This is a genomic window from Blastocatellia bacterium, from assembly GCA_035275065.1.
Taxonomy (GTDB): domain Bacteria; phylum Acidobacteriota; class Blastocatellia; order UBA7656; family UBA7656; genus DATENM01.
In genome coordinates this window covers 115,343-168,829 of record DATENM010000087.1, presented here as the reverse complement: position 1 = coordinate 168,829, position 53,487 = coordinate 115,343, and the positions used below count along the sequence as shown (strand labels likewise).

The 53,487-nt window shown below is 61.6% G+C and carries 47 protein-coding genes (1 of these 47 running past the window's edge); 18 read left to right on the top strand and 29 right to left on the bottom strand.

Translation table 11 applies throughout. The features are described 5' to 3' along the window. Nucleotides 1–486, top strand: a 486-nt coding sequence (locus VJ464_20755) for a hypothetical protein (protein ID HKQ07568.1), incomplete at its 5' end; no start/stop codon positions are given. A 210-nt stretch (nt 487–696) separates the two neighbouring features. On the opposite strand, the gene VJ464_20750 is transcribed toward VJ464_20755, so the two are convergent. Continuing rightward, entirely contained in the window at nt 697–1,935 is a 1,239-nt protein-coding gene (locus VJ464_20750; protein HKQ07567.1) for a cation:proton antiporter, read from the bottom strand. Nucleotides 1,936–2,071: 136 nt separating this feature from the next. Between VJ464_20750 and VJ464_20745 the strand changes: the two genes are divergently transcribed. Next, nucleotides 2,072–3,058 (top strand): hypothetical protein, encoded by a 987-nt coding sequence (locus VJ464_20745; GenBank protein ID HKQ07566.1) that lies wholly within the window; start codon nt 2,072–2,074, stop codon nt 3,056–3,058. A 165-nt stretch (nt 3,059–3,223) separates the two neighbouring features. Next, entirely contained in the window at nt 3,224–3,439 is a 216-nt protein-coding gene (locus VJ464_20740) for a hypothetical protein (GenBank protein HKQ07565.1), read from the top strand. Between the two features lie 187 nt (nt 3,440–3,626). Here the strand turns inward: VJ464_20740 and VJ464_20735 are convergent, their stop codons facing one another. Then, on the bottom strand, nt 3,627–4,820 hold the full coding sequence (locus tag VJ464_20735; GenBank protein ID HKQ07564.1) for a pyridoxal phosphate-dependent aminotransferase: 1,194 nt from the start codon (nt 4,818–4,820) through the stop codon (nt 3,627–3,629). A 102-nt stretch (nt 4,821–4,922) separates the two neighbouring features. Next, entirely contained in the window at nt 4,923–5,402 is a 480-nt protein-coding gene (gene coaD / locus VJ464_20730; GenBank protein ID HKQ07563.1) for a pantetheine-phosphate adenylyltransferase, read from the bottom strand. A 149-nt stretch (nt 5,403–5,551) separates the two neighbouring features. On the opposite strand from coaD, the gene VJ464_20725 reads away from it, so the two are divergent. Beyond that, on the top strand, nt 5,552–6,364 hold the full coding sequence (locus tag VJ464_20725; protein ID HKQ07562.1) for a dolichyl-phosphate beta-glucosyltransferase: 813 nt from the start codon (nt 5,552–5,554) through the stop codon (nt 6,362–6,364). Next, the gene (locus VJ464_20720; protein HKQ07561.1) at nt 6,364–7,107 is read left to right on the top strand and encodes a pyridoxine 5'-phosphate synthase; all 744 of its coding nucleotides are present in this window, start codon (nt 6,364–6,366) and stop codon (nt 7,105–7,107) included. The genes VJ464_20725 and VJ464_20720 overlap by 1 nt, the downstream gene beginning before the upstream one ends. 136 nt (nt 7,108–7,243) lie before the next feature. Here the strand turns inward: VJ464_20720 and VJ464_20715 are convergent, their stop codons facing one another. From VJ464_20715 to VJ464_20700, 4 genes are all read right to left on the bottom strand, one after another. Beyond that, nucleotides 7,244–8,344: a D-alanine--D-alanine ligase gene (locus VJ464_20715; protein HKQ07560.1), complete on the bottom strand. Its 1,101-nt coding sequence runs from the start codon at nt 8,342–8,344 to the stop codon at nt 7,244–7,246. Between the two features lie 109 nt (nt 8,345–8,453). Next, on the bottom strand, nt 8,454–8,789 hold the full coding sequence (locus tag VJ464_20710; GenBank protein ID HKQ07559.1) for a hypothetical protein: 336 nt from the start codon (nt 8,787–8,789) through the stop codon (nt 8,454–8,456). 15 nt (nt 8,790–8,804) lie between these two features. Next, nucleotides 8,805–9,722, bottom strand: coding sequence for an arginase (gene rocF / locus VJ464_20705; GenBank protein HKQ07558.1), 918 nt, complete (start codon nt 9,720–9,722; stop codon nt 8,805–8,807). 182 nt (nt 9,723–9,904) lie between these two features. After that, nucleotides 9,905–11,059, bottom strand: coding sequence for a lytic transglycosylase domain-containing protein (locus VJ464_20700; GenBank protein ID HKQ07557.1), 1,155 nt, complete (start codon nt 11,057–11,059; stop codon nt 9,905–9,907). 317 nt (nt 11,060–11,376) lie between these two features. Between VJ464_20700 and VJ464_20695 the strand changes: the two genes are divergently transcribed. Next, the gene (locus VJ464_20695) at nt 11,377–11,580 is read left to right on the top strand and encodes a hypothetical protein (protein HKQ07556.1); all 204 of its coding nucleotides are present in this window, start codon (nt 11,377–11,379) and stop codon (nt 11,578–11,580) included. Here the strand turns inward: VJ464_20695 and VJ464_20690 are convergent. Further along, on the bottom strand, nt 11,560–12,147 hold the full coding sequence (locus VJ464_20690; GenBank protein HKQ07555.1) for an LOG family protein: 588 nt from the start codon (nt 12,145–12,147) through the stop codon (nt 11,560–11,562). The two genes, VJ464_20695 and VJ464_20690, sit on opposite strands and share 21 nt — an antisense overlap. An 83-nt stretch (nt 12,148–12,230) precedes the next feature. After that, nucleotides 12,231–13,544, bottom strand: coding sequence for an asparagine--tRNA ligase (gene asnS, locus VJ464_20685; protein ID HKQ07554.1), 1,314 nt, complete (start codon nt 13,542–13,544; stop codon nt 12,231–12,233). 270 nt (nt 13,545–13,814) lie between these two features. On the opposite strand from asnS, the gene VJ464_20680 reads away from it, so the two are divergent. Then, nucleotides 13,815–14,006 carry a hypothetical protein gene (locus tag VJ464_20680; protein HKQ07553.1) on the top strand — a complete coding sequence of 64 codons (192 nt, stop codon included), beginning with the start codon at nt 13,815–13,817 and terminating at the stop codon, nt 14,004–14,006. 136 nt (nt 14,007–14,142) lie between these two features. Here the strand turns inward: VJ464_20680 and VJ464_20675 are convergent, their stop codons facing one another. After that, a complete protein-coding gene (locus tag VJ464_20675; protein ID HKQ07552.1) occupies nt 14,143–15,720 on the bottom strand; it encodes a C45 family peptidase in 1,578 nt (525 codons plus the stop codon). A gap of 166 nt (nt 15,721–15,886) precedes the next feature. Here VJ464_20675 and VJ464_20670 point away from each other — a divergent pair, with 166 nt between their 5' ends. After that, complete coding sequence (locus tag VJ464_20670) at nt 15,887–16,531, top strand: Uma2 family endonuclease (GenBank protein ID HKQ07551.1); 645 nt, start codon at nt 15,887–15,889, stop codon at nt 16,529–16,531. A gap of 5 nt (nt 16,532–16,536) precedes the next feature. Here the strand turns inward: VJ464_20670 and rho are convergent, their stop codons facing one another. Both rho and VJ464_20660 read right to left on the bottom strand, forming a co-directional pair. Then, the gene (gene rho, locus VJ464_20665; protein HKQ07550.1) at nt 16,537–17,658 is read right to left on the bottom strand and encodes a transcription termination factor Rho; all 1,122 of its coding nucleotides are present in this window, start codon (nt 17,656–17,658) and stop codon (nt 16,537–16,539) included. A gap of 30 nt (nt 17,659–17,688) precedes the next feature. Continuing rightward, nucleotides 17,689–19,953 (bottom strand): RecQ family ATP-dependent DNA helicase, encoded by a 2,265-nt coding sequence (locus VJ464_20660; GenBank protein HKQ07549.1) that lies wholly within the window; start codon nt 19,951–19,953, stop codon nt 17,689–17,691. 227 nt (nt 19,954–20,180) lie between these two features. Between VJ464_20660 and VJ464_20655 the strand changes: the two genes are divergently transcribed. Further along, nucleotides 20,181–20,624, top strand: coding sequence for a hypothetical protein (locus VJ464_20655; GenBank protein HKQ07548.1), 444 nt, complete (start codon nt 20,181–20,183; stop codon nt 20,622–20,624). Here the strand turns inward: VJ464_20655 and VJ464_20650 are convergent, their stop codons facing one another. From VJ464_20650 to VJ464_20640, 3 genes are all read right to left on the bottom strand, one after another. Further along, nucleotides 20,625–21,383, bottom strand: coding sequence for a glycosyltransferase family 2 protein (locus VJ464_20650; GenBank protein ID HKQ07547.1), 759 nt, complete (start codon nt 21,381–21,383; stop codon nt 20,625–20,627). Next, nucleotides 21,380–22,354 carry an NAD-dependent epimerase/dehydratase family protein gene (locus tag VJ464_20645; GenBank protein ID HKQ07546.1) on the bottom strand — a complete coding sequence of 325 codons (975 nt, stop codon included), beginning with the start codon at nt 22,352–22,354 and terminating at the stop codon, nt 21,380–21,382. The genes VJ464_20650 and VJ464_20645 overlap by 4 nt, the downstream gene beginning before the upstream one ends. A gap of 349 nt (nt 22,355–22,703) precedes the next feature. Then, on the bottom strand, nt 22,704–27,761 hold the full coding sequence (locus tag VJ464_20640; GenBank protein ID HKQ07545.1) for a C25 family cysteine peptidase: 5,058 nt from the start codon (nt 27,759–27,761) through the stop codon (nt 22,704–22,706). Between the two features lie 139 nt (nt 27,762–27,900). Between VJ464_20640 and hemW the strand changes: the two genes are divergently transcribed. Next, nucleotides 27,901–29,091, top strand: a complete 1,191-nt coding sequence (gene hemW, locus VJ464_20635) for a radical SAM family heme chaperone HemW (protein HKQ07544.1) — start codon at nt 27,901–27,903, stop codon at nt 29,089–29,091. Nucleotides 29,092–29,243: 152 nt separating this feature from the next. Continuing rightward, nucleotides 29,244–30,395, top strand: coding sequence for a VWA domain-containing protein (locus VJ464_20630; GenBank protein HKQ07543.1), 1,152 nt, complete (start codon nt 29,244–29,246; stop codon nt 30,393–30,395). A gap of 101 nt (nt 30,396–30,496) precedes the next feature. Here the strand turns inward: VJ464_20630 and VJ464_20625 are convergent, their stop codons facing one another. After that, the gene (locus VJ464_20625; protein HKQ07542.1) at nt 30,497–30,838 is read right to left on the bottom strand and encodes a hypothetical protein; all 342 of its coding nucleotides are present in this window, start codon (nt 30,836–30,838) and stop codon (nt 30,497–30,499) included. Nucleotides 30,839–31,179: 341 nt separating this feature from the next. Here VJ464_20625 and VJ464_20620 point away from each other — a divergent pair, with 341 nt between their 5' ends. The 3 genes from VJ464_20620 to VJ464_20610 all read left to right on the top strand — a co-directional run bounded on the left by VJ464_20620 (nt 31,180) and on the right by VJ464_20610 (nt 35,798). Next, nucleotides 31,180–33,735, top strand: coding sequence for a sugar-binding protein (locus tag VJ464_20620; GenBank protein ID HKQ07541.1), 2,556 nt, complete (start codon nt 31,180–31,182; stop codon nt 33,733–33,735). Between the two features lie 269 nt (nt 33,736–34,004). Continuing rightward, entirely contained in the window at nt 34,005–34,718 is a 714-nt protein-coding gene (locus tag VJ464_20615; GenBank protein HKQ07540.1) for an ABC transporter ATP-binding protein, read from the top strand. 144 nt (nt 34,719–34,862) lie between these two features. Beyond that, the gene (locus VJ464_20610) at nt 34,863–35,798 is read left to right on the top strand and encodes a histone deacetylase (GenBank protein ID HKQ07539.1); all 936 of its coding nucleotides are present in this window, start codon (nt 34,863–34,865) and stop codon (nt 35,796–35,798) included. Nucleotides 35,799–35,841: 43 nt separating this feature from the next. Here the strand turns inward: VJ464_20610 and VJ464_20605 are convergent, their stop codons facing one another. The 6 genes from VJ464_20605 to VJ464_20580 form a co-directional block, all read right to left on the bottom strand. After that, a complete protein-coding gene (locus tag VJ464_20605) occupies nt 35,842–36,780 on the bottom strand; it encodes an SDR family oxidoreductase (GenBank protein ID HKQ07538.1) in 939 nt (312 codons plus the stop codon). Then, complete coding sequence (locus VJ464_20600) at nt 36,780–38,510, bottom strand: carbamoyltransferase C-terminal domain-containing protein (protein ID HKQ07537.1); 1,731 nt, start codon at nt 38,508–38,510, stop codon at nt 36,780–36,782. The genes VJ464_20605 and VJ464_20600 overlap by 1 nt, the downstream gene beginning before the upstream one ends. 89 nt (nt 38,511–38,599) lie before the next feature. Continuing rightward, nucleotides 38,600–39,460, bottom strand: coding sequence for an ABC transporter permease (locus tag VJ464_20595; protein HKQ07536.1), 861 nt, complete (start codon nt 39,458–39,460; stop codon nt 38,600–38,602). Nucleotides 39,461–39,586: 126 nt separating this feature from the next. Continuing rightward, entirely contained in the window at nt 39,587–40,663 is a 1,077-nt protein-coding gene (locus VJ464_20590) for an ABC transporter ATP-binding protein (protein HKQ07535.1), read from the bottom strand. Nucleotides 40,664–40,687: 24 nt separating this feature from the next. Continuing rightward, nucleotides 40,688–42,907, bottom strand: a complete 2,220-nt coding sequence (gene ligA, locus VJ464_20585; GenBank protein HKQ07534.1) for an NAD-dependent DNA ligase LigA — start codon at nt 42,905–42,907, stop codon at nt 40,688–40,690. A gap of 6 nt (nt 42,908–42,913) precedes the next feature. Continuing rightward, nucleotides 42,914–43,966: an MBL fold metallo-hydrolase gene (locus tag VJ464_20580; protein ID HKQ07533.1), complete on the bottom strand. Its 1,053-nt coding sequence runs from the start codon at nt 43,964–43,966 to the stop codon at nt 42,914–42,916. A 106-nt stretch (nt 43,967–44,072) separates the two neighbouring features. On the opposite strand from VJ464_20580, the gene arsC reads away from it, so the two are divergent. Together arsC and VJ464_20570 are read left to right on the top strand one after the other, a co-directional pair. Further along, nucleotides 44,073–44,426, top strand: coding sequence for an arsenate reductase (glutaredoxin) (arsC, locus tag VJ464_20575; protein HKQ07532.1), 354 nt, complete (start codon nt 44,073–44,075; stop codon nt 44,424–44,426). Between the two features lie 130 nt (nt 44,427–44,556). Beyond that, on the top strand, nt 44,557–44,745 hold the full coding sequence (locus VJ464_20570) for a hypothetical protein (GenBank protein HKQ07531.1): 189 nt from the start codon (nt 44,557–44,559) through the stop codon (nt 44,743–44,745). 86 nt (nt 44,746–44,831) lie between these two features. Here VJ464_20570 and VJ464_20565 read toward each other — a convergent pair whose 3' ends face one another. The 7 genes from VJ464_20565 to purF form a co-directional block, all read right to left on the bottom strand. Next, nucleotides 44,832–45,428, bottom strand: a complete 597-nt coding sequence (locus tag VJ464_20565; protein HKQ07530.1) for an acyltransferase — start codon at nt 45,426–45,428, stop codon at nt 44,832–44,834. After that, a complete protein-coding gene (locus VJ464_20560) occupies nt 45,429–46,448 on the bottom strand; it encodes a Gfo/Idh/MocA family oxidoreductase (GenBank protein HKQ07529.1) in 1,020 nt (339 codons plus the stop codon). 9 nt (nt 46,449–46,457) lie between these two features. Further along, on the bottom strand, nt 46,458–47,285 hold the full coding sequence (locus VJ464_20555) for a hypothetical protein (protein HKQ07528.1): 828 nt from the start codon (nt 47,283–47,285) through the stop codon (nt 46,458–46,460). A gap of 128 nt (nt 47,286–47,413) precedes the next feature. Beyond that, nucleotides 47,414–48,463 carry a phosphoribosylformylglycinamidine cyclo-ligase gene (gene purM / locus VJ464_20550; protein HKQ07527.1) on the bottom strand — a complete coding sequence of 350 codons (1,050 nt, stop codon included), beginning with the start codon at nt 48,461–48,463 and terminating at the stop codon, nt 47,414–47,416. A gap of 1 nt (nt 48,464) precedes the next feature. Continuing rightward, complete coding sequence (locus tag VJ464_20545) at nt 48,465–48,734, bottom strand: hypothetical protein (GenBank protein ID HKQ07526.1); 270 nt, start codon at nt 48,732–48,734, stop codon at nt 48,465–48,467. A 13-nt stretch (nt 48,735–48,747) separates the two neighbouring features. After that, nucleotides 48,748–49,530 (bottom strand): hypothetical protein, encoded by a 783-nt coding sequence (locus VJ464_20540; protein HKQ07525.1) that lies wholly within the window; start codon nt 49,528–49,530, stop codon nt 48,748–48,750. A gap of 204 nt (nt 49,531–49,734) precedes the next feature. Beyond that, a complete protein-coding gene (purF, locus tag VJ464_20535) occupies nt 49,735–51,168 on the bottom strand; it encodes an amidophosphoribosyltransferase (protein HKQ07524.1) in 1,434 nt (477 codons plus the stop codon). Between the two features lie 237 nt (nt 51,169–51,405). Here purF and VJ464_20530 point away from each other — a divergent pair, with 237 nt between their 5' ends. Together VJ464_20530 and VJ464_20525 are read left to right on the top strand one after the other, a co-directional pair. Next, nucleotides 51,406–53,382: a M3 family metallopeptidase gene (locus VJ464_20530; GenBank protein HKQ07523.1), complete on the top strand. Its 1,977-nt coding sequence runs from the start codon at nt 51,406–51,408 to the stop codon at nt 53,380–53,382. After that, nucleotides 53,379–53,487: the start of a hypothetical protein gene (locus VJ464_20525; protein ID HKQ07522.1), read on the top strand. Its footprint extends 1,502 nt past the window's final position; only the first 109 of its 1,611 coding nucleotides appear in the window; it begins with the start codon at nt 53,379–53,381; its stop codon lies beyond the right edge, outside the window. The genes VJ464_20530 and VJ464_20525 overlap by 4 nt, the downstream gene beginning before the upstream one ends.

The following is a 53,487-nucleotide window of genomic DNA, read 5'->3' as shown; positions in this document are numbered from 1 at the left end:
AATGCCGGGAAGACGTTCTTGATCTTCGTGCAAGGGCCGGGCGGTGTGAGCCGCAATCGGACGGCGGCGATCACGGGTGAGCCGGCGGGCTGTGCGCTTGGCAACGAGCAAGGCATACAGGTCACCTTCACCTGCAACTCGACTACGCCGGTGGTCTGCCCGCCGGGTACGCCGGGCTGCCCGCCGCTGCCCGACATTCCGCTGGTCAACGGTTGCGACCTCGGTCGCAACACGACCGGTCAATTCTTCCTTGATATCTTTGGTTCCAACATCAAGCAAGATGCGACCGTAACAATCGGTGGTGTGTCGCCCAAGAAGGTCAAGTTCATCGAGCTTGAGCCTGGCTCGACCACCAGTTTCAGAACGATTCGCGTGGTCAAGAAGATCTGCGGCCAGTTGCCTGGGAACATCGTCGTGACGAACCCGGGTACTTCCGGCGGCTCTTCATCAGCGTTCTTCTGCAACAAGTCCTGCCCGACTAACTAACCGCTTCGCGCCGCGAGGAAGGCTGAGACCTTCCTCGCGGATGCACAAGCATCAACCGGGGGCCGCAGTAATGCGGCCCTCTTTTTTATTCTTTAGAGCGGGTTTCAATTGGGTGTAGCGCAATCTGTTAGCTTGCGCAGCGACTCGCGCAAGCTAACAGATTGCGCTACATATTGCCGTCAGACGGGTGAGTGATAGATTGACCCTAGGCTATCTTAGCTCGTGTTGTAACTCGCTGACCTCTTGGCCGCCTTGCGCCGTCACGGGCTCGCCTTTGAAGGTCAGGCGAATCAGCGGCGGCGCGGCAAGCGTCGTAATCACCGCCATCGCGACAACCAGACCGTAGAGCGCATGGTTGCCGGTCAGCGATAAGCCGATCTGCGCGACGACGATCCCGACTTCACCGCGCGGAATCATCCCCACCCCCACCTGCAAAGCGCGCCGCCTGCCCATGCCGAGAGCGCCGATGCCGCAGCCGATCAGTTTAGAAGCGATAGCCAGCGTAACGATTACCGCTGTGAGCAGGACAACACTCGGCGAAAGGAAGATCGTCAGGTCGAGCTTCATGCCGATGGTGACGAGAAAGAAGGGCGTCAGAAATTCGCTCAACGCCTCGGATTGCTGGTGCAGCGGCGTGCCGTCGGTGATCTCCGAGAGCGCCACGCCCGCCAGGAATGCGCCGATGATTCCGGCGATGCCGATGAAGCTCGCGACTGCCGCCAGCCCGAAGCAGAGGATGAGCGCGAAGATCAGCAGCGAATGGGTGATTCGCAGGTTGTGGACGGGCTGCTTGACGCGCTTGACGACGCGTGCGCCCAGTGTGATGGTGAATACAGTGAAGCCAATGGCCAGCCCCGCCGTCAGCGCCAGGTGCAGATAGTTGACCTGGCCTTCGGCCAGGCTGCTGACGACGGCAAGCACCAGCAAGCCGATGATATCATCAATTACCGCCGCGGCCAGAATGACGCGACTGGCTTCAGCCGTAATCAGCCCGAGGCCCGACAACACCCGCGCCGTGATCCCTACAGAGGTCGCTACCATCGCCGCGCCCATAAAGATCGCTTCGACCCGCGAGTATCCGGGCCACAGCGACAGCAGCGCCCAGCCGGCAATGAAAGGCACAATGACGCCGAGGATGGCCGACGTCAGCGCCGTGGTGCCGACTTTGAAGATGTCGCTCGGTCGCGTTTCAAGCCCGACCGTAAAGAGCAGAAAGATGACGCCGATCTCCGCCAGCGCATCCAGCACAGGGGTTGGCTGCACCCAGTTGAGCAGCGCCGGGCCAATGAGAATGCCGGCCAGGACTTCGCCGACCACCGCCGGCTGACGCAGGCGCTCGAACAATTCGGCCAGCAGCTTGGCCGCCAGCAGCGCGATGAACAGCGCCAGCAGGACGTTACCGTGATCGGCGGTCGCCGATAGCCAGGCCGGACGAGTGAAACTTTCCAAGGCGGCTCCCTCTTCACAATGTCATTCAGGCGACGCGACTGCTAAGATTTCAGTAAGATACTGCGATAATCTATAGACGAAGGCAAGGAAGGCGTCGAAGAACAATTCGCCGCCGCAAGGCGTAGGCTATGACGTTATGCAACCAACTCCGCGCGCCATTCTGGCGATAGATACCGCGCCGTTCGCCGATTCGCTGATGCTGCTGGCGGCAATCCGGGCGCTGAGGATTGCCATGCCGCAGACCTTCGTCGCCGTCGCCGCGGCCACAGGCGTTAGCGAATTGTTGATGGCGGCGCGCCTGGCCGATGAAACGATTGACCTCGGCGTCATCAAGCCGCACGAAGGCGGCGACGGCTTGAAGCGACTGGTGCGTCTGTTCAAGCGTGCGCGCCGGCGCGACTATGACCTGGTGCTCGATTTTTCGCCGAAGCTCGACACGCAGGTGCTGTCACGTCTGGTGGTGCGGGCGCGCACGGTGATGCCGACGCGGCTGCCGCGCCTGCTTGAGCTATTGACGCGCGGCCCGCGCAACGGCGGCGGCAGTTATGAATCGGTGCTGCGCCAGGTGGGCGTCGAGCTGCGCGACGAGCGGCTCGGCATCATCGTCCCTACCGAAGAACATGGGCAATTCGAGAAGCTGCTCGAACGCAGCGGCTCGCGCGGCGGCGAACCCCTGGTCGCGCTCTATGCGGCTGCCGCGGGCCATGAGAGCGGCTGGCCTGTGAGCGCCTTCGGCGAGATCGGGCAGCGACTGACTAATGCCTTCAGCGCCCGCGTGGTTGCTCTAAGCGAGCCGGGCGATCAGTCATTCACGACGGCTGTAGGCCCCTTGCTGCCCAAGTCGGCGATCAAGCTGGCGCCGCCGCGCGCCCTTCAGCTTGCCGCCACGGTGGCGCGGGCCAGCCTCGTGGTCACAGACGCTTCGGGTGTCGCGCGGATGGCGACCGAAGCCGGCACCCCTGTGATCGAAATCGTCGAAAACCAGAGCGCCGCGCGCCCGGCCTCGGATTTTCACCGCCTCGTGCGCGGCGCGTCACGGCTTCGCGTCAGCGCCGACGAAGTGTACGAGCTGGCCTGCACGCTGATTCAAGCGAGCCGCAGCGCCCAGCTCTTTCAGCAGTGAAGGTTTCAAGGCAGATCGTGGCGAGGTCAGAAATCAAAGTGCCGAAAGCGGCCAGGGGTTCTCGTCACCGAAGGATTCGTGTATAATCGCAGTCGCAGGGGTTTAGCATTTGCAGCGCATCCACACCGAGTAGTACGGGCATTCTACAATCACTGAGGAGGGGCCATGAATAAACTACTCTTGCTTCTGGGTGTCATTGGGATTGGCGTCGGATCGTTCTTTATTTACAGGTATCTGTACCCGTCACCCCCGCCTGCGAGCCGATCCGACCTGATTCTCGGAGGAACTTGCTTTGCCGTCGCGCTGGTCTGCTTTGCGGTCTTCTTCTTCAAGAGATTCCGCGCCGAGGCTGACCAGGACATCAGCATCACCAAGTTCTAAGCGATTTCGGCTTTTGAAAACGGCTAGCGATGCTTTGACTGTAACCGACGGCGAGCAACCGGCCCGTACATATCGCCCGGTGGCCCGCCGTCACTTAAGCCTTCATGCTCCGCGCCGAGGGTGAGGATGGAGAGCTCTTGTTTGAGCCTTCGATCCCGTGGCCCCTGCCGGGCGGTTGCCGTGATGGTCACCCACGCAATTCCCGCGCGGCCTCACTGATGCGCCGCACCCCTTCGCGAATCATCTCCAGCGAGTTGGCGTAAGAAATCCTCAGGTATCCTTCAATCCCGAAAGCCGAGCCGGCGGTCAAGGCCACGCCTTTCTCTTCGAGCAAGACGCGGGCAAGCTCCGACGACGTCTTGACGCGCCCGCCAAGCAATCCCTTGATGTTCGGCATGACGTAGAAAGCGCCTTCCGGCAGGTCACAGGTGATGCCCGCAATGTCGTTGAGCGCCGGCACCAGCCAGTCGCGCCGCCGCTGATATTCGGCGATCATCTCATGAATCGAAGTCTGCGAGCCGTTGGCCGCTTCGATGGCTGCCATCTGCGTGATCGAGTTGGCGTTCGAGGTCGAATGGCTCTGCACCTTGAGCATCGCCTCAATCCATGCCTGCGGCCCGAGGCCAAATCCCAGCCGCCAGCCGGTCATGGCATGCGACTTGGAAAACGAGCCGCAGATCATCAGCCTATCCCGCAGCTCAGCCGGCAACTGGCCGGCAGTGAATGGCGTCGCCGGCGGGTAAGCGAAGTAAAGGTAACATTCATCACTAATCACCCAGACGTCGCGTTCGGCGGCCACTTCGACGATCTTGCGAAACTCGTCGGGCGGGATGATGCGCCCTGTCGGGTTGTTGGGCGAGTTGAGGATGAGCAACCTTGTGCGCGGGGTGATGGCGGCGCTGACCATCTCGGCGGTCAGCAGGAAGTGATTCGCCTCGGTATCAATGGTGACGGGCTGTGTGCGCAGGAAGCGGGCAATCTCTGGAAACGTCACCCAGTAAGGCGCAGGAAGCAACACCTCGTCGTCGGGGTTGAGGAGCGTCGCCATTGCATTAAAGATGGCCTGCTTGCCGCCGATGGTGACGATGACCTGCGCCGGGTCAGAGTCGCTGCCAAAATCGCGCTTGAGCAGCTCGACAATCGCTTTGCGCAAAGGCGCGATGCCGCTGGTCGCGGTGTAGCGCGTGAAGTTTTGATCGAGCGCCTGGTGCGCCGCCTGCTTGACGTTTTCCGGCGTCGGAAAGTCCGGCTCGCCCGCTCCCAGATCGATCACTTCGACGCCCTGCGCGCGCAACCGCTCGGCGGCCACCAGCACCGCGAGCGTTGATGAGACGGTCATGTCGGCGACGTAGGCCGATTCTTTGAATTCCGCTTTCTTCATTTGATCACCAGGAGGCAGGCGGCAGGCGGCCGTCGGCAGGAGACAGGCAGCCACAACCTTCTGCCCGGCTTCCTGCGTCCTGCCCCCTGCTTGCTGTTTCCTTCACCCCTTTACTTTCTCTCGCATGCGCTGCTCGACCCATTCGGGAACCAGCCCGTTGATCGAGCCTCCCAGCTTGAAGACTTCTTTGATGAGCCGGGAGCTGAGATAAGAATAAGCCTCTGCGGCCATCAGGAAAACGGTTTCGACGCCCGGCTGGAGCCGCCGGTTCATCAGCGCCATCTGCAACTCGTACTCGTAATCAGAGATGGCGCGGATGCCGCGCACGATCACTTGCGCTTGCTGCTCGATGGCGTAATCGACCAGCAATCCGGCGAAGGTGCCGACGCGCACGTTCGGCCAGCGCGCCACCTGGCGGATCATCTCGACGCGCTCTTCGACGGTGAACATTGGCTGCTTGTCGAGGTTGACCAGCACGGCGACGATCACTTCATCAAAGAGCTTTGCCGAGCGCTCGATGATGTCGAGGTGGCCCTGAGTCATTGGGTCGAACGAGCCGGGGTAGATTGCGCGTCGCGTCACTCCCTTTCTCCTGATGTCTGTGATGGCGCAGGCTGCCTGTAAGTTCAGGGAGTCTAGCACACCCTCGCGCCGCTCGCCAGTTGCCGGTAGTCGCTCGCCAGCCGGTATGCTATATTGCAGGTTTACGACTGAGGTAACCTCGAACGCCTATGTCCTACGCCCTGTCTATCATCATCCCGGCATACAATGAAGCGACCCGCATCGGCCCGACCCTCGACGACGTGCTGGGGTTTCTGCGGCACGCGGCTTACCGGGCTGAAGTCATTGTCGTCAATGATGGGTCACGCGACCGCACGGCGGAAGTTGTCGGCGAGCGCATGGCCGCTTACCTTGAGGCCGGCCACGAATTGCGCTTGCTGACGAACACGCCGAACCGCGGCAAAGGCTACAGCGTGCGGCGCGGCGTCAGCGAAGCGCGCGGCGAAGTGATCCTGTTTACCGATGCCGATCTGTCGTCGCCGATCAGCGAAGCCCCCAAGCTGCTCAACCCGATCTTTGCCGAGCAGGCGGATGTCGTCTTCGGCTCGCGCGCACTCAACCGCGAGATGATCGGCGTGCATCAGCCGGCGATGCGCGAGTTCGGCGGCAAGGTGTTCAACTTCTTCATGCAGATGATCACCGGCCTGCGCTTCAAAGACACGCAATGCGGCTTCAAGGCGTTCCGCCGCGAGGTGGCGCGCCCGGTCTTTGCCATGCAGCGCATCGAGCGCTTCGGCTTCGACCCCGAAGTGCTCTACATTGCCCGCAAGCGCCGCGCGCGGTTGCTGGAAGTCGCCGTGGTCTGGAATCATGCGGAAGGCGGCGAGCTTCAAAGTAAGCTGAATTATATGCGCGACTCGCTGAATATGTTCACTGATCTGCTGCGCATTCGCCTCAACGACATCAGAGGGCGCTACAGCCTGGCCGCGCGCGGCGGCGCCATCGCGAGTGCTGAGCGCCGGGCCGGCGCGGAAGAACCTTAATGATTCGACTCAACGTCAACATCGATCACATCGCGACGCTGCGGCAGGCGCGGCGCACCTATGAGCCGAGCGTTGTCGCCGCCGCCGTGCTGGCCGAGATGGCCGGCGCCCACGGCATCACGATTCACCTGCGCGGCGACCGCCGGCACATTCAAGATGAGGACGCCCGCACTCTGCGCGCCGTTGTCAAGACGCACCTGAACATCGAGATGGCGGCGACCGATGAAATGGTCAAGATCGCCTGTGAGGTGAAGCCGAACGCGGCGACGCTGGTGCCGGAGCGCGCCGAAGAAGTGACGACCGAAGGCGGCCTCGATGTCGTGTCGCGCGAAGAGGAGCTTCGCCGCGTCACGGCTGAAATCGCCGATGCCGGCGTGCTGGTGAGCGTCTTTGTTGACCCGGACCTTGCGCAGATCGAAGCCTGCCAACGTGTCGGCGCGCGGCAGATCGAAATCTGCACGGCGCGTTATGCCGAGCTGACCGACCCGACGCGCCCCATGGGATTAAGCGACATCGAAGCCGAGCTGACGCGCATCACCGAATGCGCCGACCGCGCCGGCGAGCTGGGCTTGCAGGTGGCCGCGGGCCACGGGCTGACTTACCGCAACGTCGCGGCCATCGCCGAGATTTATCCGATTGAAGAGTTGAACATCGGCCATAACATCATTGCGCGGGCGGCGCTGGTCGGCCTTGAACGAGCGGTGCGCGAGATGATCGCCGCCATCAACGGGCGACTGCCCTAGAGCGTTTTTCAATCGGGTGTGGCGCAATCTGTTAGATTGCGCCGCGACTCGCGCAAGCTAACCGCATTGCGCCACAAAGGCACGAAGCCACGAAGAGTCACGATCTGCCTGACAACGGATAACTGGCGACTGGTAACTACCTCGGCTGGTAGCTGGTCAGGTTGCGCGCCTTGTCGCGGTGGCGCTCGATGGCGAGCTGGATCAGGCGGTCAATCAATTCGTTATAGGGGATGCCGCTGGCTTCCCAGAGCTTCGGGTACATGCTGATCGAGGTGAAGCCGGGCATGGTGTTGATCTCGTTGATGATGACCCGGTGAGTCTGGTCTTCGACAAAGAAATCAACCCGCGCCAGACCGGCGCCGTCTACGGCCTGGAAGGCTTTGACGGCGTCGCGCTGCAAGCGCTCGACAATCTTCTTCGGCAGCCGCGCCGGGACTTCGGTGCGCGAGGTCGTATCAATGTACTTGTCTTCGTAATCGTAAAACTCGTGGCCGGTGATAACTTCGCCCGGCAGGCTGGCAGCCGGCTCGTCATTACCGAGCACGCTGACTTCGATCTCGCGCCCGACAACGGCGCGCTCGACAATCACCCGGCGGTCGTAACGCGCTGCGTCGTTGATCGCCGCGCGCAACTCGCTGCGGTCTTGCGCCTTCGAGATGCCGACCGACGAGCCGAGATTGGCCGGCTTGACGAAGACCGGGTAGCCGAGTCGGCGGGCAATCTTCTTGATGATGGCGTCGGGGTCGGCTTCCCATGCGGCGCGCAGGAACCATTCGTAATCCGCGACCGCCAGGCCGGCCTGCACGAACAACTGCTTCATCACCACTTTGTCCATGCCCGTCGCCGATGCCAGCACGCCGCAGCCGACATAAGGCACGCCGGCCATCTCCAGCAACCCTTGAATCGTGCCGTCTTCGCCGTAGGTGCCATGCAACACCGGGAAGACGACGTCCAGCGGTTGGCTGAGATTGGCGTCGAGCCGCTTCAATCCCTGTTGCGTCGGGTCGCCGATGATGGCAACCGACTGCTGATGATTGGCGCGCATCACGGTCTCCGGCAGCAAGGCTTTGGCGTCGCCCGACACCAGCCAGCGGCCCTGCTTGGTGATGCCGATGGGCACGACTTCGTATCTCGTTTTGTCTATCGCGTTGATGATCGATTCGGCGGAGCGCAGCGACACTTCATGCTCTCCTGACCGCCCGCCGAAAATGACTCCGACCCGGATTCTCTTTGCCAACGATTCCCCCTTGCTGTAGCGCAAGCGGTTAGCTTGCGCCTTGACTCGCGCAAGCGGTTAGCTTGCGCTACATGGCAGACGCAAATGAAGACGCGCGCCGTTCGAGTATCTATTCGCGCTTCTGTTCACGCATTGCGCGCTCGGCCTCGTGAAGGCGCTGGCGCATTCGGATGATCTTGCGCCAACTGATGACGAGGTGTGCGATGCAGAAGCCGACCGGCAACAACACAAACGGACTGGCCAGCAGTTTCAGGAAGCGCGCGAGCGAATTCGCCCACACAGGCATGGCCGCAATCAATGCCAGCGCGACGAGCGGTACGAACACACGCGCTTGCTCGGCGAGCCGCGATTCGCTCTCGGCCAGCCCGATGGCCAGCCTGTGCCGCTCGGCCTCGCGTGTCGCCGTCGTGGATGGCTCAGGCGATAGTTCGTCCGGTAGTCGCATCTCTCGCTGCCCTGCTCACATGATCTTTTTGCCGAGCGCCGACAGAATCATCTCGACCGCGAGCTGCGCCGTCTGGTTCGCCGTGTCGTAGAGCGGGTTGACTTCCGTCAGCTCCACTGACACGACGCGCCCCGAATCGGCGATTTTCTCCATCGCCAGATGGCCTTCGCGGTAAGTGACGCCGCCGCGCTCGGGCGTGCCGACCCCCGGCGCGTAGAATGGGTCTATGACATCCATGTCCATCGTCACATGAATGCCGGCGGTGTTGCGCGCCGCGATCTGAATCGCCTCTTCGACGCAAGTACTCATGCCGCGCTCATCAATCTCTGTCATCGTAAAGACGCGGACGCCGAGCGAGCGCAACAGCTCGCGTTCGCCCGGATCGATGCTGCGCGCGCCGATGATGGCCGCATTCTCAGGCCGCACTTTCGGCGCGAAGCCGGCCACCTCTGTCAGCTCTTTCGCGCCGTAGCCGAGCAGCGCCGCCAGCGGCATGCCGTGAATGTTACCCGACGGCGTCGTTTCGGGCGTGTTGCAGTCGGCGTGCGCGTCGAGCCAGATAATCCCGACCACAGCGCCCGCCTCGCGAAAATGCGCGGCGACGCCGGCAACGCTGCCGATGGCTATCGAATGATCGCCGCCCAGCACGACGGGCACCGCGCCTTCGGCGAGCGCCGCTTCGACCCTCTGAGCTAACTCTTCTGAGGCGGCGGTGATCTCAGGCAAGAAGCGGGCGCGTGTATGCACCTGGGCGACGGCTTCCGGCGGCGCGACGTGGACGTTGCCGGCGTCGGTGACTTCGTAGCCAAGAAAGGCGAGGGCTTGATTGAGCCCGGCGATGCGGATCGCCGATGGCCCCATGTCAACCCCGCGACGTCCGGCCCCCAGGTCCATCGGCACGCCGATAATTCTACAGCGGCGTTTCACAGTCATGATGCCTTTTGCTCCTTTCGGAAGCGCCGAAAGGTTCCATCTCACGATAGTCGAATGGGATGGGCTCGTCAACAAACGCCGCCGGCTTTGATGGGCGATTCGACGGGGGATTAAAGCGGACAAAAAAAAGGGCCGCTCGCGGCGGCCCAACCCATTTGAGGAAAACGATGCGTGGTCAAACTTTAGTGGCCGGCGGTGTCGTCGCTCGCCGTGGTGAAGCCGTACTGGTCGGCGCGGCTCGCGACTTCGATGGCGGCGAGAATCTTCGGCACGTAATTGCAGGTCTCTTTCGGCAGCAGTTGCTTGTTATAGATCTCCCAGAAGTTGGCGCGCCCGTTCTTGACGACCGCTTCCATCACGCGCGGCTCGCCCGAATTGTAGGCCGCCATCGCCAGCGCCCAGTCGCCGAACAGCGTGTAGAGGTCGCGCAGGTAAGAGGCGGCAACGCGCGTCTGCTTCAGCGGGTCGGCGCGCTCGTCGTTGCCGCTTTCGACCGTCATGCCGTACTCCTTGGCGGTCTTCGGGATGAATTGCCAGATGCCGCCGGCAGCCGCGGGCGAAACCGCGCGCGGGTTCCAGACGCTCTCGACGTGCGCCAGCCAGACAAGGTCTTCCGGCAGGCCGGCGCGGCGAAATTCCTGGCGCGCCATCTCAAGGAAAGCGCTGCTGCGCGTAATCCCGATGGTCATCGTCTGACGGCCCGTCTTCGTCGTCGTGTAGTAGTTCACCCAATGCTCGATGGCCGGGTTCACCTGAAAAGTCATATCGCCCACAGTGAGCTGCGCCGGCACGTCGCCGTCGGCAAGCTCCGAAGCATTTTCTGTCGCCGTCGTGGCGGCTGGTTCGTCGTCGGCCGAAGCCGTCGCGATTCCGGGCAGAGCGTCAGCGCCGGGAAGCTGCGGCACAGGCATGGCCACGTCTGCGACCATCTTGTCGGGATCAACCGGCGGATCGCGGCGCACGCGCATGGCGCGCACTCCCGAAGCCATCTCCGCAGGCGTCGAGTGACCCGCGACGCGACGGGCGACGCGCTTGTAATAATCGGAGAGGTGCGAATCGTTGTTTGCCGCAGTGGCGAGAATGTCGAGCGCTTTCTCGAAATCGGCGCGCTTGCGGCTCAGGCCGCGCGGCGGAATCTCTGTCAAGGCGATGGCCGAAGTCGAGCCATTCAGCGACGCTTCGGTCGCCCCGGCGGGCTGGCGGTGCTTGACCGCATAAAAGGAGGTCGCAACCGCCATCACGGCAGTCAGCAGGGCCGTCGTGGTGAGCTTGCGGACGATCAGTTTTTTCTTGGGCAGAGCTTCCAAACTTGAGGCAAAGATATGTCTGATCTTCATTGACTCTCCGTGAGGTACAACCGGTCTTACCGGGTTAGCCAATGGTCAATAATTCTGGAGTTTTGTGGAGAATTTCAGGTGCGTTTCGCTGTGCCTGAGGTCGGCCAACTTCGAATGACTGCCTGTCTCCCCATCCCCCTTGCTCGTTCTTGAAACCGTCATGTGGTGGCGACAATTTAATCTTATCAACACCCCATGTCGGCGTCTATACCTTTGTCGCGGTGCAAGAAAATCACAAGAAAAGCAGGGATTCAGGCATCGGCGGCCAGCCGGCAGAGGTTGAGCAAAGCCGGGCTTTCTGCCATCATTGAGGCGCGATGTTTGGCATCTTTAAGACGGGAATCAAGCTTGGAATCGGCTGCTTTGTGGCAGGCATTCTCTTCGTCCTGTTGCTGGTCGCGGCGTGGTATTACTACTTCGGGCGCAAGCCTGAGCCGCGGCCCCGCAACCAGAACCGCCGCGCCGCAACCCTGCCGCTCAATCGCGGCGCGGACGGCCCGTCAGCGCGCCCGCTCCTTTAAAATGGCGACCGCTTCTTCCGCCGTACTCACAAACGACAGCCAGCCAAGGTCGGCGTCAGAGATCACCAGATGCTCGCGCAGGCATTCGAGCGCGCGCGGCCAGCACGCGCCCAGCAGGATGAGCGGGCGCGGCGGCAGGACGTTCATCGTCAGCTTGTTCCAGACCAGCGAAATCTCGGTGATCGTCCCCATGCCGCCGCGCAAGGCGACGTAGCCGACCGACTGAGTAATCAGCTTCTGCAAGCGCGCGTAGAAATCGGCGCTCGGCTCGATCTTCTTCAGGTAAGGATTGGGCGCTGATTTGAACTGCGTCATGGTGACGCCAATGACGTGGCCGCCGGCATCATGCGCGCCGTGGCTGATGGCTTCCATAACCCCCGCGTAACCGCCTGAGCAGACATCGAAGCCGGCTTCGACCAGCAAGCGCCCAAGCCGGAGCGCCTCCTGGTACTCTGCCGCGTCCGTGCCGCAGCGCGAGCCGCCGAAGACGGTCACGCGCCGCCGCGCCTGGTCATCAAGCAACAGCCCGCGCGCCATCTCGCCGCTCATCACGTCGCCGCTCGTCATGCGCCGCCCATCCTTTCCGCTGCCGTGTGGCGCAAGCTGTTAGCTTGCGCGAATCATTGCGCAAGCTAACAGCTTGCGCCACTCTAGGGCTTCAAGCGATAGAGCATTCGCGGGAAGGGAATCGTTTCGCGAATGTGCTCGATGCCACAGAGCCACGCGGTGCAGCGCTCGATGCCCATGCCGAAGCCGCCGTGCGGGAAGCTGCCGTACTTGCGCAGGTCGAGATACCAGTCGAAGGCCTCTTCCGGCAGGCCGTGCGCTTGAATCTGCTTGAGCAGATAATCGAGGTCGTCGGCGCGCTGGCCGCCGCCGATGACTTCGCCGTAACCTTCGGGCGCCAGCACGTCAACGCACAGCGCCAGATCGGGCCGCTCCGGGTCAGGCTTCATGTAAAACGCCTTCACCGCCGCCGGGTAGCGATGCACCATCACCGGGCGGTCGTACTGGCTTGAGATATACGTCTCGTCCGGCGCGCCGAAGTCGCCGCCCCATTCAAAGCGCGTTTCCAGCTCGCCTTTCTCAAAGCCTTCTTGCAGCAGCCGCACGGCGTCGTCGTATTGCAGGCGCGGGAATGGCTTCTGAATCTTTTCGAGCTTCGCCGTGTCGCGCTCCAGCTCTTTCAGCTCGGCCTGGCGGTTTTCCAGCACGCGCCCGACGACAAACGACATGAAGTCTTCGGCCAGATTCATGACATCGTCGAGATCGGCGTAAGCGACTTCCGGCTCGACCATCCAGAACTCCGTCAGGTGCCGGCGGGTCTTCGACTTCTCTGCGCGAAACGTCGGGCCGAAAGTGTAAACTTTGCCGAAAGCGGCGGCGGTCGCTTCGTTATAGAGCTGGCCCGATTGCGTCAGGTAAGCTTTGTTGTCGTCGAAGTAGTTGACCTCGAATAGCGTCGTCGTGCCTTCGCAGGCGGCGGGCGTGAAGATCGGCGTGTCCATCAGCAGGAAGCCGTGCGAGTCGAAGTAATCGCGCACGGCGCGAATGATTTCGGCGCGCACCGAGAGGATGGCGTGCTGGCGACGCGAGCGCAGCCAGAGGTGGCGGTGATCCATCAGGAATTCCGTGCCATGCTCTTTCGGCGTGATGGGATATTCGCCGGCCACCTGCACCACGTCGAGGCCGCTGACGTCCAGCTCATAAACGCCGGGCTGTTTAGGATGCTCGCGCACTCGCCCGCGCACGATGATCGATGATTCCTGCGTCAGACGGTCGAAGTCATTCCATGTCTGCTCGCTGACGTCGCGCTTCGAGACGACGCCCTGGATCAAGCCTGAGCCGTCGCGGATCTGTGGAAACTTGAGCTTGCCGCTCGAACGGATGTTATAAAGCCAGCCTTTGATGGTCACCTCTTCGCCGATGTGACCGGCCAGATCGCGGATGTAAGTCTGCTCCATAATCGCTCCTGTAATGGTCGTTGCGTGAACGAATAATCCTACACTAGCGAAGGGCGCAAAAAAAGGAACAGGCCGCGCGAAGACCGGATGGCTCAGACGCGCCGGCTGTCTTTTCGCCGTACACACCGATTGGAAAACAGATACAGGCCGGCGCTCGGGGCAGACGATTTCCGCCAAAAGACGCGCCCTGCGCCTCCAAGCAAGCGTGGCATCGGAGTTGCCGCTAATCGCTTGGGGAAAGCAAATCCGAATAGAGCGGAGGAATCCTGTATGGCAGACAGAATTATTGAAGTGAACCGTGATGGCGGCAGCGGCATGACGGCCATTGCTATCGTGTTGATGCTGATCGTGCTAATCGCCGTGCTGTATTTCACCGGCGCATTCCATAAGATGTTCGGCGGCAGCAAACACGAGATTGACGTGAACATCAACAAGCCGGGGATTGTGTTGCAGCTTACATAAGCTCATCGCGGCGCAAACGAATGGGAAAAGCGAGAGCCGCTAAGACAGGGAGTTGTCTGTCTTGGCGGCTCGACCTTTTTTGCCCTCTGGCTTTCTTGCGCTCTGGCGCTGCGCTTTACCTGACTTGCGTCGCGCTTTACTTGATCGGCGGACGCGTGTCACCGGGCAACGGCGCCCTCGGGTCTCCGAGCGGCCCGCGCTGCCGGTTCCTCACGTCGTTGGGGTAGGGCGTCTGAATTTGCGTGTCTATCGGCCCACGGTTGCGGGCTTTCGCCCCGGTCGCCGGTGTCGTCGTTGCGAATAACGTCCACGCGCCGCTCGGCATATCACCTGCCAGCTCGCGCTGCCACTCGTATTCCGGGTGCGCTTTCAAAAACGGTTCCAGCCTGAAATCCGCGCCGCACGCATGGCCAATCGCCGCCCAGAATTTCATCTCAGCGGCCAGCCGCCCGTCTGTGGCTTTGGCGTTTGACGCGCCGGCGGGATAGAAGCTGCGCCAGTCGCTGTTGGCGCCCTTGTCGTCTAGCTCGACATGGCCGCAAAGCGTATTGGCCGAGCCGCCGTTGCGCTTGCGCATCCCGTCGTAATGATCGGCCAGGAATCTCTTAGCCAGCGCGACATCGATCTTGCCGCGATTTTCTTTCATCAGCTCATCCCAGCGGCGATGCCGTGCATTGGCGCCGTTGGTCGTGCCGTTGGGGTCAAAGCTCGTCTCTTCCCTGATCGTCTTTTCATGGACGGGGAAGTTCGAGCCGACGAAGTAACCGTCTTTGCTGCGCTCGACGATGTTATTCTTGAGGCCGTTTTCGAGCCGCGCGATCTCGCCCGTCTTGCGGTCGCCAATCAGCCAGTCGTTGGCATAGCCGCCGTTCGGATGATCCATCATCACCTTCAGCCAGCCGTCAATCGAATCGGCGTACTGCGTGGCTTTGCGTATGCGGTAGAACTCCGGCAGCCCCGCCGGGTCGAATCCTTTGAAGTCGCTGATCGTCGTTTCGGTGACCATCAACCCGGCATCGCTCACATAGAAATCATCGCCTGAATGGATGAAGCCGGGGAACGAATCCATCAGGATGCGGTGGCCCGCCGCCGGCTTTAGATCGACCATGATATTCCAGTGACGGCCGATCAAGTAATCGATCCAGTTGTTGTGCGCCATGACGATGTCGCCATTCTTGGTATAGCTGCCGGTGGCGACGAAGGCCGAGCAGGCGGGCGGCGGCGACTGATGCAGCTCGGGGTCGTCTATGCGCGCCTGCGTGAGCGACGGGATGTAATAAAACGCCAGCTCCATCCAGCCGTTCATCGCCAGCACGTCGTCGGCGTCAATACGCACGCCGCGCGCATAAGCGCCGCGCGCGATGGCTTGAATCTCGCGCTGGTATTCGTCGTCGAGCTTGCTCCAGAACATCTCGTGCGCGGCGTTGCGATAAAAGGCCCAGTCGTGCGCGGTGATGCGCTGCAAGTATTTCTTGAAGACGCGCAAAGCGTCATCGATCTCGTGCGCCAGCAGCCAGCCGTGCTGATAGCCGACTTCATCGGGCGAGCCTTCAAGGTGCAGGTAGATCCAGCCGCCGCGTTCGGTGCGCGTGGCTTTGGCGAGCGGGTCGCCTTTGGCATCCGTCTGCGCCGTGACCCGCGGCAGGTTCGCCGCCAGCGCCAACGACACGGCAAGACCGAACGCCACCGCAATGCGGCTCATACGCTGTAACATAAACCCCTCCTTGTGACTGGCCAATCGCTATTGGAGTGCTTGCGGCGGCGATTATATTACATTCGCCGCCTGCGGCAAAACCGCTAAAGCCCTTACTTCTCTGACCGGCGCGGCTCGTTTATAATCAGCGCAGTCGAACCTTAGGGATCAGCACAGGAGGTTTGCCATGAGCTTACCGAAATCAGAGCCGCCGCCAGAGCCGCTCTACACCATTGATGAATATCTCGCCAGGGAGCGCAAATCCGAAGAGCGCCACCAGTATCTTGACGGGCTGATCTACCTGATGGCCGGCGAAAGCCCGGCGCACGGCGACATCTGCGTGAATCTTATTGCAGAACTGCGAACCCAATTGCGTGGCACGCCCTGCCGCGTGTGGACGAAAGATGCGAAGGTTTTGAGCGGCCCGACCATCCGGTCGGCGCGCAGCATGAAAGGATTGTTCTCGTATCCCGATCTCGTCGTCGTCTGCGGCGAGCCGAAGTTTCTCGACGAGCACCTCGACGTCGTGCTGAACCCGCAGGTTATCATCGAGGTGCTGTCACCTTCGACTGAATCATTTGATCGCAGCGAAAAATTCCGGCGTTACCTTCGTTATAACCCGACGCTCACTGATTATGTAATGGTCTCGCAAGCAGAGCCCGCCATAGATCATTTTCGCCGCATGTCGAGCGGCGAATGGGTGTACCTGCCAATCGAAGGGCTCGAAGACAGCCTGACCCTCTCGTCCATTGATTGTGTGATCCGGCTCAGTGAGATTTACGACCGCGTCGGCTTTCCCGAAGAAGCCGAGGAGATAGAAGCGGAGCCATAGCTCTTTCACTTTAAGCGGGCGAGGAAGTCGCGGTTGGTCTTCGTATCGGTCAGGCCCTTCAACAACAGCTCCATCGCTTCGACGGACTTTTTGCCGGCGAGGGCGCGGCGCAGCAGGTTGATCTGCGGCATGGTGTCGGGATCGAACAGCTTTTCTTCTTTGCGGGTTCCCGATTTCGAGATGTCTATGGCCGGGAAGATGCGGCGCTCGGCAAGCTTTCTGTCGAGGACGATCTCCAGGTTGCCCGTCCCCTTGAACTCCTGAAAGATCACTTCATCCATCTGGCTGCCCGTATCGATCAAGGCCGTCGCGATAATCGTCAGGCTGCCGCCTTCTTCGGCCTTGCGCGCCGCGCCGAAGAACTTGCGCGGGAACTCCATCGCCCGCGAATCTACGCCGCCGGACATGGTGCGCCCACGGCGGCTGGTCTCACGATTCGAGGCGCGCGCCAGCCGGGTGATCGAATCGAGCAACATCACGACATCTTCGCCGCATTCGACCATGCGCTTGACGCGCTCATGAACCAGGCGGGCGATTTGCAAGTGCAGCTCGCCGCCCTGATCCGCCGACGACGCGACGACTTCGCCGCGCACGCGTCGCTTCATATGCGTGACCTCTTCGGGACGCTCGTCAATCAGCAAAACGACCAGATGGGTTTCGGGGTGGTTATCGGCGACCGCTTCGGCGATCTCTTCGATGAGCGTCGTCTTGCCGGTTTTCGGCGGCGCGACGATCAAGCCGCGCTGGCCCTTGCCGATGGGCGCGATCAGGTCGAGCACACGCATTGAAAGGTTGTCGTTGCCTTCGGAAAGCTCCAATCGCTCGGTCGGGTCAACGCTGGTCAAACGAGTGAACTCCGGGCGGCGCGTGTAATCGTCTAGCGCTATCTCATTGATGGTCTCAATCTGGCTGAGCTGGTCGGATTGCGCGCGCCCGCGGCCCGCATCGCTCGGCGTAGCGCGCCCCACGATCATCACGCCTTCGCGCAGCGCGTATTTCTGAATCAGGTTGCGCCCGACGAAAATATCTTTCGGGCCGGGCAGGTAATTGTTCGCCGCCTGACGAAGAAAGCCGAAGCCTTTTTCGTTGAGCTGCAAAACGCCCGTTATGGTCGGTTGTGAATCCATTATTACTCCAGTAGAGAAATGCGTCTCCGATCAATCCGGCAATTCCAGCATGACTTCTTTGCGGCGGTGCATCACTTCGCGCCCGAAGTCTGTGAGGCTCACGGTCGGGTACAGGCCCTTCTCGATGGCGACGCACGCGGCATCAATCAAGGCTTTAATGTAGGCGGTAATCTCGTCCTGCCGCATATCGCTCAACAAGCCATAGGTCGAGAGCCGGTTGAGCTTGCTTTCAAGCACCTGCTTGCTGGTCGAGCCGCGCAAAACTGCTGCCACCGTTCCTTTGCCGAAACGGCCCCGGCCATATTCGCGCTCGATGCGGGCGATGCAACTGAGGATCTTGATGACGACGGTCATCTGTGCCGGGTTCGGCTTTTGCGCGCGTGGTCGCGGCGCATCGCTCGCGGATTCGGCCCGCGTCAGCGCCCGCCGGCTGGCGGCGCGCGCTTTCAGTTGCTCGCGCAGCTCGACGCCGGCGGGCGCTTGCTCGATGATGAACTGCTCAAGTTCGGTCGCCGGGTTGGTCTCGGCTTTCCGTGCGCGGCCCACGCGCAATGTGCCTGCGGGCGGCGACGGGACGCGCTCTTCTTCAAGGTAACGCGCATTGGCGGGCGCGCAGCTCGAACAGCTCTCGCACGCCGGCGCCTGTTTGCGGTCGCCGAAGTATTTCAGAATGAAGGTGCGCAGGCAAGCCTTATGATAGCAATAATCGATCATACGCCGCAGCTTCCACTGTTCGGCGGCGGCGCGCGCGGCCAGCTCTTTGGTGTCAACCCGCAAGGCCCGCGCCGGCGGCGCGTCCAGCAAGCGGATGCCGCGCCCCTGAAACGCCGCGTGATAGCCGATCAAGCCTTTGGCTTCGAGCGCCGCCAGCGCCCGGCGCATCTGCGCATCGCTCAAGCCGAGCTGCGCGGCGATGGCTTTCAGATCGAGCTCTGTCTGCTCGCGCTCGTTGACGTTGCGCGTGAAAATCAGGTCGCGCAGCACGCCGCCTTCATTCGAGTCGTCGCGCACGGCGTCGAGCGCCGCGTCAATCGGCATCTTCATCAGCGCCAGGATGGTCGCTTCGCCGGCGCGACCGCGCTCGATGTGGCCGGCCTTCTCCAAGACGACGAGCGCCGAATGGATCGACATATCATTCTTGACGCGCAATCGGTCGCCCAACTCGCGCGCCGTCAGCTCGATGCGCTCCAGGCCGAACGAAGCGATCTCGTCATAGACGCGCTTGATCAGCTCTGGCGACGGGTGGCTGCCTTCGATGAAGAATTGCTGCGTGCGCGTGTCGGCGTAGTTAAACAGCAGGACGCATTCCGACGGCAAGCCGTCGCGGCCCGCGCGCCCGACTTCTTGATAGTAAGCTTCGATTGAGCCCGGCAAGTGGAAATGCGCCACGAAGCGGATGTCGGGTTTATCGATGCCCATGCCGAAGGCGTTCGTCGCCACGATGGCCTGCGCGTCGCCGCGCATGAAGGCGTCTTGCGCGCGGCTGCGCTCGCCGTCGTCCATGCCGCCGTGATACAGCTCAACCCGGAGACCTGCGAGCTTGAGCTTGGCGGCAATCTGTTCGACGCTCTTGCGCGTCGCGGCATAGATGATGCCGGCGCCCGCCGCATGGCGGATCAAGCGCTTCAGCGTGTCAATCTTGTCGCGCTCGGTCGCCGTGTGCATGACGCGCAAGGCGAGATTGGGGCGGTCAAAGCCGGCGACAAAGACCTGCGCGTCGGTCAGTCCAAGCTGTTCGCAGATGTCTGCGCGCACCTGCGGCGTCGCCGTCGCCGTCAGCGCGATGACCTGCGGATTGCCGAGCTGCTCGATAGCCGGCTTCATGCGCAGGTAGTCTGGGCGGAAGTCATGGCCCCAGTGCGAGATGCAGTGCGCTTCGTCCACGGCAAACAGTCGCACCTGGGTTTCGGCAATGGAATCCATGAAGGCCTGGCTGCGAAAGCGTTCGGGCGCGACATAAACCAGCTTGTACCCGCCCATGCGCAAACGGCTCAGGCGAATGTTGGTTTCGCCGTAGCTCAGGCTGGAGTTGATGAAGGTGCCGGGGATGCCGCGCTCGGCGAGCTGATCAACTTGATCCTTCATCAGCGCGATGAGCGGCGAAACGACGAGCGTGATGCCTTCGCGCATCAAGGCCGGCAGTTGATAGCAGAGCGATTTGCCGCCGCCGGTCGGCATGACGACGACCGTGTTGCGGCCCGCCAGCACAGCCTGGACGACTTCGTCCTGGCCCTCGCGAAATTCGGTGAAGCCAAAATGCTGTTGCAGCGCCTCGCGCGCCGCCTCGGTGCTCACTTAGGTATCCTCTCAGCGGTAATGTCGGTTGTGGATTGCGCTGGATTGTTCGACGACCAACAAAGAAAACCATACCACGCGGGTGATGACTTTCTCAATCTACCGGCAGGCGCTTGCCGCCTGCGCCACCGCGCCGCCTGACAGAACTATTTTCTTGACGTTGGAATGATCCACGCCCCATAATCCTGACAGATGCTGTTCGGGCATGCGGTGAGAGAGGAAGTGATATGAGCGACGACCCGACAAACAAACTGCCCGATGACAAGACGCGATACGACACCCAGCCGACCATCACTACGGTGCTCGAACGCATCGATAAGCTCGGCGACAACCTGAGAGCAGAAATTGAGACCCTCCGCGTCGGTCAAGATCAACTACATGCTGGTCAGGAACAACTGCGTATTGGCCAGGAGCAACTGCGCGTTGGCCAGGAGCAACTGCGCGTTGGCCAAGAGCAACTGAGGGTTGGCCAGGAACAACTGCGCGTTGACCTGACTGCCGAGATTCAATCATTACGCTCGGAGATGAATCAGCGGTTCGCCGACGTTGATAAGCAGTTCGTCCTGCTCACCAAGAAATTTAGAATGCTCATCGAGGAAGTCTATCAGGTGCGAGCCGAGTACGAGGTCTACGAAGACCGCCTCGACAAGCTGGAGCAGAAGACACCTTAACTATCGCTTGATGCCAAAGGCCAGAAAGACGATGGGGCGGAAGATCTTCCACCAATCGGTGATGGCGCGCATCTTCGTGTAAGCGATGCCATCGGTCTTCGGGTACTCGATGGTCACCGGCACCTCGATGACGCGATGGCGCAGGCGCAGGGCTTTGAAGAGCAGATAAGGCTCCAGCTCGTAACGGTCGAGCCAGTCTTGCCAGAGGTTGATGCGCCGGTCGTCGAACAACGACAGCTTGATGGCGCGAAAGCCGCTCGACGCATCAGTGACCCGCCTGCCGCAGAAGAAGGAAAACAGCCAGGTATAGCCGCGCGTGCCGACACGGCGACGCAAAGGCATGCGCAGGTATTCACCGCCGTCGAGGTAGCGCGAGCCCTGCACCAGCTCGGCTTCGCCCCGCAGGATCGGCTCGACCAGTCGCGGAATCTGCTCAGGCGGCGTCTTGCCGCCACCCGATACAATCACCACCACATCAAAACCATTGGCCCGCGCGTAATCGATGCCGGCGCGAATCGCCGCCCCGACGCCGCGGTTAGCGCCCTGACGAATCACTGTCGCGCCGGCGCTTTCGGCGTAATCCGGGGTCGCGTCGCTTGAGCCGTCGTCCACGACCACCGTCGCTGCAACGAGATCGCGCGGCACGGCACCGACGACGCGGGCGATGCGCTCGCCTTCGTTCCAGGCCGGGGCGACGCACAACACGCGCGGCTGCGGGCGGGTCGTCACCTTCAGATCGAGCGCCGGCGAAGCGTTCATGCGAGCCTCCCCTCGTTGTTCTCTTTCAGCCATTGGTAAGTTCGGCGCAGCCCTTCTTCGATGGTTACGGATGGCACCCAGCGCAGCTCGCGGCGAATCTTTTCGATGTTGACGACGCGGCGGCGGATGTTGTCAATGTCGCGGCGGTCAACGTAGGTCGGCTCGGCCTGCGCTCCAGTGATGCGGATGATGATCCGCGCCAGTTGATTGATCGTCGTTTCGCGCCCGGTGCCGACATTATAGACCTGGCCCTCGGCCTTCGACGAGATGCCGGCCATCAGCGTCGCTTCGACGACGTCGTCAATGTAAGTGAAATCGCGTGTCTGCTCGCCGTCGCCGTGAATGCGCGGCGCTTCGTTCCGCATCGCCGACTCGAAGAACTTGGCGATGACTCCGCAGTAAGGATTGTCGGGCCGCTGCTGCGTGCCAAAGACGTTCGAGTAGCGCACCGCCGCCACTGACAAGCCGTAGCTTTCGTAGAACGCCTTGCAGTAATTCTCGCCCGCGAATTTCGAGACGGCGTAAGGGCTGAGCATGTTGGTCGCATCGTCTTCGTTGATCGGCAGGTAACGCGGGTTGCCGTAGACCGAAGCCGACGAAGCGTAGACCGTGCGCGGCACTTTGGTTTCGCGCGCCGCCAGCAGCACGTTCAGTGTGCCGCCGATGTTGACTTCGTAATCCTCGCGCGGGTTGCGTGTCGAGACGATGATGTTGCGCGCCGCTTCGTGAAAGACGATGGCAGCGCCCCGGACGACATCGCGCACCATCTCGTAATCGGTCACCGTGCCGCGCACGATCTCCATGTCGGCGGCGTCACCGGGCAAGTTCTCTAGCGTGCCGGTGTAGAAATCATCCAGCACGACGACGCGCGCGCCTTCGCGCAGGAGGCGGCGCACGATGTTGGAGCCGACAAAGCCGGCACCGCCGGTGACGACGATCCTTTGTCCTGACAGTTTTTCAAAAGCGATCATGTACACTCTCTCCGCCAATTCGCACGTGCCCCAGCCTGTGCAAGCAAAACGGCGATGATGATGACAAGCGGACAGGGCCGGTAAAATAACCTGTGAAGGATACCCGATTTCGCGACGACAAGCCAACCGCCAAAGCGTTTTTTCGCCTGTCCATGAATGGCGCTCGACCCGGATAGGCCGGGCGACGAAGAGGTGGTCGGTAAAAGAAATAGAGCGAAGGATCAGAGCCACGTCACCCCCGGCAAGAGGTTATTCGCTGCTTCTCTGACCCTTCGCTTTCTCGTGCGCTCTGCCGCGCTCTCGCTCCCTCGCGACTCGCAGGCTCGCGACTCCTCCGCCCCGCGACGCTTTACTTCACGCGCATCGTCGGATCGCCCAACAACACCCAGCTCCGCCGCACGTCACTGTCGCTGACCGCTTGCCGCGCTCGCCTCGTTGCCTCGCCGATGGTCATCCCCTGCACTCGCGTCGTTGCGCCTGCGAACAGTTGCCGCATCACTTCTTGATTCATCAGCGCCTGCCCATCGCCGCTCGTCTGTGCCGACGATGCCCACACCGCCGCCGCCCCGCCTTCCGTCAACAGCAGGGCTTCGCCCAGGCTCGCCGTCCGCGGATCATTGAACAAGCCGTTCAAGCAGGTCATCGAGATCACTACCGTCAACTGGTCGCGGTTGCTCAGGCCCGCTGCATCACTGGTCACGAGCAAGCTGCCGCGCCACACGCTGGCCGAGCCGTGCCCGGCATAATTGACCACCAGCGGCCCGCGACTGAGCCCCGCCATCACCGCCTGGTGCGCCGCCGCGTCATCCATCTGACTGCGATAAATGTTCGTCACCGCTAGCCCCGGCGGCAGCAGGCTCTTGACCACCGCCGTCGCCGCCTCGAAGTTGTAGCCGTCATTGCGGTCGGCGACCAGCAAAGCCCCCTCGTGGCGTTGCTTCTCATAATTGAGCAGCTTGCCGACGACCAGCGCCGCAGACTCGGCAGAGCGCACCGGCAGGCGGCCAAGGGCGACTTCAGCCAGGCCGTCGCCATCGCTGTCGCCGAGCCATTCGTCAGAGGCAGTCTCGAACTGCAAGGTGGTGATGCGCCCGGTCGGCACGAAGTCATTGTCGCCAAGGCCGAGATAGTTGCGCGGGTCGTAGCTGGCGTCGCCGGCAAGCAGGACAAAGCCCGGCTTCTTCTTCCAGAGCGAATGGGCGCGGGTGATGAAGTCACGGAGAGCCGCAGCCGAGTGAGCGCCGAAGGAGAATTCATCGAAGAGGTCTTCGACATCAACGACGGCGACGGAGTAGCCCTGCTTAAGCCTGAGCTGTTTGAGAGGGGCAAGGCTAGGAATGAGGCTGGCGTGAGAGATGATGATGAGGTCGGCGCCGTTGGCGGCGCGGTTCCAGGTCGAGGGTCGCTGGGCGATGACCTGTGCCGGATGCCGCACTGCCGCATCGCTGACCGCATACAACAGCCGCGCCCCGCTGCCGGCGGGCACTGCCGCTGTCAGCCTGTAACTATTACCGTCCGCTTCAACCTGACCTTGAATCTCGACAGGGCTGATCGCCTCGGTAATGTCGAAAAGGCGAACGGCGGGCTGCGGGAAGCCGCTGACCTGTATGGTCTGGCCGCCTTCGACGTTCATCAGCAGGGCATCGTTGTCTGCGGCGAAGCGGTGCGCGTAGGTCAGGCGCACGGCGTCGAGGACGCTGAAATCGCTCGGGCCATTGAGAGCTTGCAAGGTGATGCTGTTGTCGCCGTCGCGCAGCAGCGACATCGGCAGCGTGAAAGTGGTCGTTGAATGCGCCTGACCATCGAATAGCGTTGTGCCGACAACCGAGCCGTTGAGGCTAAGGCTGACGCCGTGACCGACGTTGAGGCCGAGTCCCTGTGTCACCAGATCGAGCGTTGCGGGCGATGCGGCTTGAAGGTCAGGCAGCGAAACGTTCAAGGAGAGCGTATAAGGCGTGCTGCTGATGATGGGGCCGAACCAGTTGTCGGCGTCGCCGTTCTTGATTGAAGGGAAGTAGAGCAAGCGGGGCTTCAGCTCGGTGGTGTAATCGAAGCTCTGAGCCGCGCCCGGCTTGTCGGGAAGGCCGCTAACGCCCGCGATCCGGCGACCGGGCTGAGCGCCGAAGGTGAGGTAATAGGCGTGCGCAGCGGTCTCCGGGGTGTCGAGTGGCGTGGCGAAAAACTCGATGGAATCGGTCGAATCGAGCCGCCCTTTAAGGCCGCCGTTGACGAGCATGGCGACCTCTTGGCCATCGGCAAAGAGTTGTAAGAAGCGCGGGTCGCGCATTGGATCGAGACCGGCGGCAATGAGCTCGGGCTGAGTGATGCGATACCATCCGGCTTGCTTGATCAGCAGCTTGACGCCTGCTTGAGCGGCAATCTCCCACTGCTTGGCAAGGCTGTCGTTGGCAAGGCGGTCGGCTGAAAGCCTCGCCATGCCTTTGCGGCTTGCAGTCGCCGGCAGCAATTGCCTCTGAGCCGAGTTGCCTGAATCTTTAATCTCATTGAGCAGAACCGCGCGGGCTTCGGCGGGGAGCTTGTCCACAGGTGTAGTAAAGAAGGGGCCGTGCAGGGTTGCGCCGCCGCTCAGGTCAATGTCTTCGAGCCAGTACATCGCCGCCGTTTCAGCCGCACCTCGCGCGTCAACCCACGAATAGACATCGCCGGCGGCAAGCACGGTATCCTGGCCGGCGATCAGTGCCGACCCGGCGATCAGCGAAGGATTAATCCGCGCGCGCTGACCCCTGACTTCGCGGTAAAGGTTGAAGCCGAGGTTGTCTGCCTCGTAGCCGGTTCGCCATTCTAAATAAACTTTGCCGCTGTCGTCGGCGAGGGCCTTAAACGATTCGAGCCGGACGGCGGTCGGGCTCGTCGCCGTGAAGTCGGCGGCGAATTCCGAAGTGTTGTTGGCAGGCGATCCCGTCGTGTTGGTGGCGGTCGCGGTAATCAGCGGGTCTGTGGTGGTCAGCACGATGCCGCTGAAGCTCGCGTTGCCGCTGGCGTTCGTCGTCACAGAGGTCGAGCCGCGATAGCTTGTCGCTTCGCCATTACCCGAAGGGTCGGCGGTTGTCATTGAATAAAACTCGATGGCGAAGGTCATGTTGGGCGTGCTGTTCAAGGTGCCTGCGACCGTCGTGCTGCCGCCGCTTACACTGGCGGCGGTGATCACCGGATAATTTTGTAAGGTGTTTGCCCCACTGTCGCTATCGTTCGCATCGTTGGCGGTCACGCCATTGGCGTTTTCGGTGCCGCCGGTCAGGTCTATGCCTAGCCCTGTGTTCGAATAGATCGAGTTGGCGCGGATCGAGTTGCCGTTACTGGAAGCGCCCGCGACATTCACGCCATCGCCGCCATTGAACGCGATGGTGTTGGCGGCCCCGGCTGCCGTCCCGCCGACGGCGATTCTGACCGAGGTGTTGCGGATGTGAATGCCGTGGCTGGTGTTGGGCATGGCGTCCGTGCCATTGGCTTTCAGGCCGATCAGGTTGCCCTGCACCGCATCATCGTTGGCGTTGTCGGCATCGATGCCGACGGTGTTGTTACCGCTGATGACGTTGCCGGGCGAGGTGCCGGGTGTTGCAGTAATGCCGCCGACAGTGACGCCATCGGCCTGGACGAGATGGACCCCTGCGCTCGTGTTGCCGAGGTCGTTCATGCCTGTGATGTCTGTGCCGATGTAGTTGCTTGAGACCGCGTTGTTGTCTGTGACCCCGCCGATTCCTTCGTTCAGTTGCACGCCATTGGCGCCGTTGGCTGAGATGACATTGCGCAGATCAGAAGTCGCGCCGCCGACCGTCGAATTGGTTACGGCATTCAGAAGTACACCGTTAGCTCCATTGCCCAGCGCCGCCGCGCCGCCCGCTTGAAGGCCGATCAAATTGCCGCGCACCAGATGGCCAGAGGAGGAGCCGCCGAGAAGCTCAACGCCGTCGCCGGTGTTGCCGCTGATGACGTTGCCGGGCGGCGTGCCGGGCGTTAAAGTCGAGCCGCCTATCGTGTTGTTATCCGGCCCGCCGTTGACAAAGACGCCGTTGCCGCCGTTGGCAATGGCCGCCGTGCCGTTGATGTTGGTGCCGATGTAATTGCCCGCAATCGTGTTGTTGTCGGCGTTCTCGCCATTCACGTCTATGCCGTCGGTGTTGGCGTCTGTGTTATTGCCCGATATGACATTGCGCTCCATCGCCGACGAGCCGCCGATGGTCGTGCTGGAGGCGTCGTTGATGTTGACGCCGTTGCGCTCGTTCTTCAAAGCCGACATGCCATCGGCTTTGAGGCCAATAATGTTGCCCTGAACCTTGTTGCCGGTCGTCGTGTTCTGCGTCGTGCTGCTGCCGACGATTTCGATGCCATCACAGGTGGCACAGCCGGTCGCGCCGTTGCCGCTGATGACATTGCCGGGCGGCGTGCCGGGCGTTAAAGTCGGGCCGCCTATCGTGTTGTTATCCGGCCCCGAATTGATTCGCACGCCGTCGCCGCCCGCGCCGATGTCGAGCATGCCCGTGATGTCTGTGCCGATATAATTTCCGGCTATGGTGTTGTTGTCACTCGTCTCGCCCTGAATCGAGACGCCGAATGAAGCCGTCGCGGTGCCGCCGGTAATGATGTTCCGCGCCGTTGTTGTCGAGCCGCCGATGGTATTGGCCGGCGCGCTATCGATCAAGACGCCGTGGCCTGTGTTCCTCAGCGCCGTCGCGCCACCGGCGGCAATCCCGATCAGGTTACCCTGCACGCTATTCATCGTCGCGGCGGCGGTGAGCATGACGCCATTCGTGTCGTTGCCCGAAATGACGTTGCCGGGCGCCGTCCCCGCCGTCACGGTCAAGCCGCCAATGGTATTGCCAGAGCCGCCAGAGATCACCACGCCGCCCGCGCCATTTGCCGCCGCGACGCTGCCGGTTTCGTTCGTGCCGATGTAGTTGTTCTCGATCAGGTTGTTGTCTGACTGGATGCGCACGCCGTTACCAGTCCATTGCCGGATGACCAGCGAGCGGATCGCGCTGCCGCTGCTGCCTGTAACCAGTACCAGCCCGTGCGTGCCGGCTGTCGCAACGCCACTTCCATTGATCTGCACGCGGGTCGCGCCGCCACTATTGCCGTCAATCGTTAGCTTATCAGTAATCGAAGGCAGCGCGGTTGCCGGGGTGATTGAGGGAGTGCCCGCGCCAATGTTGAAATTGATGGTGTCGGCACCGGCCAGGGCATTGGTTTCTTCTATGGCCGCCCGCAGCGTACAGTCGCCGTTCGCGGTCAAGCAAACCCCGTCCCCAGGCGTCAGGTCTGCCTGGTCGCCCGTCGAGTTGACGGTGAAGATGGCGGCGGGCGCTCGCTTCTGTAAGACGGCAGTCGCAGCCGCTTCTTCAAATCGGCGCGAAGCCAGACCCAGCACTGCAAGTGCTGAAATTGTCATTACACCGGCGCGTACCCATCTCGCGGTCATTACTTCGTCCTCCAGCAATTCTGTGCTCAATCATGCATGCGCAAAGTCGCCGGAAAACAGGTCACCCACGAAGGAATTTTGCAGACGAAAGGCGTGATATAATCCTCGCGTGAACCGGCAGGCAGGCATCTATATTCACATCCCGTTCTGTGCGCGCAAATGCACCTACTGCGCTTTTAACACGACCGATTTTTTTGAAGACCTGGCGGCGCGCTACGTTGACGCGGTGCGGCGCGAGGTTCTCGCCTGGGGCGAGCGGCTGGCGGAAAGTAATCCGCATCGCATGGCCGTTGATACCATCTATTTCGGCGGCGGCACGCCTTCAATCATCGAAGCCGAGCAATTGGCTGCGCTGGTTGCCGCCTGCCGCGAGAGCTTCGCGGTCGCACCCACAGCCGAGGTGACGATTGAAATCAACCCGGCGACCTTTACGCGCCAGAAGGTCGAAGGCTGGCTGGCCGCAGGCATCAACCGCGCCAGCGTCGGCGTGCAATCATTCATTGACGAAGAGCTTGCGCGCCTGTCGCGCACACACACGGCAATGGAGGCTCGGCTGACGGTCGCTGCTTTGCGCGAGGCCGGCTTTGAAAATATCAGCCTCGACCTGATTGCCGGATTACCTGAACAATCGCTCGCCGACTGGCGCTTCAACCTCGATGAAGCCCTGCGCCTCGACCCCGAGCACCTGTCGCTTTACCTGCTCGAAGTCAAGGAAGGCACGCAGCTTTATGCGCAGCTCAAGCGCGGCCAGCGCCCGCAGCCCGATGACGACACGGCAGCCGAGATGTATCGCATGATCTGTGCGGCCACGCGCCGCGCCGGCTATGAGCAGTACGAGATATCGAACTTCGCTCGGCTTGAGCCTGAGCCGTGGAAAGGCATGGGGAGCGCGCCGTCGCGGTTCCGCTCGCAGCACAATATGAAATACTGGACGGGCGCGACGTTCTACGGCATGGGATGCGGCGCGCACGCTTATGACGGGCGGGCGCGCTGGGTCAACATCTTGAAGGCCGACGCTTACATTGCGGCGATTGCCGAGCGCGGCCAGGCGATTGCCGAGCGGCACGAGCTTTCAGCCGAAGACCGCGCCGCCGAAGCGTTGTTTATGGGTTTGCGGCTCAACGAAGGTGTCGCGCTTCAGGCGTTTCGCGACGAGTACGGACTGGACGTGCTGGAGCGCTTCGGCGATGAATTGCCGCGACTCACTGATGCCGACTTGATTCAAATCGCTGAAGGGCGCATGATGCTGACGGACAAAGGCCGCTTGCTATCTAACGAAGTTTTCGTATCATTGATATAATCGCCGGAGCAAGCAGCGACTAAGGATGTGGCGCGGGGCCTGTGGGCTTGCGCGCAAGCTTAACGAAGAACGCGGGATATTCACCCGCGCACCATGGATGATTGAAGCGCGCTGGCTTACCCGCCGTGCGCCGTGAAACGGTGGAGATTCCGATGAAGGGATTCAACGTTCGAGCCGTTTTCGCTCTTTGCCTGACCCTGGTCGTGGTGGCGGATCTCTACGCCCAGAGCGGGCGGTTGCGCAAGCAAGCGCCGGTGCGCCAACACGCCACGGAGGACGACAATGATGCCGTGCGTCTGCGTGTCGAAGAAGTGCTGCTGGCGGTCAACGTGCGCAACGCCTTCGGCCACCTGCCTGTCGATTTAAAGCGCACCGACTTCATCGTCACCGAAGACGGCAAGCGCCACGAAGTCAACGACGTCTTGCGCACGCCGGCCAACATCCTCTTCATCCTCGACACCAGCGGCGAGCATACCGTCAAGAATATCAACCTGCATCGCGAGCTGGCCTTGAAGATGATCGAGGCGCTCGGCGCCGAAGACCGCGCGGCCATCATCTCGTACGGCGACACCATTCAGTTGCTGTCGGCCTGGACCGGTAACAAAACGGCTCTGCGCCAGGCGCTCGAATGGAAGTTCAAGCCGGGCATCGAGTCCGACTTTTATAACAGCATCATCTATGGCTGCGACAAGGTGTTGTCGAAAGTGCCGGGCCGCCGCAGCATCGTCCTGCTCACCGACGGCATTGATTCATACGAAAAGCCGGTTGCCGAAGGCGCGACGTTGATGTTCGAGCAGGCATTGGCCGCGCTGCATCGCGCCCGCGCGACCATTTACGTTGCCGGGCAGAACGAGATATTGCTGAAAGCCCTCAAGCCCGACGCCTTTAACGCGCTCTCCTGGTACGAGCGGCTCGACCCCCTACAGCGCAAAAAGATTGACCGCCTGCGCCGTTACTACCGCCAGCTCGAAGCCTCCGAGCTTTCGCTAAAAGGGCTGGCTGAAGAGACCGGCGGCATGGCCTGGATGCCGGAATCGCGCGACGCCTTTACAGGCATGAGCAACCGCATGGTCGAAGAGATCGGCACCGAATGTGTGATCGCCTATTCGACCGAGCGGGCGGCGGATGACGCCAGTTTTCATTCGATCAAAGTCTACGGCACGCGCGCCGATATCTCGATCCGCTTCCGCCGTGGCATCTACGCCAACAGCGTCGCAGACAAAATGCGCCTGGGGTTGTCTGACCTGCCCGATTGGCTCGACGTGCGGCCAGACGCAGACATATTCCGCGCCGCCGGGTTGTAGCGACCACCCGCCAGTTACTTGTTTATGAACCGAGTTAAAAGTGGGGAAGATGAAGCGACCGTAAGGTTCAGTGTGATCTTTGCGCCTGCGAGTGGGCACAATTAGGAAGCTTTATTTTCGAGCGCTTCGATGCGTTCTAATAATTCATCTTGCTCGGCACGCCGCCCTAGAAAATCGTTAGCGAGATAGGCCATTTTGCGCTCTGTGTTGCGGAAGCCCCGCTCCACCTCTTTGCGCAGGTTGGCGATTCCGGTGTCAACAGCCTCGAATCGTTGATTCATATCGGTTCGCAGTTTCGCTATCTCGTCGCCGACGGCAGTGAACCGCTGATCTACGTCCGTTCGCAGTTCGCCGATGCTACTGGCAACCGCGTTGATGCGTTCCAACACCGTTTCCAGAGTTGGCTTGGTTGTCAGGTCGTCTGGTGTTTGATCGTTGCTCATATGGCCTCACTTTCCACAAGCATTGTCGCTCACTCAGCCGCAAATTACTATACGTCACTTGTTGGTTTTAAGGTAGGGGAATAATAACCCCGGCTCGCCGTTCAAGCCGCACATTGCGCTGTTCGTGGCACCGCACCATCCCTTCATGACAAAAGCGTAGACGCATGGCGGATGGCATGTGACAATTTTACTTCAGGCAACGTCTTTATCCACAGCGGCTGTGCCCACGCTATACAATCGCAGGAAAACATTGAATGGAACAAACACCCTCTGCCGGGCGTCTAAGAGGACGGCGGTTGAGCGAGACGACAAGCCGAACCCTCCCCGACGGATTTAAGATTTTGACTCATACAAACCTACGCACCATTATTGTATTGCTTGGCGCGCTGGCGTCATTCGCCGGCGCTTTTACCGTCGCTTACGCACAGGCCGCGCCTGCATCCGTTATCGCGGCTATTGCCCCAGAGAAAGAAGCCAAAAAGGTCGAACGTAAGAGGCACGATGATAGCAAGCCTGCCAAGGATGAAACGAAGCCGGCAGCATCCGGCCCGTCCGCTTCATTGCTGCCGCCCGAAAAGGCCGGCCCCATCGTCGTGCCGCATTTCGACAGCGCGCCGGTGATCGACGGCAAGCTCGACGACGACATCTGGAAAAAAGCCGTCCTGCTGCGCGACTTTTACCAGTTTCAGCCCGGCGATAACGTTGCGCCGACGGCGCCCACCGAAGTTCGCATCGGCTATGACGCACACTTTCTCTACTTCGCCTTTCATTGCTACGACGACCCGCTGAAGGTGCGCGCCACCGTCGCCCGCCGCGATCAGATATTCAGCGAAGACAACGTGCTGATTTTCCTCGACACCTTCAACGACAAGCGCAAAGCCTACATGCTCAGCTTCAACCCTTTCGGCGTCCAGGCCGACGGCGTTTACACCGAAGGCAGCGAAACCGACATGAACGTGGACATCGTCATGGAGTCGAAAGGCGCGCTCACCGACGATGGCTACATCGTTGAAGTCGCGGTGCCGTTCAAGTCGCTGCGTTACGAGGCGGGCAACGGCAAGCTGTGGGGCATTCACGTCTGGCGGCGAATCGCCCGGCAAGACAACGAGATGGATTCGTGGGTGCCGATCTCGCGCGACAAGGTCAGCCGGCTTGAGCAGGAAGGCCACCTGACGGGCCTCGATAACCTGGCGACCGAGCGCGCGCTGGAGATCATCCCGACGATCACCTTTTCCGAAACCGGACGCCGCGCGCCCGTCTACCCGCTATCTTTTACCGCCAATAATCCCGGCGTCGTCGATAACGGCCGCTTCGTCAACAATCCGGTCAAGGCCGACCCCGGCATCAGCGTCAAGCTTGGCCTGACTTCGAACATCACGCTCGACTTCACAGCCAACCCGGACTTCGCGCAGGTCGAAGCCGACCAGCCGGTGATTACCGCCAACCAGCGCTTCCCGATCTTCTTTGCCGAAAAGCGCCCGTTCTTCCTCGAAGGCATCGACATCTTTCAGACGCCGATCCAAGCCGTTCACACGCGCTCGATCATCGATCCCGATTATGCGGTCAAGCTGACGGGCAAGACCGGGCGGAATTCTTTCGGATTGCTGCTGGCCTCGGATAATGCGCCGGGCAACTTCTCTGAAGAAGAGCGCAATGACCCGGCGACGCGCGCCGCCATCGAGCCATTCCTCGACAAGAACGCCACCGTCGGCGTGCTGCGCTTCAAGCGCGACGTAGGCCGCGAATCGTCGCTCGGCATGATTGCCACGAGCTATAACTTCATCGAACAGCACAACCAGTTGGCCGGCTTTGATGGGCGTTTCAAGCTCGACCCGAAGACCATCTTTAGCTTCCAGGCGCTCGGCACCACCTCGCGGCATCACTTCTATGACGCCGCGCTTGACGAAGACCGCTACCGCACAGGCAATGGCCTCGGCTATAGCTGGAACCTCGACTACACCGGGCGACACTTCGGCTATACGTTGATGGGCGAGGGCCGCACGCGTGATTACCGCGCCGATGTCGGCTTTGTCGAGCGCACGAACACCAACTCGAATGGCGCGTTTTTCCGTGTCAGCAACGACCCCAAGCAGAATGCGCGGCTGGTGTCGTGGCGCGTCTTCGGCTTCAACTTCATCAACTATGATTTTCAAGGCCGCTCGCAGAGCCTCACACAAGGCATCCGGGGCAACCTGCAATTCACCCGGCAGACCTGGGTGAACTTCGGCTATTCGCGATCATATGAACGGCTGCTCGAAGAAGAGTTCGGACCGCAGCGCACGTTTACGCGCGCCGGCGCGTTCGCGGGCGATTCGGAGCGTTCAACCGTCGGCCAGGCTTTATCTGTGAGCGTCGGGACCAACCCGACGAAAAAGCTCGAGGTCGTCGGTTTCATTGGCCGCCGGTGGAACATTTTCGATTACGACTTCGGAGCCGGGCCGCGTTACTCGCGCGTCAGCCCTGCGGCCTTGCTCGATCCGAGCGCGCCACTCGATCCCGGCCCGGCCAACGGCGTGGATATGCAATTTGGCGCAACCGTCAAACCGACCAGCGCGCTGTCGCTGTCGCTCAATTACTCGCGCAGCAGCCTGCGACGCAATGCCACCGGGCGCACCGTCTTTGTCGATAACATCTCGTCATTCCGCTCGACCTATCAGTTCACGCGCTTCCTGTTTGCGCGAGCGCGGCTCGATTATGATTCGCTGGCATCAAGCGTGCGCGGTCAATACCTGTTCGGCTGGACGCCGAACCCGGGGACGAGCTTTTATGTCGGCTACAACGACGACATGAATTATGACGGCTTCAACCCTTATTCCGGCCTGCCCGAGCCGGGCTTTCGGCGCAACAGCCGCACCTTTTTCATCAAAACCTCATACCTGTTCCGCCGTAGCATCTAAGCGTGGCCCGGCGATAACACTATTCATTGCCGAACGTCTTAATGGGTGAGACCGGCGCGGGCCACGCCCTGCCATCTTTTTTGCAACCTTTTACGGTGCCGTGCCACTCACTGAAGAACTTGAGGCGGAATTATGTCGCCCGAACGCCCTGCATTGCTGCACCTGCCAGAGGTGCGCCAAACGTAATCAGGGCGAAGGCGGTTAAGCCCAGATTATTTATCGAGCGCGCGAAGGCCCAGCGCCGCGCTCCCTGCGGAAGGAGTGAATAGATGAGCGCGAACGATCAACCGCTGATCAAGCTCGAAGGCGTGACCAAAGTCTTTCTCACCGACGAAGTCGAAACCCATGCGCTGTCGGGCATTCACCTGGAAATCGAGCGCGGCGAATATATCTCAATTGCCGGACCCTCGGGATGCGGCAAGTCTACTTTGCTATCGATTCTCGGTCTCCTCGACTCGCCTTCCGAAGGCGGCTACTGGCTCGGCGGCAAGCCGGTTGCCGATCTGCCCTTGTCTGAGCGCGCCCGCATCCGCAACCGCGAAGTCGGTTTCATCTTTCAAAGTTTCAACCTCATCGGCGACCTCTCGGTTTACGAGAATGTCGAGCTGCCGCTCACCTATCGCGGCATGCGCGCCAATGAGCGCCGCGACCGCGTGCGCGCGGCGCTTGAGCGTGTCGGCATGGCGCACCGCGCCAAGCACCTGCCCAGCCAGCTCTCCGGCGGTCAGCAGCAGCGCGTCGCCGTCGCCCGCGCCGTCGCCGGCGACCCGCTCATCCTGCTCGCAGACGAGCCTACGGGGAACCTCGATTCGGTCAATGGCGAAGCGGTCATGGAACTGCTCAGCGAATTGCACCAGCAGGGCGCGACCATCTGCATGGTGACGCACGACCAGCGCTATGCCTCGCACGCCGACCGCACCGTGCATGTGTTCGACGGCCTGGTCGTGGACGAAGAGAAGACCGCCCCGCCCGTAACCGTCTAGCGGCTGCGCCGCAAGGCAAAAGGCAAAAGTAAAAAGGCAAAAGGGCAGCAGGGGATTAAATAAATAGCTTCAGGCTATCTATTAATCCGGCTCCGCCACTTTTGCCTTTTTACTTTTGCCTTTTGCCTTTCTTATAATCCTCGCATGACCACGGCACTCGTTTACGATGCGGCGTCGCGTCTGCACAAGACCGGCCATCACCCCGAAAATTCCAGGCGCTTCGATGTAATCCTTGAGGCGCTGGAAAATGATCAAGCGCTCTGGCAGCGCCTGGCCCGGCTGGCGCCGCGCGAGGCCGGCGACGCGGAGATCGCGCGCTGTCACAGCGAGCGCTTAATCGAGCAGATTCGTAAGCTCTGCGAACGTGGCGTACCTTACATTGACCTCGACACGGTGATCAGCGAGCAATCATTTGAAGTGGCGCGGCTGGCGGCGGGCGCGGTTCTTGTCGGCATCGATCAGGTGTTCGGCGGCACAGCACAGAACGCCTTTGCGCTGGTGCGTCCGCCCGGCCATCACGCGACGCCGAGCCGGGCGATGGGCTTCTGTTTATTCAACAACGCGGCGATTGGCGCGCGTTACGCGCAGACCGCCTACGGTGCCGAGCGCGTCTTGATCATCGATTGGGACGTGCATCATGGAAACGGCACACAGGACATCTTCTACAGTGACCCGACGGTCTATTATTTCTCGACGCATCAATACCCGTATTATCCCGGCACCGGCGCGGCGACCGAGCGCGGCGAAGGGCGCGGCCAGGACACCACGCTCAATGTGCCGCTACGCGAAGGCACTTCGGCGCGCGATCACCGGCAAGCGTTCAGCGACGCCTTGCGGGCGATTGAGGCGCGCTTCCCGCCCGATCTTATCCTCATCTCTGCCGGCTTCGATTCGCGGCGCGGCGACCCACTGGGCGGCCTGCTGTTAGAAGACGCTGACTTTCGCGAGATGACCAAAGAGGTGATGGGCATGGCCGAGCGCCACGGTCACAGCCGCGTCGTTTCGGTGCTCGAAGGTGGTTACAATCTGGATACGCTCGGCGAGACGGTCAGAACGCACGTTGCCGCATTGTCGGCATGAAGTCGCTTGTCATGTGGCGCAAGCTAACAGCTTGCGCCACATCCTACTGCGCCTTGTACCACGCCACCGTGCGCCGCAAGCCTTCATCAAAATCCACTTTGACGCGGTAGCCGAAAGCCTCGGCAGCCGCATCTATTGAAGCTTGCGAATCGCGCACGTCACCGCGGCGGGCGGCTTCGTGAAGTGGCTCGACGGCGCTGCCGATGATCCCCTTCAGCCTCGCCAGCACGTCGAGCAATGTGTAACGTCCGCCACAGGCGACATTGAAGGCGCGGCCCGCGATGCCTTCGGCCTCCGACGCCAGCAAATTCGCTTCGACGACGTTCTCGACAAAAGTAAAATCGCGCGACTGCTGACCATCGCCATAGATTACCGGTTGGCGGCCTTCGAACAAGGCAGTGACAAAGCGCGGGATCACCGCCGCGTATTGCGACTCAGGGTCCTGGCGCGGCCCGAAGATGTTGAAGTAACGCAGCGCCACCGCCTCAAATCCATAGACTTTATTGAAGACGCTGATGTATTGCTCGCCCGTGAGCTTTGACAGCGCATAGGGCGAGAGCGGCTGCGGCGTGATCCCTTCATGCTTGGGCAGCGTCGGCGTGTCGCCGTAGACCGACGAGCTGGATGCCGAAACCACTCGCCGTACGCCCGCGTCGCGCGCCGCGAGCAAGACGTTCAAGGTGCCGTTGATGTTGACCTCGTGCGTGCTCAAGGGGTCGGCCACCGAGCGCGGCACCGAGCCGAGCGCGGCTTCGTGAAACACGATATCAACGCCGCGCATCGCATCAGCCACGGTGCGCGCGTCGCGGATGTCGCCGCGTATCACCTCGACGTTATCCTTGAACGGTTCGAGGTTCGCTGCTTTGCCGGCGAAAAAATTATCGAGCACGCGCACGCCCTGGCCCTCTTGAACCAGTCGCTCGCAGAGGTGGCTGCCGATGAAGCCCGCGCCGCCGGTGATCAGATAAAGTCGTTTGCTCATTATTTCTTGATCAGGAAATTGCCGATGGTCAGGCAATCGATGCCGGAACAATAAAAGCCGCGCACGGCTTCGCGCGGCGTTGACACCACCGGCTCGCCGAAGAGGTTGAATGAGGTGTTCAGTAAGACGGGCACGCCCGTCGCTTCGCCGAACTTCGTCAGCAGCTTCCAGAACGCCGGGTTGGTCTTACGATTGACGCTGTGGACGCGCACCAGGTCGTTGCCGAAGACCGCCGCGGGAATCAACGCCCGCTTGTCCTCGCGAATGCGGCTGATCCCTTGCAGGAACTCGGTCAGCGCGCTCGGCTCGAAGAATTCGGCGGCGCGCTCTTCCGGCACGGAGGCCGAAAACGGGCGATAATCTTCGCGGCGCTTGATGTAGACGTTCAGGTTGTCGCGCATCATCTCGGAAACCGGCGACGCCAGAATGCTGCGCGCGCCCAGCGCCCGCGGCCCGAACTCCATCGCGCCGCGAAACCAGCCGGTGATGTGGCCTTGAGCCAGCAGGCGAGCGGCTTCGGCAATCAGCTTGTCTTCGGTCAGAAAGTATTCGTAAGCCAGCTTACAGTTATCCAGCACACTCTTGATCTCGTCGTCGGTGGTTTGCGGGCCTAGGAAAGCGTGCTCCATGCGGTAGAGGCGCTCGCGATTGCCGAGCATCTGGTGATGGACGTAAAGCGCCGCGCCCAGCGATGCGCCGGCGTTGCCTGCCGCCGGCTGCACGAAGATTCGCGTGAAGCCGGCGCGGCGTTCGAGCGCCGCGTTGGCCAGGCTATTCAGCGCCACGCCGCCCGCCAGACAAAGACTGTCTTCGCCGGTCGCCTCGCGATGGCGCGCGGCAATGTCGCAGAGCGCCTCTTCGAGGCGCGCTTGCAGGCTGGCGGCAAGGTCACGATGGGTGCCGGTCAGCGCCTCGTTTCGAGCCCGCGGCTTGATCCCGGCGCGCTCAAAAAACTTTTCCGATAGCGCCGCGATGCCGCGCGCATCAATACTGAAGAACTCCTGGTTGAGCAATGGCAGGCCGCTCGGGTCAACCGCGAGCAGATCGTTGAAGAGATCATTGAAGCGATTCTCGCCGGTCGGCGCCAGCCACATGGTCTTGTGCCAGTCGCCTTCGTAATCGAAGCCGAGCGCCGCGGTGACCGCGTTATAGACGAGGCCGAGCGAGTTGGGGAATTGCGCTTCGGCGTTGAGCCGCAGCTCGTGGCCGGTGCCGGTCATCAAGGCAGTCGTCGTCATATCGCCGCGATGGTCGGCGGAGATGACAGCGGCTCGCTCAAAGCCGGAAGCGTAGAAGCTGCTCGCGCCATGCGCCAGGTGATGCGGCACGGCGATGAACTTCCCTTTCGCGGACAGGCGCGATTCGATCATCCGCCGAGTGCGCAGCCGCTGCTTCAGCTCGTTAAGACTGTCAACGAAGTAAGGCGGGAAGTCTTCGATGGCATCGGCGTCGAGCGCATGTGTGGCGCGCGTCGAGCTGAAAGCAATCTCTCGATGAAACTGCTTATAAGGCTCGAGGTAATAGGCGATGTAATCGAGCTGGTCGTAGGTGATGCCGGCGCGCTCCAGGCAGAACTGAATGGCGCGCTCCGGCAGGCCGCCGGCGTAATTCATGCCGATGTGGCGAATGCGCGCCAGTTTTTCTTCTTCGATGGCGGCAACGACGCGCCCCTTCCGCACCAGCGCCGCCGCCGCGTCGCGCTCCTGTCCCGATAGTCCGAGTATGTTCATTAAAGCGCTTCCGTCCTTAATCTGAACCTATACGATAACCATCAGCGGGCAAGCTTTTCAAGGCAGCCATCACGCAGGCGCTTTGCGCCTCAAGCAAGCTCGGCGGCTTTCAAGCCGGCTTTTAAGGCGATGGCGAGCAGCAGCAAGACGGCAGCGGTCAACAGCAACGACAGCGCCGAGCCGAACGGTTGATTGAGTTGCGCGAACTGGTTCTGAATCAGATTGCCGACCATGATCGATTTGGCGCCGCCCAGCAGGTCGGGCGTGATGAACGCGCCGAGCGACGGGATGAAGACCAGCACGATGCCTGCGACAAGTCCGGGGCGCGACAGCGGCAGCGTCACTTTTACAAATGTCCAGAAGCGATTGGCGCCGAGGTCTTGCGCCGCTTCGAGCAAACGTGTGTCCAGGCGTTCGAGCGCCACATAGATCGGCAGAATCATAAACGGCAGCTCGCCATAGACCTGCCCGACCAGCACCGCGAAGTCGTTATATAGCAATTTCAGCGGCTCGTGAATCAGTCCCGCGTGCAGCAGCAATGAATTGATGACGCCTTCGCTGCGCAGCAACAGCATCCATGCATAGGTGCGAATCAAGAAACTTGTCCAGAAGGGAATCACCGTCAGCACGAGCAGCAATCGTTTCCAACGCTGCCCGGCGCGCAACGCCAGATAATAAGCCACAGGGTAACTGGCAATCAGGCAGAGCGCCGTCGTTGCCGTCGCGATCCAGACCGTGCGCCAGTAAGCGCGCAGGTAGAGCGGGTCTATGGCGCGCAGGAAATTGGCAGGTGACAAATCGTAGATGGTTTTGCCATACGGGCCGCGCGTCGCCAGGCTGACGATCACGACGATGACGAGCGGCGCAATCAAGAACAGCAGCAGCCAGCCGGCGGCAGGCAGCATCAACCAGCCGCCGCGCCGTTTTGTGTTGGTTGCGTTCGATTGCATTTTTCGATTTGCTATGGCCTGGGAGCGCGGGCGTCTCGCCCGCAACTTCGCGCATGCGCAAGACGGGCGGGCAAGATGCCCGCGCTCCCAGGCTACACCCGATTGAACACCGCATCATCAACCGCATCAGCCGCGAAGGATCACGGCGCTGGCCGGTTCCCAACTGACCGCGACCGATTGGCCGATGCGCGCCTGCGAAGAATCGAACGGCTGTTGATTCTGCTCAAGCGCGGTGATGGCTTGCCCGCCGTCTAGCAGGACGCGCCATTGCGTGCTTTCGCCGAGATAGACCGCCGACTCGATGCGCCCGCCGAGCGCGCCCGCTGCGCCATCCTTCGACAGCTTGATCTTTTCAGGCCGCACCATCAGGCGGACGCGGTCGCCCGCGGCCACCTCGTCACCTTGAACCGTGACCGGCGCATCATTGATGTTGACGATGGAAAGGCCGTCGCGCACTTCCGCGACCGTGCCTTCAATGATGTTCGAGATGCCGATGAAGCCGGCGACGAATTCGCTGACGGGGCGCTCGTAAATCTCTTCGGCGCGACCGATCTGCTCGACGTGTCCCGCATTCATCACGACGATGCGGTCGCTCATCGTCAGGGCTTCTTCTTGATCGTGAGTGACGTAGATAAAGCTGATGCCGAGTCGCCGCTGCAAGCCTTTCAGCTCAAGCTGCATCTGTTTGCGCAGTTTCAAATCGAGCGCCGCTAACGGCTCATCGAGCAGCAGCACGCGCGGCTCAAGCACCAGCGCGCGGGCCAGCGCGACGCGCTGCTGTTGGCCGCCGGACAGCTCGGCAGGTGTGCGCTCATCCAATCCGCTCAGGCGAACCATCTCCAGAGCGTCGTGGGCGCGGCGGCGGATTTCATCTTTCGCCACGCGCCGGCGTTGCAGCCCGAAGGCCACATTGTCAAAGACGTTCATGTGCGGGAAGAGGGCGTACTGTTGGAAGACCGTGGTCACATCGCGACGGTAAGGCGGCAGGTCAGTAACGTCGCGCCCACCCAGGCGCACGCGCCCGCTGTCGGGCATGGCAAAGCCGGCGATCATTCTAAGCAGCGTCGTCTTGCCGCAACCCGACGGGCCGAGCAGGGTCAGGAATTCGCCGCGCCGGATGCCGAGGGTTACCGCGTCAACCGCCGTCAGGTCGCCAAAGCGCCGCGTGACGTTGTCGAGCTCCACCTCATAAGCGTCGTCCATCTTTGCCGCGCCGCCGCCTCCAATCTATCCGCCGAGCAGTTCAACCAGCGCTTGCTCGTCCAGCACCTTGATGCCAAGCTCACCCGCGCGGTCGAGCTTCGAGCCGGGGTCTTCGCCGGCGACCACATAATCTGTCTTCTTAGTTACAGAGCCGGTGACGCGCCCGCCGCGCTGCTCGATCATCTGCTTTGCCTCGTCGCGTGTGAAGCGCGTCAGCCTGCCGGTCAGCACAAACTGTTTGCCTTCGAGCTGGCGATTCGTCGGCGCGTCTTGTTGCTGGCGCGCGGGCTTGACGCCGGCGGCTTTCAAGCGCGCGATCAATTCGCGGTTGCGCGGCTCGGCGAACCATTCGGCAATCGCCGCCGCGACGACCGGGCCGATCTCAAAGATGCTCGCCAGGCGTTCCTGGCTGGCGTTCATCACTTCATCGAGCGAGGCAAACTCGTTGGCAAGAATCTGCGCCGTGCGCTCGCCGACGTGGCGAATGCCCAGGCCGTAGATCAAGCGCGCCAGATCGTTGTTGCGGCTCTCGCTGATCTGTCGCAGCAGATTGTCGGCAGATTTTTCGCCGAAGCGTTCGAGCGCGATCAAATCATCACGGTTCTTCTCAAGGTGATATAGGTCGGCGAAGTCGCGCACCAGCGGCGGTCGCTTCTCAGGCTCGCCCTGTTCGTTGAACAGTGTCTCGCCCTTCTTGTCTTTCTTCGTGCCTTCGGAGATGAGCTGATCGATCAAGGCTTCGCCCAAGCCTTCGATGCGCATGGCGCGGCGCGAAGCGAACTGCTTCAATCCGGCCTTGAGCCGCGCGGGGCAAGCGGCGTTGACGCAGCGCCACGCGGCTTCGCCTTCGCTGCGCACCACCGGCTCGTTGCAAACCGGGCAGGTGGCCGGCATGCGGAATTCGCGCAGCTCACGATTGCGGCCCTGGCGTTTTGATTCGATGACCTTGATGACCTGCGGAATGATCTCGCCGCTCTTTTCGATCAAGACATAATCGCCGATCATCACGCCGAGCCGCTTGATGTTGTCTTCGTTGTGCAGCGAAGCACGAGATACAGTGGTGCCGGCGAGCAGCACCGGTTCGAGCTCGGCCACGGGCGTCAGCGTGCCGACGCGCCCGACCTGCACCGTAATGTCATTGAGCCGGGTCGTCGCCTGGCGCGGCGGGTACTTGTAGGCGACGGCCCAGCGCGGCGCTTTCGCCGTCGAGCCAAGCTCTTCCTGCAAGTCTACGCGGTTGACCTTGATGACGACGCCGTCAATCTCGTAGCCGAGCGCGTCACGCTGCTCGCCCCACTTTTCAATCTCGGCGATCACCGCCTCGATGGATGGGCAGAGGCGACGCAGCGGGTTGACCTTAAAGCCGGCGCGCGCCAACCAACCGAGCGCCTGCCAGTGGGTCGCGAACGGCTTGCGGCCATCAAACAACAGGTCATAGCAAAAGATGTCGAGGCGGCGTTCGGCGGCGACGCGCGCGTCGAGCGATTTCATCGTGCCGCTCGTCGCGTTGCGCGGGTTCGCGAACAGCGGCAAGCCCTTCTCGGCCTGCTCGTCGTTGAGCTTGCGAAAGGCGTCGTTGGGTAGAAAGACTTCGCCGCGCACGATGATCTCTTGTGGCATCACGCCCGCCGCAAGCGGCTCGCCGGGGCTCGCGCCAAAGTCGAACAGCGATGCCTGGTCGGCAGCTCTCGCCGCGCCTTTGCGCTTTTGCGATGCCGTTGGCTCGTCCGGCTCAAGCGGCGCGAAAGCCTCGGGGCGCAGTCGCAGCGGCAGCGAGCGGATGGTGCGGACGTTCTGCGTCACGTCATCGCCGACGACGCCATCGCCGCGTGTCACCCCGCGCGTCAGTGCGCCCTGCTCGTAGAGCAAAGACATGCTGATGCCGTCAATCTTCAGCTCGGCGACGTATTCGATCTCGTCGCGCCCCGCGCCGCGCCGCGCCCGCGCGCCCCATTCTTTAAGCTCTTCGACCGAATAGGTGTTGTCGAGCGAGCGCATCGGCACGCGGTGGCGGATTTCCGCGAAGCTCTCGACGGGACGACCCGCGACGCGTTGGGTTGGTGAATCGGGCGTGACCAGTTCCGCGTGCGCGGCCTCAAGCTCGCCGAGCCGCTTTAGCAACTGGTCGTATTCGTAATCGCTGATCTCCGGGTCGCTGTGAACGTAGTAGCGCTCGTCGTGATAGCGCAACTGTTCGCGCAACCGCCTAATCTCTTCTTGTGCGCTCGCTCTCTTGCTCGCCATTCAACCTTAACTCGTGGCGCTTTCGATCCACTCAAACAGGCTCATTGTCGCTTCGTCTTTGACGCGCCGTCGGCTGCTTGACGGCTTACGCGGCGGCGCGGCCTGCATGACCGGGAGCGGATGCAGATGCTCTGCGTCAATACCTTGCTGCCGCAGGTGCGCCGCAAATGTGTGGTCGCCGTAAAGCGTATACACTTTCTTTGCGCCCGACGCAATGGCGTAGTGTTCCAGGTCGTCAAAGCCCGCGTGATCCGACAGCGGCAGCACCACGTCGGTTTGATAACGGTAGCGCGCCCGCGCGTCCAGTCCCCAGCCGCTCAAGTAGATGGTGTATGGCCTTTCGATCAACTGCATCGCCCTGCCATTGCGCGCCCCCGGCGGCGCCAGCACCACCAGGCCGTCCGTGTCGCTGCAATCGAGCGGGCGATAATCGCCTTCAAATTCAATTCCCATCTCGCGGTAAATATCAACGATGGCCATGATCGAATGATGCACGGCGACCGAATAGCCGCTGCGCAGCAGAATCTTCAGCGCCTCCTGGCTCTTGCCCAGCGAATAGCCGAAGACCACCGGCTGCAAGCCAGCTTTGAAGGCTTCGTCTACGTGCTCGCAGAGCAAGCGGTGGACGTGCGCGTCGTCTGGGAAGACGAAGTGCGGTTGGCCGAAGGTGCATTCGGTGATCAGCGTGTCGCACGGCACGATCTCAGGCGCTTCGCACGATAGCCCTGTGCGCAGCTTGAAGTCGCCGGTGTAGACGATGCGCTCGCCATCGTATTCGATCAAGGTTTGCGCCGAGCCGAGAACATGGCCCGCCGGGTAAAAGGTCAGCTTGAAGTTGCCGAAGTCGCGCGTTTCATAAAAGTCGAGCAGCAGGGCGTCCGTGCGCTTGATGCGGTGCTCGAAGATGCGCGCCGTCGCCGGCGTGGCGATGATGCTCTGGTGATGCTGAATGTGATCGGCGTGCCCGTGCGAGATGACCGATAACTGGCAGCGCCGCCGCGCGTCCATCCACAGGTCAATCTCAGGCAGATAAATTCCCCTATCGTATACGACTTTCAAAATCTACTCCTTCATGCTTGAAGTAATATTATATCAGATATGCGGAGACGGATGTGGCGCGGCGCGGCGCGGCGTGGCTGTGATAGAATCGCTCTGGAGGCAAGAGATGAGCGATAAGATCAAGGTCTATCAAAAGCCGACCTGCACGACTTGCCGGAAGACGCTGGGCCGCCTGAAAGAATGCGGCGTCGAGTTCGAGGCGGTCAATTATTACGAGACGCCGCTTGCGGAGCCGGAACTGCGCGCGCTGATTGATAAGCTCGGCATCCCGCCGCGCGAGCTGCTGCGCAAGGGCGAAACGATTTATCGCGAGCTTGAGCTAGGCAAGCGCGACGTGTCAGATGACGAGTTGATCCGCCTGATGGTCGCGCACCCCGACCTGATGCAGCGCCCCATCGTCGTGCGCGGCGACAAAGCGGTGCTGGCGCGCCCGGTTGAGAATCTCGACACCCTGCTTTGAGCCGGCTGCTTAAAAAAAAATCACCGGGCTGCAAGATTTTTTGCAGCAATCGGCCTGTATTCGTCGTCTAACATGAATGAGAGGGCACAGAAACCCCGAAGCGGTTCTTTCAACAACTGAGGAGAAGACGATGTCACTACTTGCTTTTTTGAGAAATCACGCGCATTACTGGGGCGTTCCGCACCCGCGCGCCCTGGATAACCGATTGGTGCAAACCTGTTACGAATGCGGCGCCGAGCGCGAAATCAAAATCGAGCTGCGGCCCGCGCCCGATAATCAGATCAGCCTGCCGATCACCGACGATCACATCGCTGCGTAAGCATAAAAATAAAGCGAGGCTGCCTATGACAGCCTCGCCGCTTACACCCCTGTTTTCACCTCACCTTAAATGACTCAATCCATCACCTACGCGCCTGACGCTTCGGAGACCATGCCGGCGCGCTTCGCATAAGCTGCGCCGCAAGCCGCGCAGGTTGCGGCTTCGTCTTTTTGTGCGTCGCGCGTGAGCGGCAGCTTGATGCCACACTGGCACATCCAACCGGCAAGGCGTCCGGGGTTGCCGACGATCAACGCAAAGTCCGGCACGTCGCGGGTGACGACCGCGCCCGCGCCGATGAACGCAAAGCGCCCGACGGTGTGGCCGCAAACCACCGTCGCGTTCGCGCCTATCGAAGCACCGCGCTTGACCAGCGTCGTGCGGTACTCGTCTTTGCGCGACACGTGGCTGCGCGGGTTGACGACGTTGGTAAAAACCATCGAAGGCCCGCAGAAGACATCGTCTTCCAGAATGACGCCGGTGTAGACCGAGACGTTGTTTTGAATCTTGACGTTGTCGCCAATCGTCACCTGCGGCGAGATGACGACATTCTGGCCGATGTTGCAGCGACGGCCAATGCGCGAATTGCTCATGACGTGCGAGAAGTGCCAGATTTTCGTGCCTTCGCCGATCTCGCACGGCTCGTCAACATAACTCGATTCGTGAACGAAATAATCTTTTGCCATTCAGCCTCGCATCTCTTTTCTCGCCATCACGTCGACCGGCTGTCCGCCTGTGGCGAGCGAGCGTTCGGCGGCGTCTAGCACACGCAGGACGCGCAGGCCGCTTTCGCCGTCGGTGATGGCGCGCTCGCGGGTTTCGATTGATCTGAGAAACTGCTCGCACTGGCGGCGCAGCGGCTCGCCGGCTTCGAGCTGAACGGCTGTGCCGCCATGATTGCGCATCACCGGCTCGCCGTTAACGATCTCGACGCCTTGGTCATAGATCACCAGCTTGTCCGTCTGGCGCACGTCATCAAAGACCGCCATCTTCTTCGAGCCGATGACCACCAGCCGCTGCTCTTTGTGCGGGTGCAGCCAACTAACGAAGATGTGCGCGCGCACCCCGGAAGCGAACTCCATATTGGTGACCGTGACGTCGGCAATCTTCGGTTGCAGGTAAGCGCCGCCGGTGGCCGCCACACGCGTCGGCCACGCGCCGACCAGGCGCAGAATGATCGCGATGTCGTGCGGCGCGAAGCTCCAGAGAATGTTCTCTTCGCGGCGCACCTTGCCGAGGTTCAAGCGGTTCGAATAGATGTAGCGCAGCTCGCCGAGCTCGCCCGAAGCGATCAACTGGCGCAACCGCAGCACCGCGGTGTGGTATTCCAGCAGGTGACCAACCATCAGAATGGCGCCGCGCGCGTTGGCCAGCTCGACCAGCGCTTCGCCCTCTGCGACGTCGAGGGTCAGCGGCTTTTCGACCAGCACATCTTTGCCGGCTTCGATAGCCCGCCGCGCCAGTCGGTAATGCGTCTCGGCGGGCGTCGCAATGACGACGCCGCGAATGTTCGGGTCTTCGAGCGCGGCGTTCAAATCCGGCTCGATACGCGCTTCAGGAAATTTCTCGCGGATGCGCGCCAGCGACGGCGCGTAGGTGTCGCAGACCAGGCCGAGCGCCCCCATCTCATAAAAATTGCGAACGTGATTGATGCCCCAGTAGCCCGCGCCGACAACCGCGACGCGCCGGGGCGTTGATGGATTCATTATTCCCTTTCATTGGTTCGTGCGATTCGGGTCATCGATGCCGAACAGATCACGGTAAGCCACCGCCGACGCCGAGATCATCCACGGCAGGGTGACGAACAATCCGACGAAACACCCGGCAATGCCCGCGCCGCTGATGGCCGTAAAGACCAGCCCGACGACCCACCACATCAGCGCGTCGCGTGAGAAGACCATTCGCCCGACTTCGTTGATTGCGCTGCCGACGTCGGGCCGGCGCTCAAGCAAGTAAGAGGTGGTCAAGCCGGTCATCAGCGTCAGAAAAGGCCAGAGGACGAGACTGATTAAGCCTGAAAAAGGCCCGTTGCTGCTCAGGCCCGACGCCCCCAAATAGATCAGCCCGAAGATTAGGAAGGCCAGAAAGGCTGGCCAGAAGCGCCCTTGCCAGTTGAACAGGTCGCTGATTTCCGGGCGCTCCTGGCGCATGGTCTTGAACGCCATGCGGAACAATCCCATCAGCAGCGGCCCGGCCAGGATGCCGACCGTCGCAAAGCCGAGGCCGAAGGAGATGGCGGTAGCGACAGACATCAACAGCCAGTTCTGTGAATAGATTTTCCAGCCGCCCGACAACCAATCGCCCAGGCGAATGTTTGATTGCCCCGCCTGCGCCGGCGGATAGTATGCCGGCGGCTGTGGCGGCACCGCGAAGCCCTGGGGCGGCAGATAGGCGGCGCCGGTCTGCGCGGTCGGCCCGGTCGGCGTCGGGTTGATGCCTTGCGTGTAGGGTCCTTCAGGCGTGTATGGCCCTTCGCGCCTCGGTTTTTGCTGCGACGCCAGTATCCAGGCCGACGCGTCCGCGCCTTTGAGGTGCTGTGGCATGCCGCACTGGCGGCAGAACTTCTCGCCCTCAGCCGTTTGTCTTCCGCAATTTGGACACCAGCTCGCCATGCGCGTCGCTCCGTTCTCCTCTCTCAACGCTCTATGCTATGACATTGTTGCGCGAACCTTCAACCGTTGACGGGCGGGGCAATCGTTACAGTGCGGTCACCGGCGACGACGCGTCCGATCTGATAGTGCGCTTCGCCAAGCGTGGCGAAATGCGCGCCGACGCGCGCGGCGTCGGCTTCGGCAACGACGATGACCATGCCGACTCCCATATTGAACGTGCGGTACATCTCGCGCTCCGGCACGTTGCCCAACCGTTCGAGCAGCCTGTAGACGGGCAGCACGGGCCAGCTTCCCGCCTGAATCTCGACCGCTGTGCCGGCAGGCAGAATGCGCGGGATGTTTTCGAGCAAGCCGCCGCCGGTGATGTGCGCCAGCCCCTTGATGATTTGCTGGCCGAGCAGGCCGTCGAGCGCGCCAAGATAACTGCGATGCGGCTTCAACAACTCTTCAGCCGCCGTCGTCCCCAACTCTTCAATCAAGGCATCGGGTTGGTAGCCGGCGACTTCAAACATCAGCTTGCGCGCCAGGCTGTAGCCGTTCGTGTGCAAGCCGACCGAAGGCAGCCCCAGCAGCACATCGCCCGGCTGGATGCGTTTGCCGTCAATGATGTGCGGTCGGTCAACGACGCCGACGATGAAGCCGGCGATGTCGTATTCGCCGTCGGCGTAAAAGCCCGGCATCTCGGCGGTCTCGCCGCCGAGCAAAGCGCAGCCGGCTTCACGGCAACCGCGCGCCAGCCCTTCGATGACCGCGGCGATCACATCGGGGACGAGCTTGCCCGCCGCGACATAGTCCAAGAAGAAGAGCGGCCGCGCGCCCTGCACCAGAATGTCGTTGACGCAGTGGCAGACCAGATCGTAGCCGACCGTATTGTGCGTGCCGGTCATAAAGGCAACGCGCAGCTTGGTGCCGACGCCATCGGCTGAAGCCACCAGCACAGGCTCGGCCATGCCGCCGAAGCCGGCGCGGAACATGCCGCCGAACGAGCCGATCTCGGTCAGCACCTGCGGCGTGAAGGTGGAAGCGGCCAGCCGCTTGATGCGGTCTACGGCCTCGTTGGCCGCGTCAATATTGACGCCGGCGTCGCGATAACTGATGCTGTCGCCCATACTATTTCTCTGCAACATGCTTGATGGTGACGGTCAGTTCGGGATGTTTGGCACTGCCCGCCGTGATGATGTCGCGCACGGCTTCAATGGTTGATTTGCTGAAATTGGCGGCCGGCGGGGCATCACCTTCGATGTGCAGCGTGACGAACAACTGAATGCCTTTGCGCATCTTCTCAGGCGCATCGCCCCAGACTTCGAGCGTTTCGCCGTTGCGCTGCACGGTCGGGACACTTGCATCCTTCGCGGGCTGCTCTGGTTTGTCGTCGGCCATAATCTCTCCTTGATTAGCGAAGACTGTCGAGCGAAACCCACCCGCCGTTCTGCTCGACTTCGATCTTCGTGACCGGATGAATCTCCCAGATCGTACCACGAGTCTTGCCGATCTGGTCGGGATGCTCAGGGTCCATCATCAGCCAGCCGCTGATGCGCACCCGTTGATCGTTGCGCGCAATGCGCCCGAGCCCGTCGGTCGTCCAGGCCGGGTGCTTCGAGCGCAGTCGCGGCGACACTTCGACGACAATCGCGTTGGTGCGCTCCTCGTTGGCATTCTTGGTCAGCCAGACATGAAAGTCCACCTGATCGTCCTGAACGCCGTGACAGTTGCACGACTCCTCGCCCTCTTTCTTGCTGCGCGCCAGGAAGCCTTCGACGGAGATCGGTATCCCCTCGTAACGGGCGATGGCTTCGGTGTCGGCAGCGGCCCAGCGGTCGCGGTCTTTGCGCTCAACCGCTTTCGGCCAGGGCAACTGCACGACGCTGTCGAAGGGCACGCTGAAATATTCGCCGGCCTCGTCGACGCGGTTCTTCAAGCGGTTGAGCGCCGGGTCGCCGCCATCGCCTTCGGGCGGACAGCCTTTGTAGACGACCTCTTTGGGCGTCGGCTTGTTGGCCATTTCGGGGAAGCCGCCGCGCGGCACGCCAGCCGTCGGCCCGGCGGGCGGCGTGCTGGATTTCGGCGCGCGACGAATGACGCGGTAAACCGCAAAAGCCAGCGCCAGCAGAATCGCGATGACAACCAATGCTTGCTTGTTGGTCCTGCCGGTTTCGCCTGAGTTGATTTTCTTCATGTTCACCTGTCGTTTGGATGATTGGCGGCGGCATGGCGGGAAATGTCTCGTAGCTGTAGGTCGTCGGGGAGAGGTGCTGAGCAAAATAAAATTGCCGCCCCGGCGCAGAGACACAGCGGGTGTAAGGGGAAGCGCTGCGTCTGCGGTGCCGTTGTGGCAATTGCATGATCAAATCACGCCGTCGATTTTTTATCTTCGCCGGTCTCAGGAGCGGGGCCAGAAGGCGTCTTGCAGCAACGCGCCCTCTTCGCGCTCGGTCTTGGTGCGCGCCGCCGGAGTGACCGGAATCGGGTAACGGTTGGTATAGCACGCCACACAATGACGATTGCCAAAGGGATCGCCGGCGGCGCGCAGCAACCCTTCGAGGCTGAGATAGCCGAGCGTGTCGGCGCCGATGAATTCAGCGATCTCCTCGACGCTGAGGTTGGCGCCGATCAGCTCTTCGCGCGTCGGCGTGTCAACGCCGAAGAAACATGGCGCGATGGTCGGCGGGCAACTGATACGGACATGAACTTCGCGCGCTCCGGCTTGCCGAACCATCTGCACGATCTTCTTCGAAGTCGTGCCGCGGACAATCGAATCATCGATCAGCACGACCTTCTGCCCTTCGATCAGGTCGCGCACAGGGTTGAGCTTCACCTTGACGCCGAAGTGGCGGATCGATTGTTTCGGCTCGATGAAGGTGCGCCCGACGTAATGGTTGCGCATCAGCCCGAAGCGGAATTTCAGTCCCGACTCCGACGCATAGCCGATGGCCGCCGCGACGCCCGAATCGGGCACCGGGACGACGATGTCGGCGTTCGCCGGATGCTCGCGCGCCAGCTCGCGGCCCATCTTGTGGCGGCTCTTGTTGACCGAGGTGCCGAAGACGATTGAATCGGGCCGCGAAAAATAGACGTGCTCAAAGATGCAATGCGTCGGCTTCGCCTTCGGCAGCGGAAACGACGAATGCAAGCCCTCGCGGTCAATCACCAGAATCTCGCCCGGCTGCACATCGCGCAGATAGACGGCATCGATCAAATCGAAGGCACAAGTTTCGGAAGCGACGACGTAGGAATCACCGAGCTGGCCCAGGCAGAGCGGGCGAAAGCCGCGCGGGTCGCGCACGGCAATCAGCGCGTCTTTGGTCAGGAAGAGCATCGAGTAAGCGCCTTCGATCTCGATGAAGGTTTCGACGATGGCGCCGACCAGTTCTTGGGCGCGCGAGCGGGCGATCTTGTGCAGGACGACTTCGGTATCCGAGGTCGAAGAGAAGATGGCGCCGTCAAGCTCAAGCTCGGCGCGCACTTGCGGCGCGTAGGGCAAGTTGCCGTTATGACAGAGGGCGATCTGGCCGCGGTAGCCGTCAACCAGGAAAGGCTGCGCCTCGCGTATGCTGACGCTGCCGGCGGTCGAGTAGCGCACGTGGCCGATGGCCGATGGCCCCGGCAGACGCGACAGTTGGTCCTGAGTGAATATTTCGCTGACATAACCCATGCCGCGCGTCTGGTGCAAACGTTCGCCATCCGACGACACGATGCCGGCGGATTCCTGGCCGCGATGCTGCAAGGCGTACAATCCCAGGTAAGCCATGCGCGACGCTTCGTCATGGTTGAAGATACCAAATACGCCGCACTCGTCCTTGAATTTATCCATCATCTTGGGGTTCCTCGGGGGTAAGCTCTATTGTATCGTCATTCGCTCAAGCGAATCAATCCACAAAGCTACAGGCGCGTTGGTCAAGTCGCAGAAGTTTGCTAATCTTCTGGGGGTGATCCGCCGATCACCCATCGGGCCGCCGCGCCCGGCTGTGGCGCAAGCGGTTAGCTTGCGCAGTGACGCCCGCAGGCTAACCGCCTTGCGCCACTCTGCTGCTGACGGAGGTCGCTCTTCGCCTTGGCTGATCATATAAACCATGTAACGCCCGCCGGCATGCCCTTCTGGGGCGACCGGCCCGACGCCGCGCAGGTTGCCGCGCTCATGGATGCGCACCTCGTGGCCGCGCAACAGGCGCTCGCGCGTCTGCTCGAAGTCACCGGCCCGCGGACGATTGCCAACACCTTGCGCGTTTATGACGACATCCTGCTGCACCTCGACAGCGCGCTTTATCAAACCGACCTGGTGCAGAACGTCCACCCGGACGAAGCCTTTCGCGCCGTCGCCGAAGAAGGCAATCAAAAAGCCGCGGCCTTCGCCAACGCCCTGTCGCTCAACCATGAAGTGTACGTCGCGCTCGCTCGGCTGGAGATGGCGGATGCCGACCAGGAGACGCGCTATTACGTCGAGAAAACGCTGCGCGATTTCCGCCTGGCGGGCGTCGACAAAGACGAGGCGACGCGCCAAAAGATCACCGCGCTGCGCGACCAGCTGGTAAAGATCGGCCAGGATTTTTCGCGCAACATCCGCCGCGACTTGCGCACCGTGACGGTCAACGATCCCTCGGAGCTTGACGGCCTGCCCGCCGATTTCATCGCCCGCCACAAGCCCGATGACGCGGGGCGCATCAGCTTGACGATTGATTACCCGGACGCGCTGCCGATCTTCTCTTACGCCAGAAGCGAAGCCCTGCGACTGGCGATGCACCTCGAATATCACAACCGCGCCTACCCGCAGAACATCGAAGTGCTAAACCGCATGCTGCATTGCCGGCACGATCTGGCGACGCTGCTCGGCTTCGCGTCGTGGGCCGATTACATCACCGCCGATAAGATGGCCGGCAGCGCCCGTGCCGCCAGCGACTTCATTGACCGCATCATTGAAGCGTCGCGGGCGCGCGCCGAAGGCGATTACCAGCAACTGCTCAAGCGCAAGCGGCAGGACGACCCCGGCGCTGAAATCATCAACGCCTGGGAGACCAGTTATTATGCCGAGCAGGTGCGCCAGACCGCCTTCGATTTCGACTCGCAATCGGTGCGTCCCTACTTCGCCTACGAGCGAGTCAAGCAGGGCGTGCTCGATGTGACGGCGACGCTGTTCGGCGTTCGCTTTGCGCGCCTCCCTGGCGCGCCCGTCTGGCACGAGTCGGTCGAATGCTGGCAGATGTACGATGGCGACAACCTGGTCGGGCGCTTCTTTTTAGACATGCACCCGCGCCCGAACAAGTACAACCACGCGGCGCATTTTGGCATTCGCACAGGCGTCGCCAACCGGCAGATTCCCGAAGCCGCGCTGGTCTGCAACTTTCCCGGCGGCATCCCGGACGATCCGGGCCTGATGACGCACGACGATGTCGTGACCTTTTTCCACGAGTTCGGCCACTTGATTCATTCGCTGCTGGCGGGCCGGCATCAATGGATCGGCATCGGCGGCATCAGTCTGGAACAGGACTTCATCGAAGCGCCGTCGCAGATGCTCGAAGAGTGGGCCTGGGACACGACCACCTTGCAGACGTTCGCTCGGCATTATCAAACCGACGAGCCGATCCCTGCCGCCCTCGTGCGCCAGATGAAGCGCGCCAAAGAATTCGGCAAAGGGCTGCACGTTCGCCGGCAGATGCTTTACGCCAAGCTGTCGCTAGCCGTCCATGAGCGCGACCCACAGCAAGTAGACACCGATGTGATGGTGCGGAACCTGACCGAGCAGTACATGCCGTTCCCGTTCGTTGAGGGCACGCATTTCCAGACCGCCTTCGGCCACCTCGATGGCTACTCGGCGATGTACTACACCTATATGTGGTCGCTGGTGATTGCCAAAGATTTGTTCAGCAAATTCGACCGCCAGGCGATGCTGGTGCCGGGCGTCGCCCGCCAGTATGGCGAAACCATCCTCGCGCCCGGCGGCTCGCGCCCGGCGGCAGAGATTGTGAAAGATTTTCTGGGGCGTCCGTTCAACTTTGCCGCCTATCAAGCCTGGCTCGACGAAGGCACCGAATGAGCGGCGATCTGGCCGCAAGGCGGGCGGCCATTGATTCACGGCCGCCGCGCCCGCGTCTTGAAATCGCTTCGCCAATTGCCTCGAACGAAGCGCCCGCCCCGCGGT

Bases quoted from the DNA above. Each gene is read 5' to 3' on its own strand.
- VJ464_20590 (HKQ07535.1), bottom strand. From the start codon at position 40,663: ATGGACGACGCTTATGAGGTGGAGCTCGACAACGTCACGCGGCGCTTT.
- VJ464_20595 (HKQ07536.1), bottom strand. From the start codon at position 39,460: ATGCAATCGAACGCAACCAACACAAAACGGCGCGGCGGCTGGTTGATG.
- VJ464_20645 (HKQ07546.1), bottom strand. From the start codon at position 22,354: ATGATCGCTTTTGAAAAACTGTCAGGACAAAGGATCGTCGTCACCGGC.
- VJ464_20570 (HKQ07531.1), top strand. From the start codon at position 44,557: ATGTCACTACTTGCTTTTTTGAGAAATCACGCGCATTACTGGGGCGTT.
- VJ464_20700 (HKQ07557.1), bottom strand. From the start codon at position 11,059: ATGAAGATCAGACATATCTTTGCCTCAAGTTTGGAAGCTCTGCCCAAG.
- VJ464_20630 (HKQ07543.1), top strand. From the start codon at position 29,244: ATGAAGGGATTCAACGTTCGAGCCGTTTTCGCTCTTTGCCTGACCCTG.
- purM (HKQ07527.1), bottom strand. From the start codon at position 48,463: ATGGGCGACAGCATCAGTTATCGCGACGCCGGCGTCAATATTGACGCG.
- VJ464_20725 (HKQ07562.1), top strand. From the start codon at position 5,552: ATGTCCTACGCCCTGTCTATCATCATCCCGGCATACAATGAAGCGACC.
- ligA (HKQ07534.1), bottom strand. From the start codon at position 42,907: ATGGCGAGCAAGAGAGCGAGCGCACAAGAAGAGATTAGGCGGTTGCGC.
- VJ464_20745 (HKQ07566.1), top strand. From the start codon at position 2,072: ATGCAACCAACTCCGCGCGCCATTCTGGCGATAGATACCGCGCCGTTC.
- VJ464_20735 (HKQ07564.1), bottom strand. From the start codon at position 4,820: ATGAAGAAAGCGGAATTCAAAGAATCGGCCTACGTCGCCGACATGACC.
- purF (HKQ07524.1), bottom strand. From the start codon at position 51,168: ATGATGGATAAATTCAAGGACGAGTGCGGCGTATTTGGTATCTTCAAC.
- VJ464_20655 (HKQ07548.1), top strand. From the start codon at position 20,181: ATGAGCGACGACCCGACAAACAAACTGCCCGATGACAAGACGCGATAC.
- VJ464_20555 (HKQ07528.1), bottom strand. From the start codon at position 47,285: ATGCCACAGCACCTCAAAGGCGCGGACGCGTCGGCCTGGATACTGGCG.
- rocF (HKQ07558.1), bottom strand. From the start codon at position 9,722: ATGACTGTGAAACGCCGCTGTAGAATTATCGGCGTGCCGATGGACCTG.
- VJ464_20540 (HKQ07525.1), bottom strand. From the start codon at position 49,530: ATGAAGAAAATCAACTCAGGCGAAACCGGCAGGACCAACAAGCAAGCA.
- arsC (HKQ07532.1), top strand. From the start codon at position 44,073: ATGAGCGATAAGATCAAGGTCTATCAAAAGCCGACCTGCACGACTTGC.
- VJ464_20710 (HKQ07559.1), bottom strand. From the start codon at position 8,789: ATGCGACTACCGGACGAACTATCGCCTGAGCCATCCACGACGGCGACA.
- VJ464_20605 (HKQ07538.1), bottom strand. From the start codon at position 36,780: ATGAGCAAACGACTTTATCTGATCACCGGCGGCGCGGGCTTCATCGGC.
- VJ464_20650 (HKQ07547.1), bottom strand. From the start codon at position 21,383: ATGAACGCTTCGCCGGCGCTCGATCTGAAGGTGACGACCCGCCCGCAG.
- VJ464_20670 (HKQ07551.1), top strand. From the start codon at position 15,887: ATGAGCTTACCGAAATCAGAGCCGCCGCCAGAGCCGCTCTACACCATT.
- VJ464_20675 (HKQ07552.1), bottom strand. From the start codon at position 15,720: ATGTTACAGCGTATGAGCCGCATTGCGGTGGCGTTCGGTCTTGCCGTG.
- VJ464_20640 (HKQ07545.1), bottom strand. From the start codon at position 27,761: ATGACAATTTCAGCACTTGCAGTGCTGGGTCTGGCTTCGCGCCGATTT.
- VJ464_20695 (HKQ07556.1), top strand. From the start codon at position 11,377: ATGTTTGGCATCTTTAAGACGGGAATCAAGCTTGGAATCGGCTGCTTT.
- VJ464_20615 (HKQ07540.1), top strand. From the start codon at position 34,005: ATGAGCGCGAACGATCAACCGCTGATCAAGCTCGAAGGCGTGACCAAA.
- VJ464_20680 (HKQ07553.1), top strand. From the start codon at position 13,815: ATGGCAGACAGAATTATTGAAGTGAACCGTGATGGCGGCAGCGGCATG.
- VJ464_20720 (HKQ07561.1), top strand. From the start codon at position 6,364: ATGATTCGACTCAACGTCAACATCGATCACATCGCGACGCTGCGGCAG.
- rho (HKQ07550.1), bottom strand. From the start codon at position 17,658: ATGGATTCACAACCGACCATAACGGGCGTTTTGCAGCTCAACGAAAAA.
- VJ464_20600 (HKQ07537.1), bottom strand. From the start codon at position 38,510: ATGAACATACTCGGACTATCGGGACAGGAGCGCGACGCGGCGGCGGCG.
- VJ464_20545 (HKQ07526.1), bottom strand. From the start codon at position 48,734: ATGGCCGACGACAAACCAGAGCAGCCCGCGAAGGATGCAAGTGTCCCG.
- VJ464_20565 (HKQ07530.1), bottom strand. From the start codon at position 45,428: ATGGCAAAAGATTATTTCGTTCACGAATCGAGTTATGTTGACGAGCCG.
- VJ464_20560 (HKQ07529.1), bottom strand. From the start codon at position 46,448: ATGAATCCATCAACGCCCCGGCGCGTCGCGGTTGTCGGCGCGGGCTAC.
- asnS (HKQ07554.1), bottom strand. From the start codon at position 13,544: ATGGAGCAGACTTACATCCGCGATCTGGCCGGTCACATCGGCGAAGAG.
- VJ464_20610 (HKQ07539.1), top strand. From the start codon at position 34,863: ATGACCACGGCACTCGTTTACGATGCGGCGTCGCGTCTGCACAAGACC.
- VJ464_20740 (HKQ07565.1), top strand. From the start codon at position 3,224: ATGAATAAACTACTCTTGCTTCTGGGTGTCATTGGGATTGGCGTCGGA.
- VJ464_20625 (HKQ07542.1), bottom strand. From the start codon at position 30,838: ATGAGCAACGATCAAACACCAGACGACCTGACAACCAAGCCAACTCTG.
- VJ464_20690 (HKQ07555.1), bottom strand. From the start codon at position 12,147: ATGACGAGCGGCGACGTGATGAGCGGCGAGATGGCGCGCGGGCTGTTG.